We start from the raw sequence: 57,671 nt of genomic DNA, 5'->3' as shown, positions 1-57,671 counted from the left end.
CGATTTTCTTATTTTCCAAGGCATTCGACATGACCGATCTTCAGAATAAGAACTACATCATCGCCCTTGACCAAGGCACCACCAGCTCGCGAGCGATCATCTTTGATCGCGACGCCAACGTGGTGTGCACCGCCCAGCGTGAATTCGCCCAGCACTACCCGCAAGCCGGTTGGGTTGAACATGACCCGATGGAAATCTTCGCCACCCAGAGCGCCGTGATGGTCGAGGCCCTGGCCCAGGCTGGTCTGCACCATGACCAGGTCGCCGCCATCGGTATCACCAACCAGCGTGAAACCACTGTGGTGTGGGACAAGGTCACCGGCCGCCCGATCTACAACGCCATCGTCTGGCAGTGCCGCCGCAGCACCGAGATCTGCCAGCAGCTCAAGCGCGACGGCCACGAGCAGTACATCAGCGACACCACGGGCCTGGTCACCGACCCGTACTTCTCGGGCACCAAGCTCAAGTGGATCCTCGATAACGTCGAAGGCAGCCGCGAGCGCGCACGCGCCGGCGAACTGCTGTTCGGTACCGTCGACAGCTGGCTGATCTGGAAATTTACCGGCGGCAAGACCCACGTCACCGACTACACCAACGCCTCGCGCACCATGCTCTTCAACATTCACACCCTGGAGTGGGATGCGAAGATGCTGGAGATCCTCGACATTCCGCGCGAGATGCTGCCGGAAGTGAAGTCGTCCTCCGAAATTTACGGCCGCACTAAGAGCGGCATCGCCATCGGCGGTATCGCCGGCGACCAACAAGCCGCCCTGTTCGGCCAGATGTGTGTCGAAGCCGGCCAGGCCAAGAACACCTACGGCACCGGTTGCTTCCTGCTGATGAACACCGGCGACAAGGCGGTGAAATCCAAGCACGGCATGCTCACCACCATCGCCTGCGGCCCGCGTGGCGAAGTGGCCTACGCCCTGGAAGGTGCCGTGTTCAACGGCGGCTCCACCGTGCAGTGGCTGCGTGATGAGCTGAAAATCATCAACGACGCCCACGACACCGAATACTTCGCCGGCAAGGTCAAAGACAGCAACGGCGTGTACCTGGTACCTGCCTTTACCGGCCTGGGCGCGCCCTACTGGGACCCGTATGCCCGTGGCGCGCTGTTCGGCCTGACCCGTGGCGTACGCGTGGATCACATTATTCGTGCGGCCCTGGAGTCGATTGCCTACCAGACCCGCGACGTGCTCGACGCCATGCAACAGGACTCCGGCGAGCGCCTCAAAGCCCTGCGCGTGGACGGCGGTGCAGTGGCCAACAACTTCCTGATGCAGTTCCAGGCCGACATCCTCGGTACCCAGGTCGAGCGCCCGCAAATGCGTGAGACCACGGCACTCGGCGCGGCTTATCTGGCGGGCCTGGCGTGCGGCTTCTGGGGCAGCCTGGAAGAACTGCGCGGCAAGGCCGTGATCGAGCGCGAATTCGAACCGCAGCTTGAAGAAAAGGAAAAAGAAAAGCTGTACGCCGGCTGGCAGAAAGCGGTCAGCCGCACCCGTGACTGGGAGCCCCACGAAGGCGCTGAATAAGCCAAGCGCCGGACCCATGTAGGGTTGTAACTGGCAGGGAGCGGATTCCTGCGTCATCATGGGCCACTTTTGTATGGCAGCCCAAAGGACGCCCCATGAATCTGCCTCCCCGCCAACAACAAATCCTCGAGCTGGTCCGCGAGCGCGGCTACGTCAGCATCGAGGAAATGGCGCAGCTGTTCGTTGTCACCCCGCAAACCATCCGCCGCGATATCAACCAGCTGGCGGACGCCAATCTGCTGCGCCGCTACCACGGCGGCGCGGCTTATGACTCCAGCGTCGAGAACACCGCGTACGCCATGCGTGCCGACCAGATGCGCGACGAGAAACAACGCATTGGCGAAGCCATCGCCGCCCAGATCCCTGATCACGCCTCGCTGTTCATCAATATCGGCACCACCACCGAATCCATCGCCCGTGCGCTGCTCAACCACAGCCACCTGAAAATCATCACCAACAACCTCAACGTCGCCACCATGCTCAGTGCCAAGGACGACTTCGACGTGCTGCTGACCGGCGGTAACGTGCGCCGTGACGGCGGCGTGGTGGGTCAGGCCAGTGTGGATTTCATCAACCAGTTCAAGGTCGACTTTGCGCTGGTGGGCATCAGCGGCATCGATGAGGACGGCAGCCTGCTGGACTTCGATTATCAGGAAGTGCGCGTCTCCCAAGCGATCATCGCCAATGCGCGCCAGGTGATCCTGGCGGCGGACTCCAGCAAGTTCGGGCGCAATGCCATGATTCGCCTGGGGCCGATCAGTCTGGTGGATTGCCTCGTGACCGATCAGCAGCCGGTGCCGGCGTTGGTGCAGCTTTTGAACCAGCATAAGGTTCGTCTGGAAGTCGTGTAGCGCCTGTTCTGCCGCCTTCGCGGGCAAGCCCGCTCCCACATTGGAATGCGATCACCTGTGGGAGCCGGGCTTGCCCGCGATGGCGATCTGCCTGTCCCCCATTGCCCTGACCTTTTGTTCACAAATTTTCCTTTCTTGGTCTTTCGATGAGTTTTTTCAATCGAAGGCAGGTGGCTGCGTGCGCGTTTATCAGCTACCATTTTCGCAAATGAACATTAATGTTCGAATTCCAAGACGAAAAAGATCGCGAGGCCAGCCGATGAACCCTTCCACCTTGCCTGCTCCACCGCTTGCCGAAGTCTATGACGTTGCCGTTATCGGTGGCGGGATCAATGGCGTCGGCATTGCAGCAGACGCAGCCGGTCGCGGGTTGTCGGTATTCCTTTGCGAAAAGGACGACTTGGCCAGCCACACCTCTTCGGCCAGCAGCAAGCTGATCCACGGTGGCCTGCGCTACCTCGAACATTACGAATTCCGCCTGGTGCGCGAAGCCCTGGCCGAACGTGAAGTACTGCTGGCCAAGGCGCCGCACATCGTCAAGCAGATGCGTTTCGTGTTGCCACACCGCCCGCACCTGCGCCCGGCGTGGATGATCCGCGCCGGTCTGTTCCTGTACGACCACCTCGGCAAGCGCGAAAAACTCGCCGGTTCCAAAAGCCTCAAGTTTGGCGCAGACAGCCCGCTCAAAAGCGAAATCACCAAAGGCTTCGAATACTCCGATTGCTGGGTCGATGACGCGCGCCTCGTCGTGTTGAACGCCATGGCCGCCCGTGAAAAAGGCGCACATATCCACACCCAGACCCGCTGCGTAAGCGCTCACCGCAGCAAAGGCCTGTGGGAAATGAACATGGAACGCGCCGATGGCAGCCTGTTCTCGATCCGCGCCCGGGCGCTGGTGAACGCGGCAGGCCCATGGGTCGCCAAGTTCATCAAGGACGACTTGAAGCTGGACTCGCCTTACGGCATCCGCCTGATCCAGGGCAGCCACTTGATCGTGCCGAAGCTGTACGAAGGCGCCCACGCGCACATCCTGCAGAACGAAGACCAGCGCATCGTCTTCACCATTCCGTACCTCAACCACCTGACCATCATCGGCACCACCGACCGCGAATACACCGGCGACCCGGCGAAAGTCGCGATTACCGAAGGTGAAACCGACTACATGCTGAAGGTGGTCAACGCGCACTTCAAGAAACAGCTGAGCCGTGACGACATCGTGCACACCTACTCCGGCGTGCGCCCGCTGTGCAACGACGAATCGGATAACCCGTCGGCCATTACCCGCGATTACACCCTGGCGCTGTCTGGCGGAACGGGTGAAGCACCGATCCTGTCGGTATTCGGCGGCAAGCTGACCACCTACCGCAAACTCGCCGAGTCGGCGATGGCGCAACTGGCCCCGTACTTCACGCAGATGCGACCGAGCTGGACCGCCAAGGCCAGCCTGCCAGGCGGTGAAAACATGAGCACGCCAGAGGCATTGGCCGACGCCATTCGCAGCAAGTTCGATTGGGTGCCGAGCGAGATCGCGCGCCGCTGGTCCACCACCTACGGCAGCCGCACCTGGCGCCTGCTGGAAGGTGTTCAATCGTTAGCCGATCTGGGTGAGCACCTGGGTGGCGGCCTGTACACCCGCGAAGTCGACTACCTGTGCGCCGAAGAATGGGCCACCCAGGCGCACGATGTGCTGTGGCGCCGCACCAAACTCGGTCTGTTCACCACGCCGAACGAGCAAGAAAACGTGCAGCGTTATCTGTCCCAGGTTGAGCAGAATCGCGGCAAGATCCAGGCAGCCTGATCACCGCTGCCAAACAAAGCCCCCGTGCCGAAAGGTCCGGGGGCTTTTTATTGGGGATCTGATTGCTGCTGGTAGCGCAGCCCCATCTCACGGATGGCGCTAGAGGCCGACGCGAGCAAAACAGGGTATGCCGCTTCCAGAAATCCCGGCGTCGCTGTCTTCAAGGCGCGCTCTAGCCACATGCACGCCTGCTGTTCATCGCCCGCCTGGGCCAGTTCCGCAGCATGGTTGTATTGGCCGCGAAAATCCCCGGCCTCGGCGGCGCGCAAATACCACTGCCGCGCCAGTGGAACGTCCTGGGGCACCACAACACCTTCATGGTGGAAACGCCCCAGCAGATTCATCGACTTGGCGTGCCCCTTGGCGGCGGCCAGACGGAACTGTTCGTACGCGGCCACCAGGTCTTGCCCCACGCCACGACCACGGCTCAGCAATTGGCCGTAGTTGTAGAGCCCCCAATCCAGCCCCAAGTCGGCAGCCTGCCGGTAATGCTGCGCCGCATCAGCCAGGTCGATCACGCAACCCCAGCCGTTCTCCAGGCAACGTCCGACCATATTAATCGCCATCGGGTGACGCTGGCGGGCAGCGATTCGAAACCAGCTCAGCGCCAACGACGCGTCTTTCTGCACGCCACGGCCATCGAGCAACAACTGGGCCAGGGTCGCCTGTGCATCCACATCCCCCAGCTGCGCGGCATGCATGACCCAGCGCACATACGCACGCGGGTTGTCCGCAATTTCTGGCTGCCCACTCTGCATTGGCGCTTCTCATCGGCTGATAAAACTGACTGAAATTTCATGAATCATTTAGTTACAAAGTATTACATTTGAGATCCGTTATCAATTACGATCGCATCTCACTTCTACCAACAAGAGACTATTCAATGGCTACCGGGATCAGTTCTGCCCCCCTCTCATCGCGGCATTTGCTCGCGTCGGCTGTGGGTTTGGCAGTGGCTGCGCAAGGAGGATTCAGTTACGCGGCGGAGACCGCAACGGATGACAACACAGGCGTGATTCAACTGGGTGCAACCAGCATCGAGGGCCAAGCCCCGAGCCAGAGCGCCTACAACCCTGTGGCTCCTTCATCCCCCAAGTACACCGAGGCACTGCGCGATACCCCGCAGACCATTACGGTCGTCCCCAAGGAAGTCATTCATGACCAGAACCTGCTGACCCTGCGCGATGTGCTCAGCACCGTGCCAGGCATCACCTTCGGCGCCGGCGAAGGCGGCAGCGGCTATGGCGACAGCATTAACCTGCGCGGCTTTTCCGCCAGCGGTGATATCTACGTGGACGGCGTGCGTGACAGTGCGCAATACAGCCGCACCGACCCGTTCAATCTGGAACAGGTAGAGGTGGTCAGCGGCGCAAGCTCGGTGTATTCAGGCTCGGGCGCGGTCGGCGGCACCATCAACCTGGTGAGCAAGACCCCGGAGTTGCGTGACAAAACCACCATCAGTGCCGGCATCGGCACCGACAACTACAAGCGCACCACGCTTGATACCAACCAGATGCTCAACGACACCACCGCGTTCCGGCTCAACCTCATGGCCCATGGTAACGACGTGCCGGGGCGCGATTATGAAGATTACGAACGCTGGGGCATTGCGCCTTCCATTGCGTTCGGCCTGGGCACACCGACGCGCGTCACCGTCAGTTACGAACACCAGAAAGACGACAACACCCCGCAATACGGCATCCCCATCTACAATGGCAAACCCATGCCGGGCGTGGGTTGGAGCGACTTCTACGGCTACCACAACATCAATGACCAGCAGATCACCTCGGACGCGTTCAGCCTGAAGCTCGAACACGACTTCAACGACGCCGTGTCCGTGCGCAACTTCACCCGCGTCGAGCGCGTGCGCCAAGACTTGCGCGCTTCCGGCCCCGAAGGCGCGCAGGCCGGCTGCCTGGCCAGCGGCACCCAGATCACCGGCGCCCCGTGCGCAGCCGGTCTGAACACGGGCTTCTTCCAGCCAAGCGGCGGTTCGCTGGGTAACGAGCGCAACACCCAGAACAAGATGTTCACCAACCAGACTGACGTGACCAGCCGCTTCAGCACCGGCTTCATCGACCACACGCTAGTGACCGGCATCGCCATCAGCCGTGAGGAATACGAGGCGGATACCGGCAAATGGCTGACCAACAGCAACGGCACCGCGATCGTCCCGCCGCCGGTCAGCTTCAGCGACCCGGACTCCTACTGGGCTGGCCCGGTCAACTTCACCCGCGCGGCCCACGTCGACGGCGCGCTGAACAACCGAGCGGCCTACGCCTTCGACACGCTCAAGCTGAACCCGCAGTGGGAAATCAACGGCGGTCTGCGCTACGAGCACAACGCCGGCAGTTCGGTGACCAACGCCTACTCCACCAGCGGCGTGGAAACCCCGGGCCAGCGCTACGGCCAAGCCGACGACCTGACCTCCTATCGCCTGGCCCTGGTCTACAAGCCAGTGGAAAACGGCAGCTTCTATGTCGCCTACGGCAACAGCAAGACGCCATCCCAAGCGAGCGTGAACGGTGGCTGCTTCACCCCGGCCAAAAGCTCCAGCATCGCCACCAACAACTGCAACGTCGCCCCGGAAACCGCCGTCAGCTATGAAATCGGCACCAAATGGGACTTCCTCGACAATGCCCTCTCGGTTACCGGCGCGATCTTCCGCAACGACCGCACCAACTACAAGGTTGCCGACCCCGACCCTACCAACCTGAGCGGTACGCAGTCCCTCGACGGCAAGGCACGGGCGGACGGCGTGGCACTGGGCCTGAGTGGCGCGATCACCGACCGGTGGAAGGTCTTCGCCAACTACACCTACCTCGACACCCGCGTCCTGCGCAGCGCCAGCGACTTTACCCTGGCCAACACCGGCTTCGACGCGCAGAAAGGTGAACCCCTGCCCTTCACGCCAAAACACGCAGCCAGCCTGTGGACGGTGTACGACCTGCCCTACGACTTCCAGGTGGGCTACGGCATCACCGCGCAGTCCAAGCAATACCTGGTCAGCGCCGCCGGGGCACCGACGGCGCCCGGCTATGCGGTGCAGCGCGCGATGCTCGGCTATAAGGTCAACAAACAGTTGAACCTGCAGTTGAACGTCAACAACCTGTTCGACAAGGACTACCTGACCCGCATCCGCAACAACGGCTGGGCTGTGCCAGGCGATGGCCGCGCAGCCATCGTTTCCGCCGACTACACCTTCTAACCCGCCCTGTAGGAGCTGGCTTGCCAGCGATCGCATCACCTCGATCTGTTCAGACAACCGAGGTGCCTGTATCGCAGGCAAGCCAGCTCCCACACAAAAGCCACGCCTGAGACACCATCAGCGCCATTCGGTTTTCCGAACGCCACCCTCTCCCCTATTCGGTTTGCCGGATCCCTCGCTTAAAAATCCCCCGTCACACAAAGTTAATCTATATATAAATCAGATAGTTAACGGTTTGTTTCCGGTATGGCACGACTCATGCTCTACACTCCCTGACGATTGCCTGAGACGCCTCAGGAGCCGTCATGGGCATTCGCTGTACAAAGAGAGCCGTTTAGCCGGCTTCATAAAAAAAACAAATGTCGAGGAAGTATTGATGCGCATCGTTCCCCATATCCTGGGCGCAGCTATCGCTGCTGCTCTGATCAGCACTCCAGTTTTCGCCGCCGAACTCACCGGCACACTGAAGAAAATCAACGACTCCGGCACCATCACCCTCGCGCACCGCGACAGCTCCATTCCGTTTTCCTACATCGCGGACGGTTCGGGCAAACCTGTGGGCTACTCCCACGACATTCAGTTGGCCATCGTTGAACAACTGAAAAAAGACCTGAACAAGCCCGACCTCAAGGTCAAATACAACCTGGTGACCTCGCAGACCCGTATCCCGTTGATCCAGAACGGCACTGCGGACGTTGAGTGCGGTTCCACCACCAACAACGCCGAACGCGCCCAGCAAGTTGATTTCACCGTCAACATCTTCGAAATCGGCACCCGTCTGCTGGTCAAGAAAGACAAGGATGGCAAACCGTCCTACGCTGACTTTGCCGACCTGAAAGGCAAGAACGTCGTGACCACCGCGGGCACCACGTCCGAGCGCATCATCAAGGCGATGAACGCTGACAAGCAGATGGGCATGAACGTCATCTCCGCCAAAGACCACGGCGAATCCTTCCAGATGCTGGAAAGCGGCCGCGCCGTTGCCTTCATGATGGACGACGCCCTGCTGGCCGGCGAAGAAGCCAAGGCCAAGAAGCCGGACGACTGGGTCATCACCGGTACTCCACAGTCCTTCGAAGCCTACGCGTGCATGGTGCGTAAAGACGACCCGGCCTTCAAAAAGGCTGTCGATGACGCCATCGTCGCCCTCTACAAGTCCGGCGAGATCAACAAGATCTACAGCAAATGGTTCGAGAGCCCGATCCCACCAAAAGGCCTGAACCTGAACTTCCCGATGAGCGACAAGGTGAAGGAGCTGATCGCCAACCCAAGCGACAAGCCAGCGCCTGACGTAAAAATCTGATACCTGACTAAGCTTATCTCCTGAGGGAGCCAACCCTCCCTCAGGCGTCTGTTACTACCTGCTGGCTTTAATGTGGAACACTCGACCTGGCGGTTTTCGAGCCGATCGCGTGTGCCTGGCGTTCACCGTCAGGCGGGAAAGGATCTTCCCCAAGCGGGTGCTTGTACATCGATCGATCTCGAGGGGAGACCCTAATGAATTACAACTGGGACTGGGGCGTGTTCTTCAAGTCCACCGGCGTTGGCAGCGAGACTTATCTCGACTGGTACATCGCTGGCCTGGGCTGGACCATCGCCATCGCTGTCGTGGCATGGATTATCGCCTTGCTGCTGGGGTCCATTCTGGGCGTCATGCGCACCGTGCCAAACCGCATCGTATCGGGCATCGCGACCTGCTACGTGGAACTGTTTCGTAACGTGCCGCTGCTGGTTCAGCTGTTCATCTGGTACTTCCTGGTACCGGACATGCTGCCGCAGAACCTGCAGGACTGGTACAAACAAGACCTGAACCCGACCACCTCGGCCTACCTGAGCGTTGTCGTGTGCCTGGGCCTGTTCACCGCCGCTCGCGTGTGTGAGCAAGTGCGCACCGGTATCCAGGCGCTGCCACGGGGCCAGGAATCCGCTGCTCGGGCCATGGGCTTCAAGCTGCCGCAGATCTACTGGAACGTGCTGCTGCCCCAGGCCTACCGGATCATCATTCCGCCGCTCACCTCGGAATTTCTCAACGTCTTCAAGAACTCCTCCGTGGCGTCCTTGATCGGCCTGATGGAATTGCTGGCGCAAACCAAGCAGACCGCCGAGTTCTCGGCCAACCTGTTTGAAGCCTTCACCCTGGCCACGCTGATCTACTTCACCCTGAACATGAGCCTGATGCTGCTCATGCGCCTGGTCGAGAAGAAAGTCGCCGTGCCCGGCCTGATCTCCGTGGGGGGTAAATAATGGACTTCGATTTCAGCGGCATCATCCCCGCCATCCCGGGCCTGTGGAACGGCATGGTCATGACCTTGCAGTTGATGGTCATGGGCGTGGTCGGCGGTATTGCCCTTGGTACGGTCCTGGCGCTGATGCGCCTGTCGTCCGGCAAACTGCTGTCCCGCGTGGCCGGCGCCTACGTGAACTACTTCCGCTCGATCCCGCTGCTGCTGGTGATCACCTGGTTCTACCTGGCGGTGCCGTTCGTGCTGCGCTGGATCACCGGCGAAGACACCCCGATCGGCGCGTTCACCTCCTGCGTCGTGGCCTTCATGATGTTCGAAGCCGCGTACTTCTGTGAAATCGTGCGGGCCGGCGTGCAGTCGATCCCTAAAGGCCAGATGGCGGCGGCACAGGCCATGGGCATGACCTATGGCCAGACCATGCGCCTGATCATCCTGCCCCAGGCGTTCCGCAAGATGACCCCGTTGCTGCTGCAACAGTCGATCATCCTGTTCCAGGACACCTCGCTGGTCTACACCGTGGGCCTGGTGGACTTCCTCAACTCCGCCCGCTCCAACGGCGACATCATCGGCCGCTCCAACGAGTTCCTGATCTTCGCCGGTGTCGTCTACTTCATCATCAGCTTTTCCGCCTCGCTGCTGGTCAAGCGTCTGCAAAAAAGGTTTGCCGTATGATCTCTATCAAGAACATCAACAAATGGTATGGCGACTTCCAGGTGCTGACCGATTGCAGCACCGAGGTTAAAAAAGGCGAAGTGATCGTGGTGTGCGGGCCGTCGGGCTCGGGTAAATCCACCCTGATCAAGTGCGTCAACGCGCTGGAACCGTTCCAGAAGGGCGACATCGTGGTCGACGGCACCTCCATCGCCGACCCGAAGACAGACTTGCCGAAGCTGCGCTCCCGCGTGGGCATGGTGTTCCAGCACTTCGAGCTGTTCCCGCACCTGACCATCACCGAAAACCTGACCATCGCGCAGATCAAGGTACTGGGTCGCAGCAAGGAAGAGGCCACCAAGAAAGGCCTGCAACTGCTCGAGCGCGTCGGCCTGTCGGCCCATGCCCACAAGCACCCGGGCCAGCTGTCCGGTGGCCAGCAACAACGTGTGGCGATCGCCCGCGCCCTGGCCATGGACCCGATCGTCATGCTGTTCGACGAACCGACCTCGGCGCTGGACCCGGAGATGGTCAACGAAGTGCTCGACGTGATGGTGCAACTGGCCCACGAAGGCATGACCATGATGTGCGTGACCCACGAAATGGGCTTCGCCCGTAAAGTGGCCGACCGTGTGATCTTCATGGACGCCGGCAAGATCATCGAGGATTGCCCAAAGGAAGAGTTCTTCGGCGACATCAGCGCCCGCTCCGAGCGCGCGCAGCACTTCCTCGAGAAAATCCTGCAGCACTAAAACAGCGATGATCTCCGTGTGAGAAACGGGCTCGTGTAGGAGCTGGCTTGCCAGCGATAGGATCACCTCGATGTCACTGACACACCGAGGTGCCTGCATCGCTGGCAAGCCAGCTCCTACAGGAACCTTGTTCGTCACGGGGCCAGCAGCGCTGGTTGACCCAAGGCATCTGTGATGAAATGCGACCCCAACCCCTATCGCGCCGCGCCGCCATCACTTGCCGTGAAGCCTCGTCTGATTCGCCAACTGTTCCTGCCGCCGTTGATCATCGCCCTGATGATCGGCTTGGGTTATATCGGCTTCTGGGTCAGTGAGTACTATGGCATCCGCACCCTCAGCGACAACGGCGAACGCCAGTTGGAGCTGCACGCTCGTACCGTCGAAAGCGAACTGAGCAAATACACCTACCTGCCCAGCCTGCTGGAACTGGAGTCCAGCGTGTCGACGCTGCTGGCAGACCCGAACCAGGAAACCCGCAAGACCGTCAACGATTACCTCGAAGGCCTGAACCGACGCAGTCGCAGCCGGGCCATCTACGTGATGGACACCACCGGCCGTGTGCTGGCCACCAGTAACTGGCGCGATGCCGACAGTTACCAGGGTGAAGACCTGTCCTTTCGTGCCTATTTCCAGAACGCCGTGCGCGGCCAGCCCGGCCGTTTCTACGGCATCGGCAGCACCAACGGCGAACCCGGCTACTACCTGGCCCATGGCCTGGAGGAGCACGGCAAGATCATCGGCGTCGCCGTGGTCAAGGTGCGCCTCGAAGCCCTTGAAGAACGCTGGCAGCGCGCACGCCTCGAAGCCTTCGTGAGCGACGAGAACGGCATCATCATTCTGTCCAGCGACCCGGCTCGCCGCCTCAAGGCTGTGCGTCCGTTGAGCGACGACACCAAGGAACGCCTGGCCCACAGCCTGCAATATTACTGGGCGACGCTGAACGAGCTTGAGCCCCTGGCCCGCGAGCGCCTGAACGAAGGCACCGAAAAACTGACCTTCCCGGCCAACAGTGAAGTGGTCAACGACGAGCACGAAGTCAGCTACCTGGCACAAACTCGCCCGCTCAATGACACACCGTGGAATTTCACCCTGCTCACCCCGCTCAACGACCTGCGCCGGGCCGCCATCAACCAGGGCATCCTGGTGGCCGTGGCCTTTGGCCTGGTCGCGTTCCTGCTGATCGCCTGGAACGAGCGGCGCAAAGTTATCGCCACCCGCCTCGCCGCGCGGGAAGCTTTGCAGGAAGCCAACAGCCAGCTGGAACGTCGGATTGCCGAACGCACCGCCGACCTGCGTGCCAGCAACGAACGGCTCAAGGGCCAGATCCGCGAACGGCGCCAGGCCGAGGAAACGTTACGACGTGCCCAGGATGAACTGGTACAGGCCGGCAAACTGGCTGCTATCGGCCAGATGTCCACCAGCATCGCCCATGAACTGAACCAGCCACTGGCCGCGCTGCGCACTTTGTCCGGCAACACGGTGCGCTTCCTCGAACGTGGGGCTCTGGACACCGCCAGCGCCAACCTCAAGACCATCAACGAACTGATCGACCGCATGGGCCGCATCACCGCCAGCCTGCGCTCCTTTGCCCGGCGCGGTGATGACCAGGGCGAAGCCAGCCTCGCCAAGGCCGTGGATGCAGCCTTCCAGGTGCTCGGTGCACGCCTAGACAGCTTGCCGCTGACCCTGCACCGCGACTTTGCCAACGCCCAACTTCAAATCGACCAGACACGCCTGGAGCAGATCCTGGTCAATCTGATCGGCAACGCCCTCGACGCCATGCAGGCACAACCGGCGCCCCAGCTGTGGCTCGAAGGCAGCAGCAGCGACGGCAAATACCGCCTGCAAGTACGCGACAACGGCCACGGCATCGACCCCGAGGCGCGCAAGCATTTGTTCGAACCGTTCTTCACCACCAAGCCCGGCGAACAAGGCCTGGGACTGGGCCTGACCCTTTCCGCCAGCCTCGCGGCGGCCACCGGCGGCAACCTCGCCGTGGAGCACCCGGCCAGTGGTGGTACTGCCTTTGTCTTGTGCCTGCCGTTGGTGGGCGCTCAAAAAGCTGAGTCGACATGAATATAGATCCCAAAGACCTTACCGTCCTGATCGTCGAAGACGACCCCCATGTGCTGCTCGGCTGCCAGCAAGCCCTGGCGCTGGAAGACATTCCCAGCGTGGGCGTGGGCAGCGCCGAAGAGGCGCTCAAGCGCATCGGCGAAAACTTTGCCGGCATCGTCATCAGCGATATCCGCCTGCCGGGCATCGATGGCCTGGAGTTGCTGACGCGCCTCAAGGCTTTGGATAAAAGCCTGCCAGTGGTGTTGATCACCGGGCACGGCGACATTTCCATGGCCGTCGGCGCCATGCGCAACGGCGCCTACGATTTCATGGAAAAACCCTTTTCTCCCGAGCGTCTGGTGGACGTGGTTCGCCGCGCCCTGGAGCAGCGTGGGCTGGCCCGGGAGGTCTGGTCGCTGCGCCGCCAGCTGGCCGAACGCGACTCCCTGGAAGGTCGCATCATCGGCCGCTCGCCGGCCATGCAGAACCTGCGCGAACTGATCGCCAACGTCGCCGACACCTCGGCCAACGTGCTGATCGAAGGTGAGACCGGCACCGGCAAGGAGCTGGTCGCACGCTGCCTGCATGATTTCAGTCGGCGTCACACCCACCAGTTCGTCGCCCTGAACTGCGGTGGCTTGCCGGAGAACCTGTTCGAAAGCGAGATCTTCGGCCACGAAGCGAATGCCTTTACCGGCGCCGGCAAGCGTCGTATCGGCAAAATCGAGCACGCCCATGAGGGCACACTGTTCCTCGATGAAGTGGAAAGCATGCCGATCAACCTGCAGATCAAACTGCTGCGGGTGCTGCAGGAACGCACCCTCGAACGCCTGGGTTCGAACCAGAGCGTTGCGGTGGATTGCCGGGTGATCGCCGCCACCAAGTCCGACCTCGACGAACTGAGCCGCGCCAGCCAATTCCGCAGCGACCTGTACTACCGCCTCAACGTGGTCACCCTGGAACTGCCGCCCCTGCGCGAGCGCCGCGAAGACATCCTGCAACTGTTCGAGCACTTTCTGCAGCAGTCGTCCCTGCGCTTCGACCGCACCGCGCCGGAGCTGGACAACCAGACGCTGTCGAGCCTGATGAGCCACGACTGGCCTGGCAACGTGCGTGAACTGCGTAACGTCGCCGAACGCTTCGCCCTGGGCCTGCCCGCCTTCAAGAAAAGCGGCACCGGCAGCGGCAACCATGGCCTGGCGTTTACCGAAGCGGTGGAGGCGTTCGAACGCAACCTGCTCAACGATGCATTGCAACGCAGCGGCGGCAACCTGACCCAGGCCAGCCTGGAACTCGGGATGGCCAAGACCACGCTGTTCGACAAGGTCAAGAAATACGGGTTGAGCCACTGATGGATCTGTTACTGAAGGCTGCCCTGGGCGCAGCGGTCGTGTTGATCCTGGCCGCGCTGGCCAAGACCAAGAACTACTACATCGCGGGCCTGGTGCCGCTGTTCCCGACCTTTGCGCTGATCGCCCATTACATCGTCGGCAAGGGCCGTTCGGTGGACGATTTGAAGACCACGATCCTGTTCGGGATGTGGTCGATCATTCCGTACTTTGTGTATTTGGCGACGCTGTATGTGATGGTCGACCGGATGCGGCTGGAGGCGTCCTTGGCCGTCGCAGCAGTAGCCTGGCTGATGGCCGCGACCGTGCTGGTCAGCATCTGGGTCCGCGTCCATTCCTGACCCAATGTGATCAAGACTGTGGGAGCTGGCTTGCCTGCGATGGCGGTGTGTCTGTACCCAATGCGCTGCCTGATACACCGCTATCGCCGGCAAGCCGGGCTCCTACAGGCGATACCAGAAGCTGCGCTCCGATATCCGCCGCTGCCGTCTGACACAACGCGAATAAAACTGTGGGAGCTGGCTTGCCTGCGATGGCGGTATGTCAGTACCCGGTGAGCTGGCTGTTACACCGCTATCGCCGGCAAGCCGGGCTCCTACAGAGGATGTGTCGGGTCAGCGGACGATCTTGTCGACCTGGATGCCCAGCTTCTTCAGGCGATACCAGAAGCTGCGCTCCGATATCCCGATCTTCGCCGCTGCCGCCGCCTGCACTCCGTTGCTCTCTTGCAGGGCCGCCAGGATGTAAGCCTTTTCCACTTCGGCCAGCGCCGCGTCCAGGTCCTGGGGAATCCCCGGGCCGTCACTGAGGATCGTTGCTACCCCGCCTTCGCTCGGCTTGGAAGCGAACAGATAACCCGGCAAGTCGATGTCCTCGATCACCGGCGATGCCGCCACAATGGTCGCGCGTTCTACACAGTTCTGCAGCTCACGGATATTGCCCGGCCAGCTGTAGGCCGCCATCGCCTGCAAGGCCTCGGCACTGAAGCCGGTGATGCGCTTGCCGGCCGTGGCACTCAAGGTTTGGGCGAAGTGGCGCGCCAAGGGCGCGATGTCTTCCACACGCTCACGCAGGGCCGGCAGCGGGATCGGGAACACGTTGAGGCGGTAATACAGGTCTTCGCGAAATTCTTTATTGGCGACCGCGTCCAGCAGGTTCTTGTTGGTGGCGGCGATCACCCGCACATCGACCTTGCGCTCACGCGGGTCGCCCACCGGTTCGATCACCCGCTCTTGCAGCGCACGCAGGATCTTGGCCTGCAACGCCAGGGGCATGTCGCCCACCTCGTCGAGAAACAGCGTGCCTTTGTCAGCCTGCATGAAGCGCCCTACCCGATCCGCCACAGCGCCGGTGAACGCGCCTTTGCGGTGGCCGAACATTTCGCTTTCCAGCAGGCCTTCCGGGATCGCGGCGCAGTTGACCGCCACAAAGGGTTTGTCGGCGCGGCTGCCATGCTTGTGGATGGCGCGCGCGACCATTTCCTTGCCGGTGCCACTTTCGCCGGTGAGCAGGATAGTCGCGGTGCTGTCGCGGACCGAATCCACCGCCTGCAGCACTTTGCGAAACGCCGGGCTGTCGCCCACCAGGCTGTCGAACTGGGCATGCTCGTCCAACTCGGCGCGCAGGCGAGCGTTGTCGCGCATGATGTCGCGAAACTGCAGGGCCTTGGCCACGGTGATGTCCAGTTCATCGATATCGAACGGCTTGGCGATGTAGTCATACGCGCCGTTGCGCATCGATTGCACGGCGTTTTTCACCGTGCTGTAGGCGGTCATCACAATCACCGGCAAGTGCGGGTAGCGCACCTTGATCTCGGCCAGCAGCGCCGGTCCGTCCATGCCCGGCATGCGCCAGTCACTGATCACCAGGTCGATGTCTTCCTGTTCCAGCACCTTGAGCGCATGCAGGCCGTTGCCTGCGGTGAACACCTGGATGCCGCTCTGGCTCAGGGCCGACGACAACAAGTCACACAGCTTGGGTTCGTCGTCGACCACCAATACGTTATGCGTCATGACCTTCCTCATCATCCCCGTCGTCTTCGCCGTTAGCCGGAATGTACAGGCTGAACGTGGCGCCGGCATCTTTCTCACTGGCACATTCGATGCTGCCGTCGTGACTTTCCATGATCGAATAGACTTTGGCCAGGCCCAGGCCGGTGCCCGAGGCCTTGGTGGTGACAAACGGTGTGAAGATGCGCTCGATCATGTCCGCCGGGATACCTTGGCCGGTGTCGGCAATGCTGATGATCGTGTTGTCGTCCTCGCTGCGGATGCCCAGGGTCAGGCGACCGCCTTCAGGCATGGCGTCGATGGCATTGAGGATCAGGTTGAGGCAGGCCTGCTTGAGCTGCTTGGCGTCGGCGTAGATCGTCGCGCCGGGCGCCTGGTCATCGATCTGTGCATCGATGTTATGGGTAGACAGCTCCGGGCCGCAGAAGCCGAGGATCTCTTCCACCACCGGGCGCGCCGCCTGCAGCGTGCGCAACGGTGGGTTGGGCTTGGCGAAATCGAGGAACTCGGTGATCAGGTCGTTGATGCGGCTGACTTCGCTGATCACGTATTCCAGATGACGCTTGTCGGTTTCCGCCAGGTCGGCACGCCGGTGCAGCAGTTGCGTGGCGGTCTTGATGATGCCCAGCGGGTTGCGGATCTCATGGGCCAGGCCCATGGCAACTTCGCCCAAGGCATGCAGGCGGTCACGCCGGCGCAGCTGGGCTTCAAGGTGATGCAACTCACCCAGGCGTTCGGTCATGTGGTTGAACGTGCTGCTCAATTGCGCCAGCTCGTCGCCGCCGCTCACCAGTACGCGGTGCTCATAGTTGCCCGAGATCACCGCATTCACGCCTTGGGACAAGTCCCGCAGCGGCTTGGTCAGGCGCCGCGATACCAGCACCCCCGCCGCCAGGGACAGCGCCGAGCTAAGCAGAAAGATCAATACGAACAAGTTGCTCTGGTTCACCAGCCCCACCAGGCTGGTATGGCGCAGCAAGCCGCTGAAAATCACGCCTTGCAGTTCGCCGGCATCGTTGAAGATCGGCCAGTACAACCCACTGTACTTGCTGGTGAATTGCTCGCTGGGCTGCTTGGTGCTGCGCAACGCCGCTTCAACACCCTTGGGGATGCGCGAGGGGTGATCTTCGAAGCGCTGGGTTGAGAAAATCTCGGAAAAGCCCGTGGGGTTGGCCAGGTAGAGACGCAGGTCCAGGGAATGCACATCGGCCACGCTGGTGAGGAAACTGCTGTCCAGGTAGGTGGCGACCAGCAGCAGGTAATCCTCGCCATCGCGATTGGTCTCGAAGGTCGAGACCACCAACCCCGTACTGACGCCAGCCACTTGCACCGTCTGCAACACCGCGTTGCTGGTCAGATTGATCTGCTTGACGATGTCATCGGCGGCGGTGCTGAACACCACCTTGTGGTCGCTGACGCGAATCAGCGCCACCACGTCGATGTCCGTGGCATCGGCAATGTCGGCGGTGAGCCGGTCATGCCGGGCAGCCTGTTTGGACGAGGGCGGGCTGGTGTAGCGCAGGAACAGCTTGGCCATGCGCGCGTTGTCGTGAAGGATGTCGCCAATCTCGTCCTTGACGATCTTGGTCGACTCTTGCAGCCAGATCCGTACGTTGCTGTCGAAAATCTGCGACAACGTGGTGGCGGCCAGCTCGGCCGCGATCATGGTGGGAATAACGCTGACCAGCCAGAACGCCAGCACCAGCTTGCGCTGGACGCTCCAGCGCGAGATGGCAAAGGGGCGGGCTTTCTGGCGGGTCTTGGTGATCATCAGGTTTCGCTTATCGCAGCAGCCATGGCAGGGTCGGAACGATCCGGTCGGAAAAACATTTTCACTACTTTGAGCAGCCCATTGACCAACCGATTGCGGTGGCGGAAGAACATGCTGTTGCCCTGGAACTCGCACCCCAGTCGCAGCTTACTGGCATACCCCGCCTGCCCGCACTCGTACAACGCGATATTGTTCTGGATACAGTAGTCGACGTTGGTCAGCCAGCTGCGGAAGTACAGGTTGTACTCACGGGTGAACTCCACGTCGTGCCCGAAGAACTTGTCGATCAAGCGGTGCTCATCCACCAGCACCAGGTTGAACGCCACCAGGCTATCGTCCACCCAGTAAAGTACACAGACCGCGCGCTCATCAAGGCGTTCGAGCACGCCGGTGAAGTAGCTGGCGGGCAAGCGTTCGAACTGCAAATCGGAGCGCGTCAGGGTGGCTTCGTAGAGGCGCATGATCTCGGGCAACACGTCGTCGATGTTGCGCCGCCACTCCACGCGCGGCCCCGGCGCACGCAGCTTGCGGCGCAGGTCCTTGCGGGTGGATTTGCCCAGCGATCCCAGGTAGGCGTCCACCGACCCGTAGGGCAACGGCAACAGCCCGGTGGGCAGGCTCGGCATGCTTTGAAAGCCTGCGGCGCGGCAGCTGTCTGCCCAGTCCGGGTCTTTGGTCGGTGCATCCTTGACCGCCACCAGGCCGATGCCGAACTCGTCGGCATCCTGACGCGCGGCCTGCAGCAAATGCTTAAGCAGCAATGGGCGGCGTTCGCTCGGGACATGGCTGGCCACCCCCGCGTCGCAACGCTCGGCCACCGGCGAACCGATGGCGTACAAACCCAACTGCAAAACACCCGGCCACAGTCGCTCCAGGCGCTCGGTCAAGCGCTTGCCGGCACCCGACACCGTGGTGTCGAGTCGATAATGAGTGATGAAGGCGGCGGCCACAGCCACCAGCACTCCATCGTCGTAAACAGCCAGGTAACGCCACTGAAAATCATCGATCGCGGCGTTTTCCACGGCCACGTAATAGTCCCAGTCCTCCAGGGCACCGGGAAAACAGTCATTCCAGGCACTGCGCTGGATAGCCCGGATGGTCGGGAAGGCTTGGGCGGTAATCACGTCTGTTCCTTAGGCTTACGCCCGCTGTCGATAATCTTCGGGCGCCTCGATGGCATGGGTATGCTGCTCGACGAACTCGGCACTCAACTCGATCACACGGCGGTATTGCAGGTCGACGGTGATCATGTGGTAGCAGTTGTCCAGCAGGATCTTGGTCACGGGGCCGCCGAGGTGGCGTTCCACGTAATCGGCGTTCCAGCGGCTGGTGATGTCATCTTCGATGGAGTGCAACACCAGGGCCGGTACCTTGACCTCGGGCATGCGCTTCTTGACCACAGCGTTCATCCGGTGCAACTCGCGCACCGTGATGCCTTCCATGGTCAACAAGCCCGCCTCGCTGCTGTGCCCTTCCTTCATCTGCCGTTCGACGATCGCCCGCAGGCGCTCGTTCTTGATGCCATACGGCGGCTTCTCTTCGAAGCGGCAGATGTGCACGCCGAACGGGATCTTCATCAGCAATGGCGTCAGGAACGCCAGCTTGTGAATGCTCCAGCCGTCGTACTTCAAGGTGGTGGAATACATCAGCAACCCGGCAACCTGCCCGGGGTGCTCGGCGGCCACATACATCGACATCACCGCACCCATGGACAAGCCACCGACGAACACCTGCTCGTGGCGCTGCTTGACCTGTGCGAAGGTCTTGCGCACACCTTCGTACCAGTCCAGCCAGCCGGTGGCCTGCAGGTCGCTGTTGCCCCCGCAATGCCCGGCCAGCGTCGGCACGTACACCGTGCAGTTACCCGCTTTGGCCAGGCCCTTGGCGACCTGGCGCAATTCCGTCGGGGTGCCGGTCAGGCCGTGGATCAACAGGATCCCGACCGGACCTTCACCGAGAACGAAGCCGGCATCACCTTCACCGAGGTCGATCTCGAGGCTGTTCACCGTTTGGTTGCCCGTACCAGCAGTTGCTCCAGGAGTTTCAGGCCCAGGTCGATTTCCGGGTAGCTGATTTCCAGGGACGGTGCCAGGGTGATCACGTTTTTGTAGTAACCGCCGACGTCGAGGATCAGGCCGAGTTTCTGGCCATCAACGATCATGTCGCCTTTCATGCCTTCTTCGACCATGTAGTCCAGGGTCGCCTTGTCTGGCGTGAAGCCGTCCGGGCCGCAGATTTCGCAGCGCAGGGCCAGGCCCAGGCCGTCGACGTCGCCGATGATCGGGAAACGTTTCTGCAGGTCCTGCAGGCCTTCCAGGAAGTACTTGCCCTTGGCCATGACCATCGCGCCGTAGTCGACTTCGTTGGTCATCTTGAACATTTCCAGGCCTACCGCCGTCCCCAGTGGGTTGGAGGCGAAGGTGGAGTGGGTGGAGCCTGGCGGGAAGATCTTCGGGTTGATCAGCTCTTCACGGGCCCAGATGCCGCCCAGTGGGTTCAGGCCGTTGGTCAGTGCTTTACCGAAGACGATCACATCCGGTTGTACGTCGAAGTGTTCGATCGACCACAGTTTGCCGGTACGGTAGAAGCCCATCTGGATTTCGTCGGACACCATCAGGATGCCGTGCTGATCCAGCACTTGCTTGAGTTCGCGGTAGAAGTTCATCGGCGGGATCACGTAGCCGCCGGTGCCCTGGATCGGCTCGACGTAGAACGCTGCGTATTCGCTGGAGCCGACTTTCGGGTCCCACACGCCGTTGTATTCAGTCTCGAACAGGCGGGCGAATTGCTGCACGCAGTGGCTGCCGTACTCTTCCTTGGTCATGCCTTTAGGGCCGCGGAAGTGGTACGGGAACGGGATGAACTGCGCACGCTCGCCGAAGTGGCCGTAGCGACGACGGTAGCGGTAGCTGGAGGTGATCGACGAGGCGCCGAGGGTACGGCCGTGGTAGCCGCCTTCGAAGGCGAACATCAGGCTCTTGCCGTTGGTGGCGTTACGCACAACCTTCAGGGAGTCTTCGATGGACTGCGAACCGCCGACGTTGAAGTGCACGCGACCGTCGAGGCCGAACTTCTTCTTGGCGTCGACTGCGATCATTTCCGACAGCTCGATCTTGCCTTTGTGCAGGTACTGGCTGGCGATTTGCGGCAGGGTGTCGATCTGCTGTTTCAGCGCGTTGTTCAGGCGTGGGTTGGCGTAGCCGAAGTTAACGGCCGAGTACCACATTTGCAGATCGAGGTACGCCTGGTCTTCGGTGTCCCACACGTAGGAGCCTTCGCAACGGCTGAAAATACGCGGTGGCTCGATATAGTGAACGGTGTCGCCGTACGAGCAATATTTAGCTTCTTTATCCAGAAGAATCTGGTCTTCGGCGGTAGCGATACGGATATCAGACATGGTGGAAGAGTTCCTGATTTTCAACAGAGAGGTCAGTAGCAGTGAAGGTGGTGGCGTTGGCGGCGATGCCCAGAGGCAACTTGGCCAGCAGCGCGGGCACTTCGGCAAAGGTGTCGAAGCGCGCGTAAGGGATGTTGTGGGTCTCGCAGTAGTCAGCCAGGCTGCCTTTGGCGAAGACGAAATCGGCGGTGGAGGCCACGCACATGTCGGACTTGCCGTCGCCGATCACCAGCACGCGCTTGTTGCGCGGGGTGGATTTGCACTTGCAGTTGCCGGACGCGGCACGGCAGGCATCGCTGGAGTACGGGAAGTCGATGCGCCAGCTGTTCTGGTCAACCTGACGCAGGCGGTTGGCGAGGATCGGCAGCAAGGTCACGTAGTTGCGCGACAGGATGCGTGCGATGCCTTGTTCGATGCCGTCGCTGACCACTTCGATGGTCGCGCCCAGGCCCATGACGTGGTCGACGAAGTCCGGGAAGTCCGGGTCGATCTCGACGCTGTCGAAGTACGCCAGCAGTTCGGCAGGTGTGGCCTTGATCAGCGCCAGTTGACGGCTCAGGCATTCGCGGGAACCGATATGCCCATCCAGCCATTCCTGTTCGATGGTTTCCCATTCGGGGCCGGCGAAGCGTTGGAGGACGTTGTCGATGACATCGGTGGGGGTAATGGTCCCGTCGAAGTCACACACGATATGCCAGTGGATCATCTGCGTTTACCTTGAAGGTGGAGCGCGCTGCATGCGCTTGCCCAACCGGTAGAGCAGGGAGCGTGCCAACTGGCCGAAAGCCAGCGGGGCTGGGGGTTTGCCGTGTAACGGTGGTGATATGTGTCGCCCAAGCTACAATTTTTGTAGCTTGCTACAAACAAGATGAGTGCTTGCGCCAGGGATGCCCTTCGCGCGTTCATGCGCACGTAATCAATCAAGGAACCGTGACCATGTTCAGGATCACATGTGCTGCATTCGCCGGTTTGCTTGGCTTGTGGGGCTTTTCAAACGCCGCCCAGGCTGAGGGCATTACCGGTGAAGTGGGCGCAGGCGTCAGCTATCAGCCCCGCGAACCCACAGGCAGCCGCTATCAGATCACCCCTATTCCCTACTTCGATCTGGACTGGGGCAATGTCAGCCTCGGGACCGACGATGGCTTGACCTGGAGCGCCCTGAATACCAACGGGTTCAGCGCCGGGCCTTACGTCAATTACATTTCGGGCCGCACGGCCAACGGCGCCCTCGCCGGCCTGCGGGATGTCTCGAGCATGGCCGAAGTGGGCGGGTTCGTGCAGTACGCGCCGGCCGAGTTCTGGCGGGTCTACGCCCAGCTGGGCCGGGCCGTGGGCGGAGGCCACGACCAGGGTGGCGTACTCGGCAAGGTCGGTGGCGAGCTGGGTTACCCGCTGGGCGGCGGGATCATTGGCAGCAGCGGCCTGATGGCGCATTTCGCCGATGACCGCCAGACCAACACGTTTTTCGGCGTGGATGGCAACGAAGCCGCTGCCTCGGGCTTCAAGCCCTACAACGCCAGCGGCGGTTTCCAGAACCTTACGTTTACCCAGAGCTTCGAGTTCCCCCTGGCGGCGAAGTGGTCGCTGCTGACCAGCGCCAGCTGGGTCCACCTGGTGGGCTCGGCGGCGGACAGCAGCATCGTGCGCCAGACCGGCGAAGTGAATCAGGGCCAAGTGCAGACCGCCATCAGCTACAAATTCGACTGATCCCCCTGTAGGAGCCGGCTTGCCGGCGATGAGGCCCTTAAAAACGCCATCGCCGGCAAGCCGGCTCCTACAGTTGGGTTTCGTGAGTGCCGACGAAGTTGGTCTAAGCCTTGCAGTAACGCCCTGGAATCCACTGTTCAGGACGTTCTTCATGGCTCGCCCCGCTTACCGCCTGTTGCACCATTCGCTGTGGGACCTGGTCCCTATCGCCATGGGCCTGGCGCATTTCGCTTTTGTCATCTGGCTGGTTGCCGCGTTTCATAGCTTGAGCTGGTGGGCCTTGGTCCCGCTCGCACTGGTTTACGCGGTCAGTATGTCGTGGAGCATCAACAGCATCTCCCACAACCAGATCCACAACGCCTACTTCACCCACCGCGCCATGAACCGTGCGTTTGACCTGCTGCTGTCTGTCACCATCGGGTTCTCCCAGACGCTCTACCGCGATATCCACAACCGCCACCACCGTGGCAATGCCGACCTGCCGGGCCCGGACGGGCAAACCATCGACCCGCTGTCGATCTACCAACGCGGCAAAGACGGCCAGCCGGAAAACCCGTGGGCCTACACGTTCCTCAGTTTTTTCCGCGACGATCCCAAGCCGTTCTATGACGAAATGAAGCGCAAGCGCCCGGCTGACGCGCGTTGGGTCAAGGTGGAGATCTGCGTGACGGTGGTGTTCTACATCGCTCTGGCGTTCTACAACTGGCAGGCGGTGCTGTGGCTGTTGCCGTTCTGGTACCTGGGCCAGTGCCTGTCATCGCTCAATGGCTACTACGAGCACTTTGGCGGCAACCCGGACCTGCCGATTGCCTGGGGCGTGAGTTCCTACAGCGTGTTGTACAACCTGATCTGGATGAATAACGGTTACCACGCCGAGCACCACTACCGGCCGAAGATGCACTGGACCAAGGTGAAGGCGTTTCATCGGGAGATTGCCGAGCAGCAGCGTGAGGCGGGCGTCAAGGCGCTTCCGGTGTCCCATGGCTTAGGCTTCCTGGTGGCACACCGCAAATCCCGGGGCTGACCCTAACCTGTAGGAGCCCGGCTTGCCGGCGATGGCGTCTTCAAGGGCCCCATCGCTGGCAAGCCAGCTCCTACAAGGGGTGGTACGGGCATATCACGGACGCCATCGCCAGGGTTCTCAGTTCTCTTCGCCTTCAGCCAGCAACGCAATCCCGCCGATAATCACCGCAACGCCCACCCAGTGCAGCAGGCTGATGTGTTCCCCCAGCCCCAGCCATGACCCCAGCAGCACCACCACGAACACCAGCGAACTCAGCGGAAACGCCAGGGACAGGCTGCTGCGCCGCAGGATCAGCATCCACACGAAGAAGGCGCCGATGTAACTGCCGATCGCCGCCAGGATCCCCGGGTTGCGCGCCACGTCCGCCAGCCACTGCCAGTTGAAATCCATCTGCCCCAGTTGGTCACCCGCCACCTTGGTAAACAACTGCCCGGCGCTTTCAAAACCGATCAGCAACGCCCACAGCACCACGGTACCCAGGCGCCCGTGCAGCCAGCCGCTGGGCCGCTCTGCCACAACATTCTGCGAACTCATGCCTGACTCCCCGCAATGGCCACCAACATCACACCAAAAGTAATCACCAGCGTGCCCAGCCAGCGACGCCGGCTGACGGTTTCCTTGAGCACCAGCTTGCCCGCCAGCACCACGCCGCAGTAGGCCAGTGCTGCGGCCGGGAACAACAGGCTCAATGGCGCACGGGACAAGGCTTCAAGCCACACGAAAAACTCAATGGCATAGGCGCCGATCCCGGCCCACAGCAACGGCGCATTGAACACTTGGCCCCAGAACGCATTCAGGCGAAACCCGCCTTCCAGCTCCGGCAGCCGGTCCAGGCCGATTTTGAAACACAGCTGGCCGATCACATCGAGCACGATGGAAAACGCCACCAGCATCACTACGAGCAAGGTCACGGGAACAACTCCTCAAACAGGTCAATCAGGGCTTCATTGGTCGCGGCATTACGCTGGATATCCTCCGGGCTCCAGCGCTCGGGCGGCGGCTGGTCGGACTTGGCTTCCCAGCGCTTGAACGCGTTGCTGAACGCCGGGGTGGCGAACTCGCCGCACACGTCGATGCCGATGATGCGCTTGCGCGCCGCCAAGGCCCGCAGGGCTTCGAGCAAATGGGTCAGGCGCATGCCGCCCTGGTCCCAGTTGGTGGCGGCGTCTTCGCTGGCCAGCACGTCTTTGTCGATGGTGATCCAGATCGCTTCGGTGGGCAGGCTGCTGATCATCTGCTCCAGAAACGCGGTCCAGTCCAACTCGGACAGATTGCGCCAGTGCAGGTGGTTCTCCTGCTGTTGATGACCGGCGCCATCGCCTACCCGGCCCCAGACTTTCGACGGCGGATGCTGCCACGGAAACAGCTGCAATTGCCCGCGCTTGAGGGCGCCGAGGTTGCCGCCGCGCAGTTGCGGGTTGTGCAGGTCGTCGCTGCACGGGCCGAGGGTGACGATGCGTTTGACGGCCGGCATTTTCAACGCACGGTTGACCCAGGAACCACAGTGGCGCTTGGGCGCAAAGCGCACCCAGTCGGGGTGGTTGTCGAAATGGATCAGGCTGATGGGTTCCTTGAGGTCCGCCAGGAACGCCGGCGTGAGGTGGTGGTAGTCGCCGGAGCCGACAAACAGGATTTCCGGGCGTGCATCCACCGGCCGTGGCCGTTTGGCCAGGCGCTCGGCGAAGGACTTCCAGGTTTTTTCGGTGGACCACAGGCGCAGTTTCGGGCCCAGGTCCAGCAAGTCGAGGCGCGTGGCCTGGCCGCTGGCCAACCGCAGGGCAATCGGTGCCTGGCCGGTAAGGCTGTGGTCGAGGTCAAGAATATTCAAGGCAGTGTTGCCCCCTAATAACAGCGCCCATCCGGCTGCCGGATGGGCTTTGAGGGGGTAATGCAAGGGACGGGCCAGCACCTGTTTTGAAAACAACGCGCAACAATTGTAGGAGCCGGCTTGCCGGCGATGGCGGTGGGTCAGCCAGCCTCTCTATCTGCTGATAGACAGCTATCGCCGGCAAGCCGGCTCCTACAGGGGGGTCAGGCTTTGGCTTCGTTGATGATCTGGCGGATGGCGCCGACAAACGCTTCGGCCGGCTGGCCACCGCTGACGGCGTATTGGTCGTTGAACACGATGGTCGGCACCGAGCTCACACCACGGGAAATCCACAGTTGTTCCTGCTCACGTACGTCCGCGGCGTATTCATCGCTGGCGAGAATCTCGGCGGCGCGCTTGAGGTCCAGGCCGACGCTTTCGGCAATGATCGCCAGTGTGGCGTGGTCGGAAGGGTCCTGGCCATCGCTGAAGTACGCCTTGAACAGTGCTTCCTTGAGGTTGTACTGCAAGCCTTCAAGCCCGGCCCAATGCAGCAGGCGATGGGCATCGAAGGTGTTGTAGATACGGCTCTGACCATCAGTACGGAAAGCAAAACCCAACGCGGCGCCCATGTCGCGGATGCGCTCGCGGTTGGCCTGGGACTGCTCGGCGGTAGAGCCGTATTTCTCGGTGATGTGTTCGACGATGTTCTGCCCCTCGGCAGGCATGTTCGGGTTCAGCTCGAACGGCTGGAAATGGATCTCGGCCTGCACTTCGGCGCCCAATTGGTCCAGGGCCTCGGTCAGGCCGCGCAGGCCGATGATGCACCAGGGGCAGGACACGTCGCTGACGAAATCGATTTTCAGGGGAGTACTCATGGTAGGCAACCTCGCTGGCATTCACGCGCCGGAAACCTCGCACGATACACCAATGTCACAGCACCTTCGAAGGCTCGCCCAGGTCAATCTGCGCCCAGTGCGCGGCATCTTCACGGTGGGCTTTGAGATACGGCAGCACCGCCGTCAGCAGTGGCGCCTTGAACGCCTCCTGGAAACGATGGGCCATGCCGGGAATCAGCTTCAACTGGCTGCCCTGGATATGCGCCGCCAGGTGCACGCCGTGCATCACCGGCAACAACGGATCGGCGGTGCCATGTACCACCAAGGTCGGCACCCGCAGTTGGTTGAGCAGCGGTACACGGCTGGGCTCGGCAAGGATGGCCATGATCTGGCGTTTCACACCGTCGGGGTTGAAGGCGCGGTCATAGGACAGCGCCGCCTGGTGCAGCAACGCCTGGCGATCGTCTTTCACATAAGGGCTGCCGAGGGCGGCCAACAGGTCGGCCTGTTGTTCGAGCGCCACTTCGCGATTGGGCGCACTGCGCCGCGACAGCAACTGCACCAGCGCCGCGTTCGGGGCGGGCAGGCCTTCGGCGCCGGAACTGGTCATGACCAGGGTCAGGCTTTCCACCCGCTGTGGTGCCATGGCGGCCAGGTGCTGGGCGATCATGCCGCCCATGCTCGCGCCCAGCACGTGGAATTGCTGGATCTGCAGCGCGTCCATCAGGCCCAGCGCATCGTCGGCCATGTCGCTCAGCGTGTAGGGCGCTGCGACCGGCAGGCCGAGCTTGTAGCGCAGCACTTCAAAAGTGAGGTTGGCGCTGGCCGGCGCCTGGCGCCAGGTGGACAGGCCGACATCACGGTTGTCGTAGCGGATCACCCGGAAACCTTGCTGGCACAGGGCGACCACCACCTCATCCGGCCAATGGATCAATTGCCCGCCAAGGCCCATCACCAGCAGCAAGGCCGGGTCGGACGCACGGCCGATGCTCTGATAGGCGATGCTCACCTTTTCCAGGTCGACCGTTTGAGTCGGGACATTGACGTCACATCGAGAAGCCGCAAAAGACGGCAGGCCGAACAAAAGAGCGGCCAGTAAAAACAACACGCGCATGAAAAACACCGAAACGCAGAACCCCAGTAGAGCGCGAGTCTGATGAAGTTTGTTCAAGCGCGCTGCCACAGTTCCATGACAGTTTGATGAAGAGTGCCAAGTGGTCACCTTTTGTCGACAGGCGCGCCAACATGAGACAAACTCACGCCATTCCGATTCTCTACAAATTGTATTCATGGAGAGCCCGTGCTCGAGATCCGTCACCTCAAGACCCTGCACGCCCTGCGCGAAGCCGACAGCCTGGTGGAAGCCGCCGAGCGTTTGCACCTGACGCAATCGGCGCTGTCCCACCAGTTCAAAGAGCTGGAAGAGCGTTTGGGCATGCCACTGTTCGTGCGCAAGACCAAGCCGCTGCGTTTCACCAGCGCCGGTTTGCGCCTGCTGCAATTGGCCGATGCCACCCTGCCCTTGCTGCGCGGCGCCGAGCGGGATATCGCGCGATTGGCCGGCGGCACCGCCGGCCGCTTGCACATGGCCATCGAATGCCACAGCTGCTTCCAGTGGCTGATGCCGACCATCGACCAATTCCGCGATGCCTGGCCGGAAGTCGAGCTGGACCTGGCCTCGGGCTTTGCCTTCGCGCCGTTGCCGGCCCTGGCCCGGGGCGACCTGGACCTGGTGGTGACCTCCGACCCGCTGGAGCTGCCGGGCATCACCTACGTGCCGTTGTTCACCTACGAAGCCATGCTGGCGGTGGCCAACCAGCACCCGCTGGCGCACAAGCCGTACATCGTGCCGGAAGACCTGCTGACCGAAACCCTGATCACCTACCCGGTGGAGCGCGACCGCCTGGACATCTTCACGCGCTTCCTCGAACCCGCCGATGTGGAACCCGCCCAGGTGCGCACCTCGGAGCTGTCGGTGATGATGATGCAACTGGTGGCCAGCGGCCGTGGTGTGTGTGGCATGCCCCATTGGGCACTGCACGAATACAGCTCGCGTGGCTACGTGAAGGCCAAGCGCCTGGGCGAGAAAGGGTTGTTTGCGACGTTGTATGCGGCGATCCGTGCCGACATGCTGGATGCGCCGTACATGCGCGACTTCCTGCTGACGGCCAAGGACACGTCGTTTTCAACGTTGGATGGGGTTAGCGCCGTACGCTAAAACCTGCGCAACCTCACAGACGATGAGATCAAATGTGGGAGCTGGCTTGCCTGCGATAGCGGTGCATCAGACAGACCGCTATCGCAGGCAAGCCAGCTCCCACAGGGGAAATCACTGGCCTTTCAATTCGCGCCACATATGGATCTTGTCGAAATAATCCTCCCCCACCCGCACCGCCAGCGGCTCCAGGCCGTACTGGATGAATCCGCAACGCTGGTACAGCGCAAAGGCGGCGTCGTTGCCGGCGGTGACGGTCAGTTGGATCAGCTTGAGGCGCGGGTGACGGCGTGCCTCATCGAGTGCCGCCTCCACCAACTGGCGACCCAGTCCTTTGCGTTGATGGGCCTCGGTCACGTACATGCCGAACAGCGTCACCTTGTGCCGCGCTTTTTCCCGGGGCTCGAAGGCCAGGCCGACAATGCCCGCCAGTTCATCCCCTTCAAACGCGCCGAGCAAACAGTCCAGTGGGCTGCTCACGCGCTTTTCCCACCAGCTCAACGGCATCGCCGCACGCTCGGCCACGCTGGAGGTGAAGGCCTGGGGGTAGGCGCCATACGCTTCAAGCATCAGAGCCCGATAGGCCTCGGCGTCGCCCGCCCCCAGGGTGCGAATGATCATGCAGGCAGCGAAGCGCGGTAGAACGGCAGGATCAAGTCACGCGTCAGCGGCGCCAACGCCAGGCCGCCGTCACCGGCCGGGTCGATCCAGCGCACTTCTTCGATTTCTGCAGCCGGGGTTACCGGTACATCGATCCGTACCTGGAACAATTCCGCGTGTACGGTGAAGCCGGGTTCATTGGCGGCCGGCGCCGAGAAGTGGCCCAGGTAGAGCGCATCTTCTGGATTGATCCGCAGGTTCAGCTCTTCGTGCAGCTCACGGGCCAGCGCTTCGGCGGGTTGCTCGCCCGCATCGATCTTGCCGCCCGGCTGCATGAAGGCCTGGGTGCCGCGCTTGCGCACCAGCAGGGTCTGGCCGTCGCTGCCAATCAGGAGGGCGGCGGCGATGCGGATGGTAGACGTCATGAAAGGTTACCTTAAACACAAAGGCGCAAGGATCACATGACCTACAGCCGCACCGCAATCCAATGTGGGAGCTGGCTTGCCTGCGATGGCGGTGTGTCAGTTGAAACAGTGTTTGCTGATGGGCCGCCATCGCAGGCAAGCCAGCTCCCACAGTTTCAGAGTGTGTTCAGCCTGTGGTTACGGCGGTGTCCTTGATGAACACGCTGTAGCGCGCACCTTCCATGGTTTCGAAGGCGATCAGCTTGTCCACCAGGGGCAAGTTCAAGACTTTGCCGGCATTGAGCAGCAACATGCCGTTATCGGCGTTGAGATTGCGCGCCAATATCATGCCCTCCTCCAGCTCGCGAGTGCCCAGCACCTTGACGTTGGGGTCGCCCAGGGTCACGTCGTTGAGGTAGGTGGCGCACACCAGCACAAAGTCCTCGACCATCAGCGGGTCATACAGCCGCCCGGCGTATTTGCGGATGTACAGCAGCGCTTCGTCGCTGTTCATCTGCCGCTCCAGGATCAGGCCTTTTTGCAGTTCAATGAAATCCACCGCCAGTTTCAACAGGCGCGAACCGGCCGGAATCGCCTCGCCCTTGAGGTGGTCGGGAAAGCCCGAGCCGTCCCAGCGCTCCTGGTGATGACGGATCAGGCGTGCAGCGTCTTTCATCGGTTCCAGGGTCATCAGCAGCGACTCACTCTGGGCGGCATAGGCGCGATAACGCTCACGGTCGCTGCTGTGCAGCAGGTCCGAGGGCGAGGCCATCATGCTGTCGCTCCAACTCAACTTGCCGATGTTGTAGAGCGCGGCCGCCATGGTCAGGTCGCGGTTGCTGGCCTCGTCCACGCCGTGGGCCACGCACCAGGTACGTACCAGTTCGATGATCTGGCGGTTGGTCTGCTTGGCGCGGGGCAGGCGCAGGTTGGCCAACAGCGAGAACACTTCGGTGCCGGTGGCGTAGCTGTGCTTGAGCTCTTCGTAGGCCAGGTCGAGCATGTCGGCGGTTTGTTGCAGCTCGCTGGTGCGCGACGCCACGCGCTTTTCCAAGGTTGCATTGAGCTGCTTGAGTGCCTCGTTTTGTTGCAGGATCAGTTGTTCCAGGCGCAGGCGCTCACGCTCCGAATGCTGGTGGGCCAGGGACTGGCGCAGGGCCAGCAGCAGTTCTTCGTCCTTCCAGGGCTTGCTGAGGTAGCGGTAGATCTCACCTTCGTTGATGGCTTTGACGATCAGGGTCAGGTCGGTTTCGCCGGTGAGCAGGATGCGCACGGTGTGGGGATAGTGCTGGTGGATATGCGCCAGCAACGTAGCGCCGTCCATGTCCGGCAAACGCGCGGCGCTCATCACCAGGTCGATGGGTTGGCAGGCGAGAATGGCCAGGGCATCGGCGGCACAGGTGGCGCTGTGAAGGTCGAAGGGTTCCAGCCGCAGCAGGTGCGTGAGGCTGTGCAGCACATCGGGATGGGCGTCGATCAACAGCACGGCGGCGCGGTCGGCATCGCTGAAGGTTACGGACTCTCCCATGGAACACCTCGGATCGTCGATGTGCGCTCCTTACGGTCGGGACCTGCCTCCTTGGCGTTTACTGAGTAGTTTAGTCGGTTTTCGACAAGATGATGGCCTTACGATATCAACGCATAAAAAAAGCCGCTCCAGAAACCGGAGCGGCCTTCGAGGTGAAACGGGGTGCCTTCACGCGTCGGCTTTTTTCGGGCTTGAACCGAACGAAGCAAAACGCTTGTTGAACCCGGCAATCCGGCCTTCGGCCTGGGTCTTGCGCTGTTGGCCGGTGTAGATCGGGTGCGAGGCGCTGGACACGTCCAGCGGGATATACGGGTAAGTGTTGCCGTCGCTGTGCGTGTGGGTGCGGTCGCTGTCGGCGGTAGAGCCGATCAGGAAGAACACGTCGGCGGCGGTGTCGTGGAACAGCACGGTGCGGTAGTCAGGATGGATACCAGCTTTCATAAGGCCTCCGGGGCGTCTGGGTGCAAAATATGTGTTACACAGTAACATAAATCATGCACCCAAACGAGAACCGATTGCAATAAGAATAGGCCCGGCTCTTCTATGCCGCTTCCTGGAAGTCCATTTCCGGTGGCTGTGTCGAGAAACCGCGAGTCAGGAAACCCAGGTAAACCAGGCCAATCGCCAACCACACCAGGCCCAGGTAAATCGCCAGGTGATCCAGGCTGACCATCAGCCACACATCCGCGAGCAGGCCAATCGCCGGGAACACCAGAAACAGGATCAACTCACGCACGCCGCGTTCTTTACCGCCGATCCAGTAATGAAAGATCACCGACAGATTCACCAGGCTGAACGCCAGGAACGCACCGAAGTTGATGAACGAGGTCGAGGTGGTCACGTCCAGCTTCAGCGCCAGCAACGCCACGACCGCACACAACAGGATGCTGTTGACCGGCGTACCGAAGCGCGCATGCAAGGTGCCGAAGAACGACTTGGGCAACACGCCGTCACGCCCCATGGCAAACAACAGCCGCGAACCGCTGGCCTGGGCCGACAGCCCCGAGGCGAACTGGCCGACGATCAGGCCAATCAAGAAGATCGACACAAACAGGTCGCCACCGATATTGCGCGCGATTTCGTACGCCGCCGAATCCACATCGGCAAATTCAAACGACGGGTGGGCCACCTGCACGAAATACGACACACCGACAAAAATCAGCCCGCCAATCAAGGTGATCAGCATGATCGCCCGTGGAATGGTGCGGCGCGGGTCGCGGGTTTCTTCGGTGAGGGTGCTGACCGCGTCAAAGCCCAGGAACGAATAGCAGGCGATGGCCGCACCGCTCATGATCAAAGGCATTTGCATCTGTCCGTTGAAGAACGGGGCGATGGTCCAGAGTGGCTTGCTCGCGTCACCACCGATGTAGTGGATGCACAGCGCAACGAACGCGATCAACACCAGGAACTGCACGAGCATCAGCAGCGCGTTGATGCCGTTGGCCAGTTTCAGGCCGATGATATTGATCACGGTGGTGATGCCGATGAAGGCCAGTACCCACACCCACTGCGGCACGGCCGGGAACGCCGAATGCAGGTACGCCGCGCCGATCAGCCAGATGGCCATAGGCAGGAACAGGTAGTCGAGCAACACCGCCCAACCGGCGATAAAGCCCAGCTTGGGGCTGATGGCCTTGCGCACGTAGCTGTAGGCGGAACCGGCCACCGGAAAGGCCGAGGCCATGCGCCCGTAACTCATGGCGGTGAAGAACATCGCCACCAGGGCGGCCAGGTAAGCGGCGGGGACCATGCCCGCCGTGGATTGCGCCAGGATACCGAACGTACCGAGCACAATGATCGGCGTCATATAGGCGATGCCAAACAGCACCACCGACCCTAACGACAGGGTGCGTTGCAAACGAGCCATGAGCGATTCTCCGCGCAATTATTAGATTTATGGCAGAACTGAAGTCGGTGAAGCGAGTGCATTAATTCTTATGGGTGCAGCGCCCCCTGTAGGAGCCCGGCTTGCCGGCGATGGCGGTCTTAATGCCGCCATCGCCGCGGTGCGACGACTCGACAAGCCGGGCTCCTACAGGAGGGTGGTGTCAGGCTTTGGGGATCAGCAGTTCGCGCGTCCCGTCGCTGCGCTCGATCACCTCGCCCGGCAATTTCAAGCGCTGGTCGTCCAGGTAGCGGTAGTCCTTGCGCGCCGCTGCCAGTTGGTCGAGGTCCAGCTCGACGGTGAATTGCCCTTCTTCACGTCCGGCTTCAAACAGCAAGGTGCCGAACGGGTCCACCAGAGCACTGCCGCCGGCGAACACCAATTCGCCATCGCCGTCTTCCACACGGTTGACCATCAGCGCAAACGCCTGGTTTTCCTGGGCGCGGGCCATGATCGCGGTGCGGTGGGTGGGGCCGTACGGGTCCATGTTGCCATTGGTGACGAGCAGTAATTGAGCCCCCAACTGCCCCAATGCGCGGGCGGATTCGGGAAATTCGATGTCGTAGCAGATCAACAGGCCGACGCGTACGCCCTTCCACAGGCAGGTGGCATAGCGATCACCGGGACTGACCACGCCGCGCTCCAAAGGCCACAGATGGGTCTTGCGATAACGCAAGGCGATGCCTTCGGGGGTGATCAGCAGGGTGGTGTTATAGAACTGGCCGCCGTCGTTCTCGATCATGCCGATCACCACGGCAACATCGCGCGCACCGGCAGCCTGGATAATGGCTTGCACGGTGGGACCGTCCAGCGGCTCGGCAACAGCGGCGACGGTTTCAGCCGAGGGGAAGCCCGTCAGGTGGGTTTCCGGGAAGACGATCAGTTGGGTATCGTCGGCGCAGGCTGCAATTGCCGCCAAGGCGCGCTCAAGGTTGTAAGCTGTATCGTTATCACGACCTGCCAACTGGGCAAATTCGACCTTCATGGGTATTCCTTGTTCTTTATCTGTGCCGCAGTATGCGCAGCGATAACCGGCCAGGGAATTACGCGGCGGGGGTAACCCGATAGGGGTAGATCAATGACCATGTCGCTGGAAGACATCGCCTGGCACCGTTCGGTGGGGCAAATGATAGACGCCCTGGACCAGGCCAATTTCTGGACCCAACTGGTGCGCTTGCTCGACCAGTATGTGCCGTCCGACAGCTGGGTGGCCCTGCTGTTCAGCAGCGAACACCGGCCGCTGGTGTTCGCCGAATGCCCGGGCGCGGACGGCACGCCCGACCATCTGTTCCAGGATTACCTCAACGGGCTGTACCTGCTCGACCCCTTCTACATCGCCAGCCGCGAGCACGCCCACACCGGCCTGTTGCGCTTGGCCGAGGTGGCGCCGGAGCACTTCGAACTCACCGAGTATTACCAGCGCTACTTTCGCCTGAATGTAGTGGCCGACGAAATCCAGTTCAATTGCCACCTGCCGGATGGGCGTACCTTGTGCCTGTCCCTGGGATCGAAGCAGCGTTTTGACCCGGCACAGATTGCCCTGCTGTCGTTGATCCAGCCCTGGGTACTGAGCCTGCTGCGCCAGCGCCTGCCCTATGAGCTCAACCAGGTCAGCGCGCCACAACCGCCCGTGCAGAACGATGAATGGGGCGCACAACTGACCGCCCGCGAGCTGGATGTCGGCCGTTTGATGCTCAGCGGTTGCTCCAGCAAGGAAATCGCTCGTAAGCTGGAAATCTCTGTTGAAACCGTGAAAGTCCATAAGAAACACATGTACAGCAAGCTAGGGATCAAATCCCAGTCTGAGCTGTTCTCGATCTTCCTTCAGGCACAAACCGCCTGATTGAGCCCCGTAGGAGCCGGCTTGCCGGCGATGGCGATCTTGAAGGCGTCATCGCCGGCAAGCCGGGCGCCTACGGGTCCTGATGAGTGAACCCAAGGAAAACCGTATGAGCCTGTCCTTGTTAAGCCGTTACGCCTTCTTTGCCGTGTGCGTCATTTTCACCCTCGCCAGCCTCCCCTTTATCCAGCATGAATGGCTGTGGCCCATCACCGTGGTCACCGGCATCCTCAGCCTGATTGGTATCTTCGACCTGCTGCAAAGCCCCCACGCGGTGCGCCGCAACTACCCGATCCTGGGCAATATCCGTTACCTGGTGGAGGCCATCCGCCCGGAAATCCGCCAGTACCTGCTCGAATCCGACAGCGACGCCCTGCCCTTTTCCCGGGCCCAGCGTTCGCTGGTGTATTCACGCGCCAAGAATGAAAGCGCCGACAAACCCTTCGGCACCCTGATCGACGTGTACCAGTCGGGCTTTGAATTTATCGGCCATTCCATGCGCCCTGCACCGTTGAGCGACCCCAGCGCCTTTCGCGTGATGGTCGGCGGCCCGCAGTGCAAGCAGCCGTACTCGGCGTCGGTGTTCAACATCTCGGCGATGAGCTTCGGCTCGTTGAGCGCCAATGCGATTCGCGCATTGAACCAGGGCGCCAAGCTGGGCAACTTTGCCCATGACACCGGCGAGGGCAGCATCAGCCCCTACCACCGCGAAAACGGCGGCGACCTGACGTGGGAGCTGGGCAGCGGCTACTTCGGCTGCCGCACCAGCGACGGCCGTTTCGACCCGGAGCGCTTCGCCGTGCAGGCCCAAGACCCGCAGGTGCGCATGATCGAAATCAAGATGAGCCAGGGCGCCAAACCCGGCCATGGCGGCATCCTGCCCAAGCACAAGGTCACCAAGGAAATCGCCGAGACGCGCGGCATCCTGATGGGCGAAGACTGCATCTCGCCGTCGCGCCACAGCGCGTTTTCCACGCCGATTGAAATGATGCATTTCATCGCCCAGCTGCGCGAGCTGTCCGGCGGCAAACCGGTGGGTTTCAAATTCTGCCTGGGCCATCCGTGGGAATTCATGGGCATCGCCAAGGCCATGCTCGAGACCGGCATCCTTCCGGACTTCATCGTGGTCGACGGCAAGGAAGGCGGCACCGGCGCCGCGCCGGTGGAGTTCACCGACCACATCGGTGTACCGCTGCGTGAAGGCCTGCTGTTCGTGCACAACACCCTGGTGGGCCTGAACCTGCGCGACAAGATCAAGCTCGGCGCCAGCGGCAAGATTGTCAGCGCGTTCGACATCGCCAGCGTCCTGGCCATCGGCGCCGACTGGGCCAACTCGGCACGCGGCTTCATGTTTGCCATTGGCTGCATCCAGTCCCAGTCGTGTCACACCAACAAATGCCCGACCGGCGTCGCCACCCAGGACCCGCTGCGCCAACGCGCACTGGTGGTGCCCGACAAGGCCCAGCGCGTGTTCAACTTCCACCGCAGCACGCTCAAGGCGCTGGCGGAGATGCTCGCCGCTGCCGGTCTTGATCACCCTTCGCAACTGTCGGCCAAGCACCTGGTGCGACGCATGTCGGCGACCGAGATCAAGTTGTTCTCGCAGCTGCATGTGTTCCTCAAGCCGGGTGAACTGCTCACCGGCGAAGTGAACGGCGAGTTCTATTCGCGCATGTGGCAGATGGCACGCGCGGACAGTTTTGAGCCCAATGAGGTCGCAGCCGCCTGACGCCCCCTGAGGCCTGCCCGGAACCGGGCAGGCTTTACATTCAGTAATACCCAGCCTTTGCAATTGCTTACAAATACCGCCAACCTGCGCCCGCCCGACGTGCGGCGTACGACAACACGCGCATTCGCCTGTCTTTATTAAACCTTTTGTTCAAGAGCCCGCTGCCATGCTGAACGGACGCGACCCGCGCATCGATTTTTTTCGGGGCCTGGCGTTGATCTTCATTTTCTGGGATCACGTCCCCCACAACCCCCTCGGCCAGATCACCCTGCGAAACTTTGGTTTCAGCGATGCGGCGGAGGTGTTCGTGTTCCTCGCCGGTTACGCCGCCGTCCTGGCTTACGGCAAGATTCTGCAACGTGATGGCTATTGGATTGCCTCGCTGAAAATCCTGCGCCGCACCTGGGTGCTGTACGTGGTGCATATCTTCCTGTTGGCAATGCTGATGGGCATTGTGTTCTTCGCCAACAGCCACGTGGAAACCCGCGACCTCGTCGAAGAGATGGGCCTGACGCATTTCGTCACCCACCCACAGCAAGCGCTGACCGATGAATTGCTGTTGCGCTTCAAACCCAACCTGATGGACCCGCTGCCGCTGTACATCGTGCTGCTCGCTGGCTTGCCGCTGGTACTGCCGCTGATGATGCGCAAGACCGGGCTGGTGGTGGCCCTCTCTGCCACCGTGTATTTTCTCGCGCCGTGGATGGGCTGGAACCTGCGGGCAATTGCCGACGGCGTGTGGTACTTCAACCCGGTGACATGGCAATTCCTGTTTGTGCTGGGAGGCGCTGCTGCGCTGTACAGCGGGCAAGAACGCCCTGTCGAAACACGGCCTCTGCGTCACCAGCCGCTGTTTGTCGCGGCGGCGATTTATGCCGTGATGGCCGGAGTACTGACCCTGTCGTGGCGCTGGCCTGAGATCCACGATGCGCTGATGCCCTCGGTGATCAGCGACCTGATCTACCCCATCAGCAAGACCGACTTGTCCCCCTTGCGCCTGCTGCACTTCCTCGCCCTCGCCTACGTCACCGCCAAGCTGTTACCGGGCCGAGGCTGGACCGAAAACGCGTTGGCGCAACACGTTTGCCGTATGGGCCGTTATTCGTTGGAAGTGTTTTGCCTGGGCGTCGTGCTCGCGCCGCTGGCCGATATGGTCAACGCCCTGGCCGGGGATGCCGTGGCGATGCAACTGCTGACGGCCATGATCGGCGCCGCCTTGATGGTGATGCTTGCGCTGTGGCTGGAGTTCAACAAGCGCCTGGACCAGTCGCTCAAGTCGAGCGCAGGAGGAAGGCCCGCTGTGCGCAGCGAGCCTTCCCGCGTATCAGGCTGAACGCACCTGTGCCGAGGTCGCGCCGTTCGGCTGCAGCTTGAACACGTAGAACAACACGGTCAGCAACACCAGGAACGCCGGACCCACATACAGCGCCACACGGGTGTCCGGGAAGTACGCCATCAGGCCGACGACCAGCACCAGGAAGGCCAGGGCCAGGTAGGAACTGACCGGGTACAGCCACATACGGTACTTGAGCCCTGCCTGCTCGGCCGGGCTCAAGCCTTTGCGGAATTTGAGCTGGGCCAGCAGGATCATCAGCCAGGTCCAGATCGCACCGAAGGTGGCGATGGAGGTCACCCAGACGAACACCTGGTCCGGCACCAGGTAGTTGAGCAACACGCCCAGCAGCAGCGCAAAGATCGACAACAGCAGCGCCTTGCGTGGCACACCGTTGCTGGAGGTCTTGGCGAAGGTGGCCGGGGCCTGGCCGTTCTGCGCCAGGCTATACAGCATGCGCCCGGTGCTGAAGATGCCGCCGTTGCAGGAGGACAGCGCGGCGGTGATCACCACGAAGTTGATGATGCCCGCGGCGGTCTTGATGCCCAGGCGTTCGAAGGTCATCACGAACGGGCTGCCCTGGGTGCCGATTTCATTCCACGGGTAGATCGACAGGATCACGAACAGCGCCCCCACGTAGAACAACAGGATGCGCCAGAACACCGAGCCAATCGCGCTCGGAATAGTCTTCTGCGGGTTGCGCGCTTCACCGGCGGTGAGGCCGATCATCTCCACGCCCAGGTAGGCGAACATCACCATCTGCAAGGACATCAACACACCCTGCACACCGTTGGGCATGAAGCCGCCATGGCTCCACAGGTTGGAAATGCCCAGCGCCACGCCGTCGTTACCAAAGCCGAACGCAATGATGCCGACACCGCCGATGACCATCGCAATGATGGTGACGATCTTGATCAGCGCGAACCAGAATTCGAACTCACCAAAGGCCTTTACCGCGATGAGGTTGATCGTGCCCATGCTGATCAGTGCCGCCAGGGCCCAGATCCAGCGCGGTGTATCGGGGAACCACACGCCCATGTACACCGCCACAGCGGTGATCTCGGCCACACAGGTCACCAGCCACAGGAACCAGTAGTTCCAGCCGGTGAGAAAGCCCGCCAACGGGCCAAGGTAGTCTTGGGCATAACGGCTGAACGAGCCGGCCACCGGGTTGTGCACGGCCATTTCGCCGAGTGCGCGCATGATCACCAGGATCGCCAGGCCGCCAATGATGTAGGAAAGCATGATGGCGGGACCGGCCATCTTGATAGCCTTGGCCGAACCGAGGAACAGCCCGACACCGATACAGGCGCCTAGGGCCATGAGGCGAATATGGCGTTCACCAAGTTCGCGTTTGAGCGGGCCGCCTTGAGCGGTCTCGCCATGGGGCAGTGGGTTGCCGACGGGCATAGGGGTACAACCTCATCTTGTTATTGGATTGTCCGTTGAGTTTCCAGGGCGCAGGCCGGTAAGCCTGAGTCCTTGCCGAAACCGGGGCCGCCTCTTGGGCCGGCCCTTCTTGCCGGGCAAGATCAGCGGGGCGAGCAGTATAAAAAGCCCAGGTCAGGGTCTTTCACTATAAAAGCGAGGCAATTTAGGTTAATTGCTCGCCCGATTGCAATTTAACAGGAGCATCTATCCTGCCTGACGCGACAAAACGTCACGCAGCGCACCGAACGGCGTAGCTATCAGGAGATTCTGGCCGGGAAAATACATTTCCCTCACAGGCAGCCCTCAGCGACTACGCTTCTAACAAGTCCGATCAATCTGCGTGTAGGGATCAATCGACTATGGGCGCACTGTGGCAAACCGATTCGACCAAGGCTGCGAAAGTACAAGGCAGTCCGGACACAGCGCCTTTACCCAAAAATAAACCCAGGCCCCGCTACGGCCGTCGGCTGTTCTGGCTGATCGTGGTGATGGGGTTGATTGCCCTGGGCTTCGCCGCAGCCAAAGAGATGCGCACCTCGCGCCTGCAAGCCCAGGAACTCAGCCGCCTGGCCCGCGACCTCACCTACCAGGTAAAACCCGGCGCCAGCGACGCCATGGTCTATCCGGGCGCCGGCCCGTTCGACCGGCGTCTGGGCTACAGCGACCTGGGCACGTTTCTGCCGCGTCTGCTCAAACGTGGTTATGTCATCCAGGCCCAGTCACGCTTCTCCCCGGAACTGATGGACTACAGCGCCAAGGGCCTGTTTGTGCCCTATGCAGAAAAAATCCAGGCCGGGCTGTCGATCACCGATTGCCGCGCGGTGCCGCTCTACCAATACAACTACCCACAACAGCTCTACGACAGTTTCGCCGCCATCCCGCCACTGGTGGTCAGCAGCCTTTTGTTTATTGAAAACCGCGACCTGCTCGACCCCGCCCAACCCCAGGCCAACCCTGCGGTAGACTGGCCACGCTTTGCCAAGGCCGCCTGGTCACAAGTCGCCAAGCTGCTGCACCTGCCCGGCCAGAGTGCCGGTGGCAGCACCCTGGCGACGCAGCTGGAAAAGTATCGCCACTCACCGGACGGCCTCACGGTTTCAGGCAGCGAAAAACTGCGGCAGATGTTTTCCGCCGCCGTGCGCGCCTACCACGATGGCCCCGACACCCTGCCCGCCCGCAAGAACATCCTGCGCGATTACCTCAACAGTGTGCCCCTGTCCGCCGTGCCCGGGCATGGCGAAGTGCACGGCATGGCCGAGGGTTTGCGGGTGTGGTACGGCGCCGATTTCAACCAGGTCAACCAGGCGCTGCGCGGGCCGGTGAACGCCGAACAGGGCCTGGCCTTGCGCCAAGTGTTGTCGTTGATCATCGCTCAGCGTCGCCCCTCCCATTACCTGGCCAAGGGGCGCGATGAACTGGCGCAGCTCACCGACAGCCACCTGCGCCTGCTGGCCCAGAATGGCGTGATCACACCGGCGTTGTTAAAGGTCGCGCTGGCGAGCAACGTCACTTACCGCGACTGGGTGCAGCAACCCACGGTGCAGCCCGTCGAAACCAACAAAGGCATCAGTGTGGCCCGCAGCCGCCTGGCCGCCTTGCTCGACCGACCGCTGTACGACCTCGACCGCCTGGACCTGTCCGCTACCACTACCTTGCAAGCGCAATTGCAGGGCCAGGTCAGCGACTACCTCAAGCACCTGGCCGACCCCGACTACGCGCGCCAGCTCGGCCTGCTCGGCGAGCGCTTGCTCACCCCGGCCAGCACCGCCCAGGTCCGCTACAGCTTCACGCTCTTCGAGCTGACGCCAGACGGTTCACGGGTGCGTGTGCAGACCGACAACACCGACCAGCCCTTCGACATCAACGAAGGCAGCAAGCTGGAACTGGGCTCCACCGCCAAGCTGCGGGTGCTCACCACCTACCTGCAAATCATCAGCGAGCTGCACGACAAGCACGCCGCCAAAGCGCCCGCCGAGCTAAGAAAAGTCCCGGTGGACGAACAAGACCGCCTCAGCCGATGGGCCCTGGACTACCTGATCCAGACCCCGGACAAATCGCTCGCCAAAATGCTCGACGCCGCCCTCGACCGTACTTACTCAGCCAGCCCTGGCGAAAGTTTCTTTACCGGTGGCGGCCTGCACCACTTCCATAACTTCCGCAGCCAGGACAACGGCCGCAGCCCCACACTGCGTGACGCGTTGCGCGAGTCGATCAACCTGCCCTTCATCCGCCTGATGCGCGACGTGGTGCGCTATGTGACCTACTCCGGCGAAAACAACAGTGCCGAGTTGCTCAAGGACGACAACGACCCGCGCCGCCAGGAATACCTCGCCGGTTTTGCTGACCGTGAAGGCACCACCTTCCTGAGCAAGTTCTGGAAGAAGTACCAGAAGAAGGACACCCAGGCGCGCCTCGAAACCTTCCTCGACAGCCTGCGCCCTACACCGATCCGCCTGGCTGCCGTGCACCGCTACCTGCTGCCCAACGCCAGCCAGGAGAGCTTCAACCTGTTCGTGCGCTCGCACTTGAACGGGGTCAAAACCAACGAAAAACTCACCGATGAGCGTCTCGAAAAACTCTATAAAAACTACGGCCCGGGCACCTACGACCTGCCCGACCAAGGCTACATCGCCAAAGTCCACCCGCTGGATCTATGGCTGCTCGGCTACTTGCTCAATCACCCCGACGCGACCTTCAGCGAGGTGGTCAAAGCCAGCCAGTTCGAGCGCCAGGAGGTGTACAGCTGGCTGTTCAAAAGCCGCCATCAAAGCGCGCGTGACAGCCGTATCCGCACCATGCTGGAGATCGAGGCGTTCCTGGATATTCACCAACGCTGGCGGGCGGTTGGCTATCCGTTTGATCATCTGGTGCCGTCCCTGGCCACGGCCATCGGCAGTTCCGGCGACCGCCCGGCAGCGTTGGCCGAACTGATGGGCATCATCCTCAACGACGGTGTGCGCCCCAAAGTGCTGCGCATCGACACTCTGCGCTTTGCCGCCGATACACCTTATGAAACCCAAGTCGTCAACGACCCGGCACCGGGCAAGCAAGTGATTCCGGTAGAGGTGGCCCGGGCCTTGCGTGGTGCCTTATCCCAAGTGGTGGACGCCGGTACCGCCAAGCGCGTGGCCGGCAGTTTCAAGCTGGCCGACGGCACACCACTGGCCATGGGCGGTAAAACCGGTACCGGGGACAACCGCATCGAGGCCATCGGCGCCGGTGGGCGCATCCTCAGTTCCAAATCCATCAACCGTACCGCCACCTTTGTGTTCTACCTGGGCGAACACCATTTCGGCACATTGACGGCGTTCGTCCCCGGTCAATCGGCCGAGCATTTCACCTTCACCTCGGCATTGCCGGTGCAGGTGCTCAAGGGCATGGCCCCCATCCTGATGCCGTACCTGCAACCCGGCGACCACACCTTGTGCACGCCATCAGTCGACGCTGAAAAACAACCGGCGGGCCAGGGCCAATCCGATCTGCGCGCGGCGGATCTGTAAGGTCTGCACCGCACGGCCGCCCTGACCACTGCGCATTTGCGCAAATGCCAAGGCTTCGGCCTGCGCCTGGGCCTGTCGGCCGAGGCGCTCCTGCTCGGGGCTCTTGAGGTGGGCGGCGGTGAAATGATCATCCGGACCTTCACGCCGGGCGTAATGAAAATGCGCAAAACACACCGGCTTTGCGCTGTGCACGTCGTTGACTGCGTACACCTGCAAGTAGTCGTCGCGCCGGCCCTTCAGCGCCACCCGTGGCCCTTTGCGAACAATGCGGACTTCACCCTGGCTGTGCAGGAACGCCACATCCTCCTGGCTGACGGGCCGCAACAGAGTGGCGCGAATGCGTGCGCTCAAGCCGGCTTGCTCCAACTTGGCCACTGCGGCGCGAAGCTGGGTTTCGGCGGCCCGCGCATTGGCCTGCTGCACGGCGGCCAGGCGCGTACCACCCGATTCACGCAACTTGCGCGCGATCGCATCGGCGGCCCAGGTCCGGCTGCGCGCCTCAGCCTGGAGCAACTCTTGAAGCGACGCCGGATCGTTAGCCCGTTCGACCATGCCTTCAACCCGGGAAATGGCTTTGTCCACGTCGTGCAACAACACCCCGGACTTTTTCATCAGTGCCCCCAGTTCGGGGTCCGGGCGCAAGAGTGCGGGGTTGACGCGCTGATCCCAGATGCCGTCATCGGCTTCGGTGAACGTACCGATCACACCACCCTCTGCGTCATGCACCTGTACCGTCTGCACGGTCATGGGTTCCGGGCTCAGGCGCGCGACCAAGAGGTCACGATTACGCGTACGAATGATCTTGCCACCGCGACCAGCAGCTGCAGGTGCCTTGACCACGGACGACTCGCTGGCGTCAGGTTGCAACAGCGACTCCAACTGCGTCTGCACTTGCCGGTGCAGAGTGGCCAGCAACTCCTGCAGCTGTTGCAGATAATCAAGATCAAATTTGTCAGGTTCCATGGCACGCCAGAATTCGATGCGGTCATCGGTCTGCGCAAAAACGTGGTCAATGCTGTCGAGCAGCTCGACGCGTTCGGTAGACCCGGCACTCAATTGCGGTAGATCGGCAAAGGCGCGACTGGCCCACCGGGCGCGGTCAACCGTGGCACTCAGGTTCGCGTAGAAATCGTCCTCCAAAGACGGGCTTGGCACATCGATGGCAATGCCCCACAACGTGGTCAGTTGCAGGGATTGCAGGTCTGCTACTGATGGACGCACGGGCATGACGTTGGCCAACGCCTGGGCTTTGTCCCGGCCGACGCGCGGCACCCCACGCAGCTCCTCAAGGTAGCGCTGCTCGAGCATGCGCCAACGAATGGCGCTGTCGTGGATCGCCGCCAGCTCACGCATGCCCTTGTTCAGTTCCGTGTGGCCAGACGCCTGCGGGTCGGTTTGCAACGTTTCCAGCAGTGGCCGCAGGCGCTCATTACCCTCTTGCAATTGCCTGCGCACCATCGCATCCAGTAACTGCGTGGTCAGCACGGTCGACTCCAACACCTCGCTCAACTCGTCCTCGTAACGCGGCCGCGGCGCCAGCTCGCGCAATTGTCGTAACAAGTGCAACTCGTCCTGGCAAAACTGCAGCTTTTCCGTCAATGCCTTGAAATAACGGGACTTGAGCTGGCTACGTTGGCGTTCATCCACCACGCCCTCAGGCCCGTTGAGCAGGCTGCGTGCGACTTCCAGGCTGGCTTGGGCGCGCGCGCGATCACGCCGAGCCTGTTGGTAGTGCTGTTCCAGCTGCGGGCGCTGGTCGGCGGTCACTTGCACAACCCTATCGCCCGCACCGCCGCTCAAGCGCAGTTGCAAATCCAGATCCCAGCGGCCCTGGCCAAGGTGCTTGAGCCAGGGCCCGGGACGGCTGCCATCAGCACTGATGACCCTGACCCGCCCGCGCTCCACCCTTACCCGGAACTGCTGGCCACGGACCAGCGCCTGCCATTGGTTTGCACTGTGCAACAAACCTTGCCAGGGCCCGGAGGTTTCGGCGCCCGGCAACAGGGCCGGCCAGGGCTCAGCGAAGGTTTTCAGGCTCAAGGCCCGCAGTCGCCCTGCAAGCTCCGGGGTCAGGGTATGACGTGCATTGGCCCACCCTGCCGGGGCGGTGAACTGCGCGGGTGGCGGGATACGAACAGGCGGCAACGGCGCCGGCTCGACAGCCGCCAAGGGGCCGAAAGCGGCGTGTTCGAGTTCGAGGGGATGTTGCGCATCATGGGGCGCTGCCTGGTGCGCAATGACGACCATCAGGTTGGCCAGCAGATCGACCAGCGCAGCATTTCTTGCCTGAGGATCGGTGCCGTGCAGCCCCGCCATGTCCTGCTGCGTACTGTCGATCAGTTGCACCAACCACCCGGCCAACATCAGCGGCCCGCTGAGCAAAGGCTGCACGATGCCAAACAGCAGCCAGCCCAATTGCTTGAAGCCCGCCCAGCGTTGCTCGGCATTCGAGAGGGTCTGCCGGTCCGCCAGGGTCACCAGCGCCTGGGCCATGGCGCTGAACAACTGCGCGGCGGGGTCCGCCTCGGCCACCCGTTTGCTCAAGCGCGCAGGAGCAGGTTTTTCATAGGTGGCAAACTCATCGCCCGCCAGGAAATGCCGGATATGCGGCTCGCGAAAGCCCCCATTGGCGTACACCGCTTGACGCCTAGGTTCCAACCAAGTCAACACGCTGTCCTGCAAGGGGCCGGGGCGAGCGATAGCATCGAGCAGCTCGGGCAGCGACGCGTATTGCTGCAACACCGGGGTGTACAGCGGGCGATACAGCACATGGGGGCCAGCCTCGCCATCGGCAGGACCGATGATGAACATGTTGGCCACCTCGTCTGCGGCAGCCTCGGCAGAGGCCTTGAACGCCAGCGGCCACACCGTCATCGTTTGACCATCGACTTGATGCTGCGCCACGCCGGTTTGCAGCGCCGCCTGTATGCGGCGCAGACCCGTGTGGGTCAGCCCATGCTCGCCCTTGAGGTGCGCCTCCAGCGCCAGCATCGGCAGTTGGATACGCACCTGATCGCTGAACAACCTCCGACGTCTGGCCGCTTGTTCAGCGTCCTCCAACAGCTGCTTTTTCAGCAACGCCGGGTAGTGCTGGCCGATATCGACGTGGTTCACGCACGACTCGAGCCACTCATACGTCAGCCATGTGGGTGCCGCGTTGCCGTTGAGGGTGATGGTCTTGGGCGTGGCGTTGAACCCGCCGAGGCGTTCCAGGGCCAGCTCGGTCAGGCTGACATCAAGGGTTTGCACTTCTCCGGCAACAAATCCTCCCGGTACAGGCACAGCAGCAGCGATCACCCGGCTGAAGGTCAACCGGATATCACCGGGAGCGAGCTTGCCGGCCTGAGGGTGCCTGGCCAGGCACGCCCCCAAGTGCTCATCGGCATAGGCTTGCAAGGTGGGAATACCCTCAAGAAAATCCAGTGCGCCACTGTGCTGCCTGGCCAGCACCGAGGCCTGGAGCAGCTGCGCGCACAGCACGGCATCCTCCTGCGGTGCCTGTGCCAGCCATAACGGCAACTGTTCGAACAGGCGTTGCTGGCGCGTATTCAGGCTCGGCACAAACCAGCGCCGACTGTCGGTGATGATGTCCAACATGGCCCGGTAATCGTGCGCCGTACGCGGCAACCGAGTGTCGATATGGGCGATCTCCAGCAGCTGGCGCTCCAGGTAACTGGCAGCCAGCGCATCGAACGGATCACCTTGTACGGGCAGGGCAAACCATTGCCCGCCCGCCTCGCCAAGCAAGGGGCTGGTGTAGGCCGGCAACAGCGCCTGGACCTGATCCGGGTTGTCCAGCAGGTGAAGACCGCTGGCGGGGCTGAACAGCAGGGGGTGTCCGTCTTTGGGGGTAAACAGCAGCAGCGGCAAACTGTGTACGGATTGCCCTTGGCGCAGATGCAGAGTCTGCACGGTCAGCGTCTGGCTTTGGGCACTCCACTCCCGCGTGGGACGGCGTGCATGCAGTTGCGCTTTGGGAAAAAGCTCGGCAAACCGAGCCTGACTCATTCCAGGAGGGGCAGGCGAATCGTAAAGCATGGCCAGCAACTGATCGGACACATAGCCCCATCGCGTCATGTTCACTGGCAGCGATTCGCCCCACCAGGCTTGCAGGCGCCGTGAATAGAAACCGAGCAGGCCAGCACCGCACCCGTTGATCAATACCTCCAGCTCAGCAAGGCTGGGCCCTGCCGGCTCGTAGGTTTCTCGTACACGTCGAACCACTTGGTGCACGCCCTCTTCCAATAACATTGGGCGGCCCATCGCCAGTCGCTCCAGGAGCAGATCGGGCAACGAGCGATAGGGCCCGTCATCGGTAGCCAGATAGATTCGAGCGGCGCTGTACCTGTGCTCCCCCCAATGCACTTGCAGGTAGGCATCAGCACTGTCCTGCGCGACGACCGACAGCGACGGTCGCGGACTCAGCAGGGTTTGAATCTGATCCACATGCTGTTGGCGCAGTGAAGTCGGACGGGTATCGGCAGCAGGCATCACAGGACTCTCATCGGGCTCAAAACACCACGCTAGCTCGGCGCCAATCACGATTGGCACTACACAGTTAGCTCGGTGCTCGCCGCGTTTTCAGATGACGCCTAACTATGTAATCCCGGTTGCGCAACTTACCGACCTAAGCTCGCGGCCTTTGTGTTTTCAAGGTCTGCCGCCATGCCTTCTCCACCTGTGGACAAAGGTCCGCATTACCCATTGATCCAACAACGCCTGCCCGATTGGCTCAGTCAAACGTCTGTGCACAGGGCCCAGGCCTTGCGTCAAGTCACACCGACACTGTTCGCCAATACTCCCGCCGCCCTCAAGGCCGCCAACGCCCAGGCCTGGGCGAGGCAAAACAGCGTCGACCAGCGCCTCAAAAACCTGCAGGACGTACACGCTTTTGCCGAGCCACTGCTGGTCGACGCCCTGAGGGCGAGGCATGGGCTGGACCTCGACGTGCGCGCCACCTACCTGTACCTGCATATCGGCAAGGGGTGGCTGTTGAAAGGCAGCGTCAGCCGAACCGTGTCGCTGCTCGATGCAGCGCTGCACAACTTCGCCCGTCACGAAACCTTCATCGACACCTCGTGCTACATCACTCGGCCGGACGCCCGCCGGCACTTCAGGATCCTGCCCCTGCACCAACAGATGAGCATTGCGCAGTTCATCGCACTGTGTCGCGACCTGGACCTGGGCGCACGCTATCAACAACATCTGCGTGAACACCTGTTACCCAAAGACCCAGGCATACTGCAGCGCGAGGTGATCGCCAGCCAGCAAGCCATGCTCAATGCTGCGGCCCATCTGGCACTGCACCGGGGTGAAATCGATGCTGCGGTATTTCACTTGCTGCAACACACGCTCAAGGGCGAGCGCGGCGCGATGCAGTGCTATCGCTTGCAAATGCTCGATACGGTGCTCACCGGCATTCTGTTGATCGCTGCTGACCTGGATCGCGCCAGGCACCCCTCCCGCGTGATCGTCTACATTCCCCACGACCCGCAGACCCCGTTGAAGGCCTATGCCGATACACACGCCTTCATGCTCGCGCTCACCGCTCGCCTGCAAGATAACGACTACCGCACGTTCTTCAGCCAGTTCGTCGATCATCAACAACGCGGGCGCTTTTTCAGCACCCTGGCGCAACGTTTGAGCCGCATCCAGTACCACCCGCACCAGGACGTCATCGATAGGCGTCCGCCGTGGCGCGACACCCCCATCGAAAAACCGCAGCTGGCATTTGCCGCCGTGCGTATCGACGGCGAACTCTGGACCTTTCTCTACCAACGCAGCCTCGACAAGATCCTCAATGACGGCCGCGAACTCGCTGTCTCCACCGCCGATGCCGACAGCAAGGCACGCTGGGCCTGGTGGGACAATGCCAGCCAATTGCTCAGCGATATCCTCAACGCCGCCTTGCTGGTCGCCACGCCCTTTGTGCCGTTGTTGGGTGAGGTCATGCTGGCGTACACCGCCTGGCAACTGCTCGACGAAGTCGTCGAAGGTGCCTTGGACCTGGCCGAGGGCCAGGCGCTGGAAGCAACCACCCACCTGTTGGATGTACTCAACGAAGTGGCCCAACTGGCCGCGTTCGGCGCGGCCACGACGCTGGTGCAATCGGCGTTCGTCAATCAGCTCAAGGTGATCGAAGTGCAGGGGCGCAAACGCCTGTGGCACGCCGACCCTGCCGTTTATGAGCAACACAATGTGCAGTTGGCGCCGCAATCTTTACCGGATGAAGAGGGGCTGCACCTGCACGAAGGGCGTCACCTTCTGCCGGTGGACGGTCGGTATTACACGGTCGAACGTGACGAAGCCCGAGGCGAGCAATGCATAACGCACCCCACACGCGCCGATGCGTACGCGCCACCGATCCAACTGAACAGCACGCCCCGGGCCTGGACCGATCAGCGCCGTCTGCGTGAGCTGGGTCCTTTCAGCCGTGAACAACAGCAGGAGATCCTGGCTGCCAGTGGGTTGGATCACGACACCTTGCGCGCGATCCAGACCGATAACCCGCCAAGCCCGATACTGGCCGACACCCTCAAACGCACGCGATTGAACCAACAGGCCGGCGAACTGCCCATGCGCTTGCGCCAGGGCGAACCGGTAGACGACGACACTTACTGGAGCCCGCATCTGGCGCTCGAACTGCCCGGCTGGCCGGCCCAAGTGCAGATAGCCGTGTTTGAAAACGCCGATCTCAGCGGCGTGCCCATGCGCTTCGGCGCTCAAGATGCGAGCCGTACCCTTGATATCAGTCGCCACGACTTGAACCAAGGCAAGTTGCCTGAGCGACTGGTGAGTACGCTTTCCTCACCAGAGCTGCACGCGCTGCTGGGCGAACTGCCCGTCGAGCGTCAGGCTTGCATTGAGGCTCTGCGCGAAAGACTTGCGCGACTGCTCACGCAGCGTCAGGCCTCGGTATTTGACTACCTCTATCGCCACAGTGAAAACGCCGGCAGCGAACTCGCCGCACGGGTGCGAGAGGTTTTCCCAGACCTCCCGGACAGCGTGGTGCAGCATGTCCTGAGCCTGGCGCGTCCGGACGAACGGGCGATTCTGGAGACCGAACGACGCTTGCCGCTGCGCTTGAAAAACATCGCCCGTGAACTGCATTTACAAACCCGCACCGCCCGCGGCCTGCAAGGGTTCCATACACCGTCGATGCTGGACGCCAACACCGAACAGATGGTGCTACGCATCCTGCAGCTGCACAGCAATGCACTGGCGCACACCCGCATCGAAGTGCGCCCGCACCATCCCCGAGCCACCGTACGCGCCAGCGCCGGGCCGGCAGACGCCCGTCACATGCAGACGCTGGTCAGAACCGATGGGCACTACCAGCTCTACGCGCAACAACGCCCGCTATCAGCGCCCTACAGCGACTTCTTCGAGGCGGTACTGCACGCGTTACCCGCCGACGAACGTGTGGCACTGGGCGTCGACGCTGAGCACTTCAAGGCCTGGGTGACGGAACACCTGCGCACTCCGGAGCAACGGCGCACCGCGCTGGCCGGCGCCGAGACGGCCCCCACCCCTGCACGAGATACGCAGGTACTGCTGCAAAAACCCATGCTGCCGGTGCGCCAGTGGTTTTGCCGGTTGTTCCCCGAGTCCCTGGAAGAACGTGTGAAAAACCTGTACCCCCGCGCCTCACGCGCCGACATCGACGCCTGCCTGGGCAGCCTCGAAGACTCGCAATGGCTGGCGCGTTTTGAGGCCCGGGTGGTTGAAAAAGCCACGCTGCAACAGGACCTGAGCACCTGGATGAAGGCAACCGAACCTCACGATCAACCGGTTGACCGCCAACGACGCCTGAACCTGACCAAGGACTTGCTGTATGCCTGGGAGCAGAACATCAACCCACCCGCCGAAGGCTGCGGCCTTTTGTTCAATGGCATACGCCTGTCCGGCCTGTTGGGTAACCTGCGGTTGCAGGCAGACTTCAGCCATATCACGCACCTGGAGTTGATCAACGCTGACTTGCTGGACAGCGATACGCCCTTCCTCTCGCACTTCACCCAACTGCGTGGATTGAACCTGCAACGCAACCTGCTCACCCAACTGCCCCCGCAGATCGCACCGATGGCGTCACTGAGTCACTTGGACCTGAGCGGCAATCCTATCCGCTGGGTCAACCGCGACCTGGATCAACTGGCCAGCCTGCGCCCGTTGCAGTTCCTGTCCCTGGCTGACAACCGGGAACTCACCCGCGCACCGCCCATAGGTCGCTTGCCTGCGTTGCATTCGCTGATTTTGCGCAATACCGGCATCAATGACTGGCCCGACGGTTTGTTTGAACTGCCGCGCACCGCGCAATTCCTGCTCGACCTGCGTAATACCGCCATTGAACGCATCCCGCAGTTTCTGCCCTGGGCGCCCGAGGCCGAACTGATTGCGCAAGTCAGGCTGGACCGTAACCGCCTGACCCCGGAGGCCGAGAAGCAGTTGATCAGCTATCGCCTGGAAGCCGGGTTCGACCCCTATCGCAGCTACCCGCCCAAAGGCGATGCCGAGTTCTGGCTCAAGACCGAGCCACAGGCCCATCAGCCCTGGCTCGCCCAGCTTTGGGAGGAGGTCGAACACGAACACGGTTCCCAGGGATTCCTCGAAGTCATCAAGAGCCTGGAGCCTCCAGAGTTCTTTGAAGTGCTGGACGATGCCCGGCTTTATCGACTCAATCGCAAAGCATTGACCAGCAAGGTCTGGCGCATGCTGCTGGCCATGCAACGGGACGAAACCTTGCGCTCACGTTTATTCACCCTGGCGGACAACCCGGTCACCTGTGCCGATGCCGGCGCCCATCTGTTCAACGCGATGGGCCTGGAAGTGCAACTGGCCGAGATCGGCGAACACCCGCACGGCCCGTTGCACGACGTACAGCTGACGCAGCTGGCCCGGGGCAAGGCGCGCCTGGACCGTCTGAACCAGGTAGCCCGTGCCGACATCCGCCATCGCGTCACTCCGACAGACCGAGGCGGCCTGGGCCTGCGCTTCAATCACGAAGTGGTCGCTGGCCTGCCCGGCAGTGTCGACGAAGTGGAGGTGTACCTGGCATATCAGAGCGGGCTTCAGCGCCGGCTCGACTTGCCGTGGGTGTCCGAGCACATGACCTACCGGTTGACCTCGGGCGTTGGCGAGGCCCGTCTCAATGAAGCCTACGACGAGGTCACTGGCCTGGAAGCAGGTGATGGGCTGGCCGACGGCATGCTTGAACAGCCGTTCTGGGACACCTTCCTGCGCGAACGCCACGCCGACCTGTTCCAGGCCAGCCGCGAACGGGCCGAGGCGTTGATGGGCCCGTTGGACGACCTGATGTTCGCCCAGAACGCATGGGCCAGTGCCGAACCTGCAGAGCGCGAAATACTCGCGCCAGGCCTGCTCGCCCTGGCCGACACCCTCAAGGTCAACCACGCCGACGTGTTGAGCGGCGCGCCGATGTCGGCACGCACCTACGAACACCTGCTCGCAGCAGGCTTCAGTGAAGACAGCCCCAGCGAGCAGACCCTGGCCCGTCGCTTGACCTGTCAATTTCTGGCGCGCCTGAGTGACTATGAAAGCGGGCACGGCACGCCGACGGAGGATGAATAAGCGGGGCACCGTGACGTGGCATCGACCGTTGGTCAGAAACGTTTGTCACACCAAAAGATATATCTTACGTTATATCTAAACCCGCTCAGGAGTCACTGACCATGAGAGACCATCCCCACCAGCGCGACGGCTTCGACCCTCGCCGTGAGCGCGGCGGCGGCCGAGGCCCGCGTGTATTCGCACCCGGCGACTTGAAGCTGTTGCTGCCCGCGTTGATCGCCGAACAGCCGTGTCATGGCTACGACTTGATCCGCCGCATCGAAAGCCTTTTCGACGGCGCTTACACCCCCAGCCCCGGCGTGATCTACCCGACGCTGACCTTCCTGGAAGAAAGCGATTTGATCCAGGGCGACGCCGAAGGCGGAAAAAAACGCTACACAATCACCGACGCCGGCCGTCTCTTCTTAAGCGAGCAACAGGTGGCCCTGGACGGCGTACGCATGCGCATTGATGTGAGCAAGCGCTCGTTGCGGGGCCATGACCGCCCGCCGGAAATCCACGAGGCGGTGCACAACCTGCGTCATGCCCTGCACTCGCACCACGGGCGCTGGAGCCCGGAAGAAATCGTTCGTGTCGCGGCGCTGCTCAACAGCACCGCCCAATCCATCGCCGACGGGAAAGCTCAATGAATACGCAAGTTATCCACCGCGTGACCCACGAAATCAAACGTCGCCGCCTCGAAGTCCTGCGGGTGGTCGACATCACCCCGCGCATGCGTCGCATCACCCTGGGCGGGCCTGAACTGGCGGGCTTTGTCAGCCTGGGCAGCGACGATCACATCAAGCTGCTGTTCCCGCAGAACCCCGAGGAACAGGCAGCGCTGGAAAGCCCGACCTTCACCATCAAAGGCGACGGCCCGCAACCGCCGATGCGCGACTACACGCCACGGCGTTTCGACCTGAGCACCGGCGAGTTGGACATCGACTTCGTGCTGCACGGCGATGGCCCTGCGTCCACCTGGGCCGACCAGGTGCAGGTCGGCCAGCACCTGTACATCGGCGGGCCACGGGGCTCGATGATCGTGCCGGATATCTTCGACAGCTACCTGCTGATCGGCGATGAAACCGCCCTGCCCGCCATCGCTCGGCGCCTCGAAGAACTGCCCGCTGGGCGCACTGTATTGGCGGTAATCGAAATCGCCAATGCGGCGGAAAAACAGGCGCTGCAAAGCGCTGCCGATGTGGAAGTGATCTGGGTGATTCGCGGTCAGGACGACCTGCTCGATACAGTGCAGAAGCTGACGCTGCCGGCTGGTTCGCTGTACAGCTTCGTGGCCACCGAAACCAAGTTGTCGCGCCAGGTTCGGCGCGTGCTGTTGGACACCCACAAGATCAATGAGGACTACCTCAAGGCCGTGGGCTATTGGCAGGCCTGACCCCTGACCTGTAGGAGCCGGCTTGCCGGCGATGGCGGTATACCTGACACACCGCGATCGCCGGCAAGCCGGCTCCTACAGATTAGCGTGCAGGTTTTAGCGCTCGATCCAGCCCCACCACCACAAGCGCAATCAGCACAAACCCCGCCAAAATCTGCCCGGCGTTCACGAACACCTGTGGATAACCCAAGGTGTCCACGTCAATGAACGGGTACTGATACTGCCCGAGCAAATGCCCCCGCAGCAGCACATAGGCAAAGTACACCAACGGGTACAGCACCCAGGCGCCGATGTGCCTGAGGCGCAGGGTTCCCTTGGGCACGCAGCGCCACCAGTAGAGTAAAAACAGCACCGGCATCACGTCGTGGAGCAATTCGTCGGCGATGAATTGAAAGCCTTCGGGCTGCCACAAATGCCGCAGCAACAGGTTGTAGGCCAGGCTCACCACCGCGATGCTCACGGCGATGCCACTGCTGGTTTTGGGCGCGAGAAAAAAGCGCTTCGCCGCTGAATCGCGATCCACCAGCGCATAGCTCAGCACCACCACCACCAAGGTGTTGGTCAGTACCGTGAAGAAACTGAAAAAGTTGATCAGCCCGCCCAGCAGGCTGGCGCCGCTGGTCCAGCGCGAATAGAAGATCAGGTATTGCTGGATCGCCAACCCCACCCAACCGGCCAACGCCGCAGCCGCCACGAACCGCTTCATGGGGTCAGTCCAGCGGGCGTTTGGTGCGCATCAGCTTGACGTACAACCCTTCGACCTTCTCCCGCGCCCAGGGGGTTTTACGCAGGAAGGTCAGGCTCGACTTGATGCTCGGATCGCTCTTGAAGCAGCGAATATCAATGCGCTCGGCCAGCCCCGACCATTCGTAGTGTTCCACCAGGGTGGTGAGCACGTGCTGCAGGGTCACGCCGTGAAGAGGGTCGTTGCTTGTCGCGGTCATGCCGGGCCTTTTGCAATAAGAGGAAATACAGCCGCGCACCTTAGCCGACGGGGCGTGCAGGTGGAAGCACCGCATTGAATATAGACCCTTGGGAAAAGTTCCCCTTTTCAGCGAAAAAAGAGATGTTATATTGTAACGATACTTATCAGATTGTTATGAAAAGTAACGCGCTCGAAACCGTTTTAAGCCTTCTCTTTTTGCCGTTTTGCCAAGGAATGTCCCGATGTCCCTCTCCTCACTGTGGCGCTTGTCCCCGCTTGCCGCCGCCCTATTGATCAGCTCCCACACCCAGGCCCTGGAACTGCAACCCCAAGTCATCACCGGTAACCCGCTGGGCAGCGAGCAACTTGCCTCGCCGACCACCGTGCTGGAAGGTGATGACCTGACCCTGCAACAAAAAGGCAGCCTCGGTGAAACCCTCAACAAGCAGCCGGGCGTGTCGTCCTCGTACTTCGGCCCGGGGGCCAGCCGGCCGATCATCCGTGGCCAGGACGGCGACCGCATCCGCCTGCTGCGTAACGGCGTGGGCGCACTGGACGCTTCGTCGCTGTCCTACGACCACGCCGTGCCGCTGGACCCGGTCAACGTCGACCGCATCGAAATCGTGCGCGGCCCGGCGGCTTTGCTGTACGGCGGCAGCGCCATCGGCGGCGTGGTCAATACCTTCGACAACCGCATCCCCACCGAAGCCATCGAAGGCATCCACGGTGCCGGTGAGTTGCGTTACGGCGGCGCCGACACCACCCGCAGCAGCGCCGGCAAACTGGAAGCCGGCAACGGCACCTTCGCCTTGCACCTGGACGCCAACGCGCGGGAATTCAACGACCTGAAAATCCCTGGCTACGCCCGCAGCCGCCACGCACCGGAGAGTGAAGACGGCCCCGGCAAAAACGGCCGCCTGGGCAACAGCGACGGGCGCCAGGACGGCGGCGCGGTGGGCGGTTCCTACACCTGGGACGACGGTTACGCCGGGCTGTCCTACAGCAACTACGACAGCAACTACGGCTCCCCCGCCGAGCAGGATGTGCGCATTCGCATGAAGCAGGATCACTACGCGTTCGCGTCCGAGATCCGCAACCTGCAAGGCCCGTTCACCTCGGTGAAACTCGACGCGGGCTACACCGACTACGAGCACCGTGAAATCGAAGGCGGTGAAACCGGCACGATCTTCAAGAACAAAGGCTATGAAGCCCGCGTGGAAGCCCGCCACCAACCCATCGGCCCGTTTGATGGCGTGGTCGGCGCCCAGGTGACCCGCAACGAGTTCTCGGCCTTGGGCGAAGAGGCCTTCGTGCCGCAGACCGACACCAATGCTGGTGCGCTGTTCATCCTTGAAGAAATGCAAGCCACCGAGCGCCTGAAACTCAGCCTCGGCGGGCGCCTGGAACACACCACAGTCGACCCGGATGCCAAGGGCAACGCGCGCTTTGCCGGTGCCGACAAGTCCAATGACTTCACCGCTGGCAGCCTGTCGTCGGGCGCGGTCTACACCCTCACGCCGGTCTGGTCCCTGGCCGCAACCCTGGGTTACACCGAGCGCGCGCCAACGTTCTACGAGCTGTACGCCAACGGCGCCCACGTTGCCACCGGCACCTACGAATTGGGCGACGCCAACCTGTCGAAAGAGAAAGCCGTGTCCAGCGACCTGGCCCTGCGTTTTGACAATGGCACCCACAAAGGCAGCTTCGGCGTGTTCTACAGCCGCTTCTCCAACTACATCGGTTTGTTGGGCACCGGCCGCACGCTGAACGATGAAGGCGAAGAAGACGCTGCAGGCATTCCTGAATACAAATACTCAGGCGTGCGTGCCCGTTTCGCCGGCTTCGAAGCCCAGGATCACTGGAAGCTCGGCGAAAGCGCCTACGGCAAATTCGCCTTGGAACTGTCGGGCGATTACACCCGCGCCACCAACCTGGACACCGGCGAAGCCTTGCCCCGTATCGCCCCGCTGCGCCTGAACAGCGGGCTGCTGTGGGAACTGGACCGGTGGCAGGCACGTATCGACGTGGAACATGCCGCAGGCCAAGGCCGTGCACCGGACAACGAGAGCGGCACCGACGGCTACACCACGCTGGGGGCGAGCGCGGGGTATCGCTTCAATGTGGGCAGCAGCCAGTGGCTGGCGTTTGTGAACGGTGAAAACCTGACGAACCAGACCGTGCGGTATGCCAGCTCGATCCTGCGCGACATCGCGCCAGCGCCGGGGCGCAGTGTGCAGTTTGGTGTGCGCACCACCTTCTAAAAACACCCACCTGTAGGAGCCGGCTTGCCGGCGAGGGCGTAACGTCAGCGAGTCTCTCTTA

The 57,671-nt window shown here is 61.8% G+C and carries 44 protein-coding genes; 22 read left to right on the top strand and 22 right to left on the bottom strand.

All coding sequences use genetic code 11. From position 1 onward, the window contains the following. Positions 1–29: 29 nt before the first annotated feature. The 3 genes from glpK to glpD all read left to right on the top strand — a co-directional run bounded on the left by glpK (position 30) and on the right by glpD (position 4,184). Positions 30–1,535, top strand: coding sequence for a glycerol kinase GlpK (gene glpK / locus AC07OV_RS04620; RefSeq protein WP_176994864.1), 1,506 nt, complete (start codon positions 30–32; stop codon positions 1,533–1,535). 95 nt (positions 1,536–1,630) lie between these two features. Continuing rightward, on the top strand, positions 1,631–2,386 hold the full coding sequence (locus tag AC07OV_RS04615) for a DeoR/GlpR family transcriptional regulator (RefSeq protein WP_176994865.1): 756 nt from the start codon (positions 1,631–1,633) through the stop codon (positions 2,384–2,386). A 259-nt stretch (positions 2,387–2,645) separates the two neighbouring features. After that, positions 2,646–4,184, top strand: a complete 1,539-nt coding sequence (gene glpD / locus AC07OV_RS04610) for a glycerol-3-phosphate dehydrogenase (protein WP_495091692.1) — start codon at positions 2,646–2,648, stop codon at positions 4,182–4,184. Between the two features lie 47 nt (positions 4,185–4,231). On the opposite strand, the gene AC07OV_RS04605 is transcribed toward glpD, so the two are convergent. Continuing rightward, positions 4,232–4,942: a tetratricopeptide repeat protein gene (locus AC07OV_RS04605; RefSeq protein WP_494997730.1), complete on the bottom strand. Its 711-nt coding sequence runs from the start codon at positions 4,940–4,942 to the stop codon at positions 4,232–4,234. A gap of 194 nt (positions 4,943–5,136) precedes the next feature. On the opposite strand from AC07OV_RS04605, the gene AC07OV_RS04600 reads away from it, so the two are divergent. The 8 genes from AC07OV_RS04600 (at position 5,137) to AC07OV_RS04565 (ending at position 14,786) form a co-directional block, all read left to right on the top strand. Then, positions 5,137–7,392: a TonB-dependent receptor gene (locus AC07OV_RS04600; protein WP_494997731.1), complete on the top strand. Its 2,256-nt coding sequence runs from the start codon at positions 5,137–5,139 to the stop codon at positions 7,390–7,392. Between the two features lie 376 nt (positions 7,393–7,768). Then, entirely contained in the window at positions 7,769–8,695 is a 927-nt protein-coding gene (locus AC07OV_RS04595; RefSeq protein WP_176994869.1) for a glutamate/aspartate ABC transporter substrate-binding protein, read from the top strand. A gap of 194 nt (positions 8,696–8,889) precedes the next feature. After that, on the top strand, positions 8,890–9,636 hold the full coding sequence (locus AC07OV_RS04590) for an amino acid ABC transporter permease (RefSeq protein WP_010212762.1): 747 nt from the start codon (positions 8,890–8,892) through the stop codon (positions 9,634–9,636). Beyond that, on the top strand, positions 9,636–10,307 hold the full coding sequence (locus AC07OV_RS04585) for an amino acid ABC transporter permease (protein ID WP_495091691.1): 672 nt from the start codon (positions 9,636–9,638) through the stop codon (positions 10,305–10,307). The genes AC07OV_RS04590 and AC07OV_RS04585 overlap by 1 nt, the downstream gene beginning before the upstream one ends. Continuing rightward, complete coding sequence (locus tag AC07OV_RS04580; protein ID WP_176994870.1) at positions 10,304–11,038, top strand: amino acid ABC transporter ATP-binding protein; 735 nt, start codon at positions 10,304–10,306, stop codon at positions 11,036–11,038. Before AC07OV_RS04585 ends, AC07OV_RS04580 begins: the two co-directional genes overlap by 4 nt. A 174-nt stretch (positions 11,039–11,212) precedes the next feature. Further along, positions 11,213–13,114, top strand: coding sequence for a two-component sensor histidine kinase AauS (gene aauS / locus AC07OV_RS04575; protein WP_176994871.1), 1,902 nt, complete (start codon positions 11,213–11,215; stop codon positions 13,112–13,114). After that, positions 13,111–14,448 (top strand): two-component response regulator AauR, encoded by a 1,338-nt coding sequence (aauR, locus tag AC07OV_RS04570; RefSeq protein WP_176994872.1) that lies wholly within the window; start codon positions 13,111–13,113, stop codon positions 14,446–14,448. The genes aauS and aauR overlap by 4 nt, the downstream gene beginning before the upstream one ends. Beyond that, positions 14,448–14,786, top strand: a complete 339-nt coding sequence (locus AC07OV_RS04565) for a GlpM family protein (RefSeq protein ID WP_176994873.1) — start codon at positions 14,448–14,450, stop codon at positions 14,784–14,786. The genes aauR and AC07OV_RS04565 overlap by 1 nt, the downstream gene beginning before the upstream one ends. A 273-nt stretch (positions 14,787–15,059) precedes the next feature. On the opposite strand, the gene AC07OV_RS04560 is transcribed toward AC07OV_RS04565, so the two are convergent. From AC07OV_RS04560 to AC07OV_RS04535, 6 genes are read right to left on the bottom strand one after another with little or no spacing between them, the layout of a single operon-like run. Beyond that, entirely contained in the window at positions 15,060–16,457 is a 1,398-nt protein-coding gene (locus AC07OV_RS04560) for a sigma-54-dependent transcriptional regulator (protein ID WP_176994874.1), read from the bottom strand. Continuing rightward, positions 16,447–18,225, bottom strand: coding sequence for a sensor histidine kinase (locus tag AC07OV_RS04555; protein ID WP_495091690.1), 1,779 nt, complete (start codon positions 18,223–18,225; stop codon positions 16,447–16,449). The genes AC07OV_RS04560 and AC07OV_RS04555 overlap by 11 nt, the downstream gene beginning before the upstream one ends. Next, complete coding sequence (locus AC07OV_RS04550) at positions 18,225–19,349, bottom strand: GNAT family N-acetyltransferase (protein WP_494997734.1); 1,125 nt, start codon at positions 19,347–19,349, stop codon at positions 18,225–18,227. Before AC07OV_RS04550 ends, AC07OV_RS04555 begins: the two co-directional genes overlap by 1 nt. Before the next feature lie 15 nt (positions 19,350–19,364). Next, positions 19,365–20,231, bottom strand: a complete 867-nt coding sequence (locus AC07OV_RS04545) for an alpha/beta hydrolase (RefSeq protein ID WP_176994877.1) — start codon at positions 20,229–20,231, stop codon at positions 19,365–19,367. Continuing rightward, positions 20,228–21,622 (bottom strand): aspartate aminotransferase family protein, encoded by a 1,395-nt coding sequence (locus AC07OV_RS04540; protein ID WP_494997735.1) that lies wholly within the window; start codon positions 21,620–21,622, stop codon positions 20,228–20,230. The genes AC07OV_RS04545 and AC07OV_RS04540 overlap by 4 nt, the downstream gene beginning before the upstream one ends. Beyond that, positions 21,615–22,328 carry an MtnX-like HAD-IB family phosphatase gene (locus AC07OV_RS04535; protein ID WP_176994879.1) on the bottom strand — a complete coding sequence of 238 codons (714 nt, stop codon included), beginning with the start codon at positions 22,326–22,328 and terminating at the stop codon, positions 21,615–21,617. The genes AC07OV_RS04540 and AC07OV_RS04535 overlap by 8 nt, the downstream gene beginning before the upstream one ends. 230 nt (positions 22,329–22,558) lie before the next feature. Between AC07OV_RS04535 and AC07OV_RS04530 the strand changes: the two genes are divergently transcribed. Together AC07OV_RS04530 and AC07OV_RS04525 are read left to right on the top strand one after the other, a co-directional pair. Next, positions 22,559–23,329 carry a MipA/OmpV family protein gene (locus AC07OV_RS04530; RefSeq protein WP_495091689.1) on the top strand — a complete coding sequence of 257 codons (771 nt, stop codon included), beginning with the start codon at positions 22,559–22,561 and terminating at the stop codon, positions 23,327–23,329. A 151-nt stretch (positions 23,330–23,480) separates the two neighbouring features. After that, on the top strand, positions 23,481–24,353 hold the full coding sequence (locus tag AC07OV_RS04525) for a fatty acid desaturase family protein (protein WP_495091688.1): 873 nt from the start codon (positions 23,481–23,483) through the stop codon (positions 24,351–24,353). A 117-nt stretch (positions 24,354–24,470) separates the two neighbouring features. On the opposite strand, the gene AC07OV_RS04520 is transcribed toward AC07OV_RS04525, so the two are convergent. The 5 genes from AC07OV_RS04520 to AC07OV_RS04500 all read right to left on the bottom strand — a co-directional run bounded on the left by AC07OV_RS04520 (position 24,471) and on the right by AC07OV_RS04500 (position 28,113). After that, positions 24,471–24,887 (bottom strand): DMT family transporter, encoded by a 417-nt coding sequence (locus tag AC07OV_RS04520; protein ID WP_494997737.1) that lies wholly within the window; start codon positions 24,885–24,887, stop codon positions 24,471–24,473. Next, a complete protein-coding gene (locus tag AC07OV_RS04515) occupies positions 24,884–25,264 on the bottom strand; it encodes a DMT family transporter (RefSeq protein WP_176994883.1) in 381 nt (126 codons plus the stop codon). The genes AC07OV_RS04520 and AC07OV_RS04515 overlap by 4 nt, the downstream gene beginning before the upstream one ends. Continuing rightward, the gene (locus AC07OV_RS04510; RefSeq protein WP_495091687.1) at positions 25,261–26,181 is read right to left on the bottom strand and encodes an arginase family protein; all 921 of its coding nucleotides are present in this window, start codon (positions 26,179–26,181) and stop codon (positions 25,261–25,263) included. Before AC07OV_RS04510 ends, AC07OV_RS04515 begins: the two co-directional genes overlap by 4 nt. A gap of 203 nt (positions 26,182–26,384) precedes the next feature. Next, positions 26,385–27,038, bottom strand: a complete 654-nt coding sequence (locus AC07OV_RS04505; protein ID WP_494997739.1) for a DsbA family oxidoreductase — start codon at positions 27,036–27,038, stop codon at positions 26,385–26,387. A gap of 55 nt (positions 27,039–27,093) precedes the next feature. Then, positions 27,094–28,113 (bottom strand): alpha/beta fold hydrolase, encoded by a 1,020-nt coding sequence (locus AC07OV_RS04500; protein WP_494997740.1) that lies wholly within the window; start codon positions 28,111–28,113, stop codon positions 27,094–27,096. 186 nt (positions 28,114–28,299) lie between these two features. On the opposite strand from AC07OV_RS04500, the gene metR reads away from it, so the two are divergent. Further along, complete coding sequence (gene metR, locus AC07OV_RS04495; RefSeq protein WP_494997741.1) at positions 28,300–29,217, top strand: transcriptional regulator MetR; 918 nt, start codon at positions 28,300–28,302, stop codon at positions 29,215–29,217. Between the two features lie 111 nt (positions 29,218–29,328). Here metR and AC07OV_RS04490 read toward each other — a convergent pair whose 3' ends face one another. The 6 genes from AC07OV_RS04490 to AC07OV_RS04465 form a co-directional block, all read right to left on the bottom strand. Continuing rightward, complete coding sequence (locus tag AC07OV_RS04490) at positions 29,329–29,835, bottom strand: GNAT family N-acetyltransferase (protein ID WP_494997742.1); 507 nt, start codon at positions 29,833–29,835, stop codon at positions 29,329–29,331. After that, positions 29,832–30,239, bottom strand: coding sequence for an NUDIX hydrolase (locus AC07OV_RS04485; RefSeq protein WP_494997743.1), 408 nt, complete (start codon positions 30,237–30,239; stop codon positions 29,832–29,834). The genes AC07OV_RS04490 and AC07OV_RS04485 overlap by 4 nt, the downstream gene beginning before the upstream one ends. 166 nt (positions 30,240–30,405) lie before the next feature. Further along, positions 30,406–31,746 carry a response regulator c-di-GMP phosphodiesterase, NosR family gene (gene nosR, locus AC07OV_RS04480; protein ID WP_494997744.1) on the bottom strand — a complete coding sequence of 447 codons (1,341 nt, stop codon included), beginning with the start codon at positions 31,744–31,746 and terminating at the stop codon, positions 30,406–30,408. 168 nt (positions 31,747–31,914) lie between these two features. Further along, positions 31,915–32,187, bottom strand: coding sequence for a type B 50S ribosomal protein L31 (locus AC07OV_RS04475; RefSeq protein WP_176994891.1), 273 nt, complete (start codon positions 32,185–32,187; stop codon positions 31,915–31,917). 100 nt (positions 32,188–32,287) lie between these two features. Further along, complete coding sequence (locus tag AC07OV_RS04470; protein ID WP_495091686.1) at positions 32,288–33,613, bottom strand: APC family permease; 1,326 nt, start codon at positions 33,611–33,613, stop codon at positions 32,288–32,290. A 181-nt stretch (positions 33,614–33,794) separates the two neighbouring features. Further along, on the bottom strand, positions 33,795–34,616 hold the full coding sequence (locus AC07OV_RS04465) for a carbon-nitrogen hydrolase family protein (protein ID WP_176994893.1): 822 nt from the start codon (positions 34,614–34,616) through the stop codon (positions 33,795–33,797). 93 nt (positions 34,617–34,709) lie between these two features. Between AC07OV_RS04465 and AC07OV_RS04460 the strand changes: the two genes are divergently transcribed. The 3 genes from AC07OV_RS04460 to AC07OV_RS04450 all read left to right on the top strand — a co-directional run bounded on the left by AC07OV_RS04460 (position 34,710) and on the right by AC07OV_RS04450 (position 38,533). Next, positions 34,710–35,474 carry a helix-turn-helix transcriptional regulator gene (locus AC07OV_RS04460; RefSeq protein WP_494997746.1) on the top strand — a complete coding sequence of 255 codons (765 nt, stop codon included), beginning with the start codon at positions 34,710–34,712 and terminating at the stop codon, positions 35,472–35,474. A 106-nt stretch (positions 35,475–35,580) separates the two neighbouring features. After that, positions 35,581–37,200, top strand: a complete 1,620-nt coding sequence (locus AC07OV_RS04455) for an FMN-binding glutamate synthase family protein (RefSeq protein WP_494997747.1) — start codon at positions 35,581–35,583, stop codon at positions 37,198–37,200. 166 nt (positions 37,201–37,366) lie between these two features. Continuing rightward, a complete protein-coding gene (locus AC07OV_RS04450; protein WP_495091685.1) occupies positions 37,367–38,533 on the top strand; it encodes an OpgC family protein in 1,167 nt (388 codons plus the stop codon). Here the strand turns inward: AC07OV_RS04450 and AC07OV_RS04445 are convergent. After that, positions 38,525–39,943 carry an amino acid permease gene (locus AC07OV_RS04445; protein ID WP_495091684.1) on the bottom strand — a complete coding sequence of 473 codons (1,419 nt, stop codon included), beginning with the start codon at positions 39,941–39,943 and terminating at the stop codon, positions 38,525–38,527. The two genes, AC07OV_RS04450 and AC07OV_RS04445, sit on opposite strands and share 9 nt — an antisense overlap. Positions 39,944–40,323: 380 nt before the next feature. Between AC07OV_RS04445 and AC07OV_RS04440 the strand changes: the two genes are divergently transcribed. Continuing rightward, positions 40,324–43,464 carry a transglycosylase domain-containing protein gene (locus AC07OV_RS04440; protein WP_495091683.1) on the top strand — a complete coding sequence of 1,047 codons (3,141 nt, stop codon included), beginning with the start codon at positions 40,324–40,326 and terminating at the stop codon, positions 43,462–43,464. On the opposite strand, the gene AC07OV_RS04435 is transcribed toward AC07OV_RS04440, so the two are convergent. Continuing rightward, entirely contained in the window at positions 43,399–47,955 is a 4,557-nt protein-coding gene (locus AC07OV_RS04435) for a hypothetical protein (protein WP_495091682.1), read from the bottom strand. The genes AC07OV_RS04440 and AC07OV_RS04435 overlap by 66 nt on opposite strands. Before the next feature lie 174 nt (positions 47,956–48,129). Between AC07OV_RS04435 and AC07OV_RS04430 the strand changes: the two genes are divergently transcribed. The 3 genes from AC07OV_RS04430 to AC07OV_RS04420 all read left to right on the top strand — a co-directional run bounded on the left by AC07OV_RS04430 (position 48,130) and on the right by AC07OV_RS04420 (position 54,424). Further along, positions 48,130–53,049, top strand: coding sequence for an NEL-type E3 ubiquitin ligase domain-containing protein (locus AC07OV_RS04430; RefSeq protein ID WP_495091681.1), 4,920 nt, complete (start codon positions 48,130–48,132; stop codon positions 53,047–53,049). 101 nt (positions 53,050–53,150) lie between these two features. Beyond that, positions 53,151–53,678, top strand: a complete 528-nt coding sequence (locus AC07OV_RS04425) for a PadR family transcriptional regulator (protein ID WP_176994902.1) — start codon at positions 53,151–53,153, stop codon at positions 53,676–53,678. After that, positions 53,675–54,424, top strand: coding sequence for a siderophore-interacting protein (locus AC07OV_RS04420; protein ID WP_494997752.1), 750 nt, complete (start codon positions 53,675–53,677; stop codon positions 54,422–54,424). Before AC07OV_RS04425 ends, AC07OV_RS04420 begins: the two co-directional genes overlap by 4 nt. An 82-nt stretch (positions 54,425–54,506) precedes the next feature. Here the strand turns inward: AC07OV_RS04420 and AC07OV_RS04415 are convergent, their stop codons facing one another. Further along, entirely contained in the window at positions 54,507–55,130 is a 624-nt protein-coding gene (locus AC07OV_RS04415) for a Pr6Pr family membrane protein (protein WP_494997753.1), read from the bottom strand. A 4-nt stretch (positions 55,131–55,134) separates the two neighbouring features. Beyond that, complete coding sequence (locus tag AC07OV_RS04410; protein WP_003188882.1) at positions 55,135–55,368, bottom strand: VF530 family protein; 234 nt, start codon at positions 55,366–55,368, stop codon at positions 55,135–55,137. A 223-nt stretch (positions 55,369–55,591) separates the two neighbouring features. Between AC07OV_RS04410 and AC07OV_RS04405 the strand changes: the two genes are divergently transcribed. Further along, a complete protein-coding gene (locus AC07OV_RS04405; RefSeq protein ID WP_495091680.1) occupies positions 55,592–57,610 on the top strand; it encodes a TonB-dependent receptor in 2,019 nt (672 codons plus the stop codon). Positions 57,611–57,671: the final 61 nt, after the last annotated feature.

It is taken from the genome of Pseudomonas sp. GW821-FHT09A09, assembly GCF_059418405.1.
This window is presented reverse-complemented; position numbering and strand designations above follow the sequence as displayed.

Bases quoted from the DNA above. Each gene is read 5' to 3' on its own strand.
- AC07OV_RS04520 (WP_494997737.1), bottom strand. From the start codon at position 24,887: ATGAGTTCGCAGAATGTTGTGGCAGAGCGGCCCAGCGGCTGGCTGCAC.
- AC07OV_RS04580 (WP_176994870.1), top strand. From the start codon at position 10,304: ATGATCTCTATCAAGAACATCAACAAATGGTATGGCGACTTCCAGGTG.
- AC07OV_RS04450 (WP_495091685.1), top strand. From the start codon at position 37,367: ATGCTGAACGGACGCGACCCGCGCATCGATTTTTTTCGGGGCCTGGCG.
- AC07OV_RS04445 (WP_495091684.1), bottom strand. From the start codon at position 39,943: ATGCCCGTCGGCAACCCACTGCCCCATGGCGAGACCGCTCAAGGCGGC.
- AC07OV_RS04435 (WP_495091682.1), bottom strand. From the start codon at position 47,955: ATGCCTGCTGCCGATACCCGTCCGACTTCACTGCGCCAACAGCATGTG.
- AC07OV_RS04440 (WP_495091683.1), top strand. From the start codon at position 40,324: ATGGGCGCACTGTGGCAAACCGATTCGACCAAGGCTGCGAAAGTACAA.
- AC07OV_RS04585 (WP_495091691.1), top strand. From the start codon at position 9,636: ATGGACTTCGATTTCAGCGGCATCATCCCCGCCATCCCGGGCCTGTGG.
- AC07OV_RS04485 (WP_494997743.1), bottom strand. From the start codon at position 30,239: ATGACGTCTACCATCCGCATCGCCGCCGCCCTCCTGATTGGCAGCGAC.
- AC07OV_RS04425 (WP_176994902.1), top strand. From the start codon at position 53,151: ATGAGAGACCATCCCCACCAGCGCGACGGCTTCGACCCTCGCCGTGAG.
- AC07OV_RS04430 (WP_495091681.1), top strand. From the start codon at position 48,130: ATGCCTTCTCCACCTGTGGACAAAGGTCCGCATTACCCATTGATCCAA.
- AC07OV_RS04540 (WP_494997735.1), bottom strand. From the start codon at position 21,622: ATGTCTGATATCCGTATCGCTACCGCCGAAGACCAGATTCTTCTGGAT.
- AC07OV_RS04455 (WP_494997747.1), top strand. From the start codon at position 35,581: ATGAGCCTGTCCTTGTTAAGCCGTTACGCCTTCTTTGCCGTGTGCGTC.
- aauS (WP_176994871.1), top strand. From the start codon at position 11,213: ATGAAATGCGACCCCAACCCCTATCGCGCCGCGCCGCCATCACTTGCC.
- AC07OV_RS04500 (WP_494997740.1), bottom strand. From the start codon at position 28,113: ATGCGCGTGTTGTTTTTACTGGCCGCTCTTTTGTTCGGCCTGCCGTCT.
- aauR (WP_176994872.1), top strand. From the start codon at position 13,111: ATGAATATAGATCCCAAAGACCTTACCGTCCTGATCGTCGAAGACGAC.
- AC07OV_RS04410 (WP_003188882.1), bottom strand. From the start codon at position 55,368: ATGACCGCGACAAGCAACGACCCTCTTCACGGCGTGACCCTGCAGCAC.
- nosR (WP_494997744.1), bottom strand. From the start codon at position 31,746: ATGGGAGAGTCCGTAACCTTCAGCGATGCCGACCGCGCCGCCGTGCTG.
- glpK (WP_176994864.1), top strand. From the start codon at position 30: ATGACCGATCTTCAGAATAAGAACTACATCATCGCCCTTGACCAAGGC.
- AC07OV_RS04420 (WP_494997752.1), top strand. From the start codon at position 53,675: ATGAATACGCAAGTTATCCACCGCGTGACCCACGAAATCAAACGTCGC.
- AC07OV_RS04590 (WP_010212762.1), top strand. From the start codon at position 8,890: ATGAATTACAACTGGGACTGGGGCGTGTTCTTCAAGTCCACCGGCGTT.
- AC07OV_RS04405 (WP_495091680.1), top strand. From the start codon at position 55,592: ATGTCCCTCTCCTCACTGTGGCGCTTGTCCCCGCTTGCCGCCGCCCTA.
- AC07OV_RS04470 (WP_495091686.1), bottom strand. From the start codon at position 33,613: ATGGCTCGTTTGCAACGCACCCTGTCGTTAGGGTCGGTGGTGCTGTTT.
- AC07OV_RS04460 (WP_494997746.1), top strand. From the start codon at position 34,710: ATGACCATGTCGCTGGAAGACATCGCCTGGCACCGTTCGGTGGGGCAA.
- AC07OV_RS04465 (WP_176994893.1), bottom strand. From the start codon at position 34,616: ATGAAGGTCGAATTTGCCCAGTTGGCAGGTCGTGATAACGATACAGCT.
- AC07OV_RS04505 (WP_494997739.1), bottom strand. From the start codon at position 27,038: ATGAGTACTCCCCTGAAAATCGATTTCGTCAGCGACGTGTCCTGCCCC.
- AC07OV_RS04595 (WP_176994869.1), top strand. From the start codon at position 7,769: ATGCGCATCGTTCCCCATATCCTGGGCGCAGCTATCGCTGCTGCTCTG.
- AC07OV_RS04615 (WP_176994865.1), top strand. From the start codon at position 1,631: ATGAATCTGCCTCCCCGCCAACAACAAATCCTCGAGCTGGTCCGCGAG.
- AC07OV_RS04475 (WP_176994891.1), bottom strand. From the start codon at position 32,187: ATGAAAGCTGGTATCCATCCTGACTACCGCACCGTGCTGTTCCACGAC.
- glpD (WP_495091692.1), top strand. From the start codon at position 2,646: ATGAACCCTTCCACCTTGCCTGCTCCACCGCTTGCCGAAGTCTATGAC.
- AC07OV_RS04565 (WP_176994873.1), top strand. From the start codon at position 14,448: ATGGATCTGTTACTGAAGGCTGCCCTGGGCGCAGCGGTCGTGTTGATC.
- AC07OV_RS04605 (WP_494997730.1), bottom strand. From the start codon at position 4,942: ATGCAGAGTGGGCAGCCAGAAATTGCGGACAACCCGCGTGCGTATGTG.
- AC07OV_RS04490 (WP_494997742.1), bottom strand. From the start codon at position 29,835: ATGATCATTCGCACCCTGGGGGCGGGCGACGCCGAGGCCTATCGGGCT.
- AC07OV_RS04415 (WP_494997753.1), bottom strand. From the start codon at position 55,130: ATGAAGCGGTTCGTGGCGGCTGCGGCGTTGGCCGGTTGGGTGGGGTTG.
- AC07OV_RS04535 (WP_176994879.1), bottom strand. From the start codon at position 22,328: ATGATCCACTGGCATATCGTGTGTGACTTCGACGGGACCATTACCCCC.
- AC07OV_RS04555 (WP_495091690.1), bottom strand. From the start codon at position 18,225: ATGATCACCAAGACCCGCCAGAAAGCCCGCCCCTTTGCCATCTCGCGC.
- AC07OV_RS04525 (WP_495091688.1), top strand. From the start codon at position 23,481: ATGGCTCGCCCCGCTTACCGCCTGTTGCACCATTCGCTGTGGGACCTG.
- AC07OV_RS04560 (WP_176994874.1), bottom strand. From the start codon at position 16,457: ATGACGCATAACGTATTGGTGGTCGACGACGAACCCAAGCTGTGTGAC.
- AC07OV_RS04530 (WP_495091689.1), top strand. From the start codon at position 22,559: ATGTTCAGGATCACATGTGCTGCATTCGCCGGTTTGCTTGGCTTGTGG.